Raw genomic sequence first — 57,671 nt, forward strand, 5'->3', positions numbered from 1 at the left:
CACGTCCGACGGGCAAGAGCCTCTGAACCGGGAACACATCACGTGTTCCTGGTGAATAGGCTCGGTTCCTGAACCCGGCTTTCCGATTTCACTTAGCGGGTGCCAGCGCAAGCCCTCCGCGCTCCCGGGGAGACACAAAGGAATCCGGCTGCCCGGAGCATCCCGGGACACCGGCACGCACCCCTGCCTTAAACAGCGGGCATACCCAAACCCGGGGAAGTACCAGCAAATACCTCTTCCAATTCCGCCATGCGCGTTTCCGGTAACGGTTGAACTTCCTCCATGGAATAGGCCATGCCGCAGGAACGGTATTTTCCGCTGCCGTACTGGTGAAACGGCAGCAGGCTTCTGGTCCCGATTCCCAGCCGATCCAGCATACCGGCCATTTTACGCAGAGTTTCGGGCTGATCGTTCATGCCTGGGATAACCGGGATACGGACATGGATATTGGCCCCCGCTGTTTTTAGCTGTTGTAGATTCTGAAGAATCCGTTTATTATCCACGCCGGTCCAGTCCCGATGAATATCCGGGTCCGGGCTTTTAAAATCATAAAGGAACAAATCCGTAAAGGGAAGGATGCCGGATATATTTTCCCAGGGCACATGGCCGGTCGTCTCGACCGCGGTGGAGAAACCCTCCTGACGGCAGGCTTTCAGCAGGCCTTTTGCAAAGTCCGGCTGCAGTAACGGCTCTCCCCCGGAGAGCGTAACCCCGCCCCCGCTCCTTTCATAAAACATGCGGTCCCTTCGGATCACCTGCATGACCTCCTCTATGGTCATCTCCCTGCCTTTGATGAGCAGGGCGTCCGCCGGACAGGCTTCGGCTAATTTTAAGGCTGTCTCCCCGCCGCATTTTAGCCAATGGATCACCGGCTCCCGGCCGTCTGCCGTAATCTCGCCGTCCGCCGAGGCTTTTACACAGGAGAGGCACCGGATGCACCGAGACTGGGAATAAAAGAGCTGCGGCCCGCCGCTCTGGGATTCCGGGTTGGAACACCAACGGCAGCGCAGCGGACATCCTTTCAAAAAGATTACGGTGCGGATGCCGTCCCCATCGTGAATGCTGTATCTTTGTATATCGAACACATTTCCTCTGCTCTCTTCCATCGCTCCTCCTAACATCCTCCATGCACGGTTCTGCTGATGATTTCATCCTGGATGTCTTTATCCAGCTCCACAAAGAACGCGCTGTATCCCGCTACCCGTAACACCAGGCTTCTGTGCCGGTCCGGATGCGCCTGGGCGTCCAGCAGTTTTTCCCTGGTCAGGATATTAAATTGAATATGCATCCCTCCCAGATCGAAATAGGTACGGATCAAATCGACCAGTTTCTGACGGTCTTCCTCCGTTTTCAATACGGACGGGAGAAATTTCATATTATAATTCACTCCGTTTAACGCCTGGGTATGCAGAACTTTTGCCACCGACCTGGCCGCGGCGGTAGGGCCGTGGGTATCCATGCCGTGTTTGGGTGAGATACCTCCGTCTCCCAGGGGAGTCCCCGACAGCCTGCCGCTTGGCAGCGCGCACACCTGCCGTCCCAGCGGCGTGTTAGAGGAAAGGCAGAACAGGCCAGCCCGGAACCGTCCGCCCCGCACCGTTGTTCTGCAGTTCACGCTGTCGCAATACAGCCTGCCCACATAGGCGGTCATGTCATCCGCCTCATCGATGTCGTTTCCATACTTCGGCGCACGGTTTAGCAGAATCTGCCGCAAAACCTCCTGATCCCGGAAATCATTCTGAAGCGCCTCCGCCAGTGTGCGGCGGTCAATCCGCTTCTCCTCATAGACCAGCTTCTTTATGGCGGCGAGGGAATCTCCCACATCGGCGATGCCCACGCCCTGCACGCCGATATAATTATACTTCGCCCCGCCTCTCGTACAGTCCCTTCCATTTTCCAGACAGCCGTCCAGCAGCAGGGAGCTGAAAATGTGAGGGCCATAGTCACCGATTAACTTCTCCGTGCAGTTCAGGGAACACACCAGCATGGATACAAAATAATCCAGCTGTGTCCGGAAAGCGTTCAACAGCTCATCAAAGCTTGCAAAATCCACAAGACTGCCGGTTTTCGGGCCCATCTGCACTCCTGACATCTGGCAGACCCCGTCGAACAGCGCCAGTTCAAAGCATTTGGCAATGTTAAAAAATCCCGCATTGGTGCTGCCCATGGTATTCCCGTAACCGGTGGGCTCCACACATCCAACGATCGCATAATCCAGAGCCTCTTCATGGGTAAGGCCGTCTTTTTCCAGGGCTTCGATAATCAGGTCGTCATTGAAAAACGGCATCTTCCCGCCTTCCTTTTTCACCAGAATTTCAATCACCCTTTTCACATATGCGTCCGGATTCTTGGAAGACAGGCGGATACTGGTATTTGGCTCCGAATTAAATACCGACTCTTCCGCGTCCAGACACACATAGGTAAAATCGCAGACCGCATTCTCTCCATTTTCATCCAGTCCGCCCACCACCACGTTGCAGGCGGTAGAGAACCCTCCGTTATTGCGCACGCTGGAATACGTCCCGGCCTTGATCACATCGCTGTGTTTTACCCAGAGGGCCTCCAGGATCTCCCTGGCTTCCTCCCGCGTCAGGGTCCCCTCCTGTATCTCCCGCTCATAGTAAGGCCGAAAAAGCTGGTCGATCCGGCCGCCCGAGATCGACGAGCCATTCTGATGGCAATAATCAATCAGCATCACGAACCAATAAGACTGTACCGCTTCGTGATAATTCCTGGCCGGATAATACGGAACCTGGCTGCAGACTCCCGCGATCAGTTCCAGTTCCCTTCTCCTCCTGTCATCCTTCTCCTGTTCCGCCATCTTCGATGCCAAAGCGGCAAAGCGAAGCTGAAAGCTCTTAACCCCTTCGATGCAGATCAGGGCCGCCTGATAAAACTGCATTTTTTCCGCATACTCCGGATCACAGTAATCCATCTGCTCCATATACTGCCGGATCTGCGTTTCCACCCGGCAGAACCCGAAGCGCACGATCATTCGTACATCCGGCAGATAATGGCCGTGTCCGCTGCGGGTACGGCTTAAGGGATTAAATACCCGGTATGGGGAATCCAGCACCTCCAGAATCCTGGGGTCAAAATAATACTTGGAACGCTCCCCCGTATTGATGGTTTTCCAATAAGGGAAAATCTCATTCAGCAGATACTCTTTATCTTCCTCCGTAATCTGAAGGGTATCCACCTTTCGCACCGGCATCAGATCCAGTTCCCTTCTGTCGAACATGCCAAATTCCGGAAATACAGGGGCGCACCTGGGCTTCGATGCATGATTTCCTACGATCAGCTCCTCCTGATCGATAAATATAGTCATCTGCTCCAGCAGGTACTTAAGCGCCTTTGCCCGCCGCAGAATATAAGGCTCTCCTTCTGTCCGCCGGTAGCTTTCCGTAACCAGCCTGGCCCGCTCCACGCAGATGGCAGGCTTCACTCCCCGCATTCTTCCATTTAAGAACTCCGTCCGCTCCGCCCGCGTCAGTCCTTTGGGCAGCCATTTTTTATCCATAAAAATTCCCCTTTCTACTATGAAACCAGACAGATCCCGATAAAACCAGATAGATCCTTTTTTTCTTCTATCCCGATCATAGCATCCGCCGGCTGCCCCCGCAATGCCGGCTCTCCTTGTATTTCCGTCAAATAAAAAGAAACCGAAAGTTATCCTCAGATTTCTTTCGGTTTCAGGAAATAATCACCGGTACCAATTCCCCCATACGGCCGCAGTACGCCCGATCTGCCGCCCCATCCGTAATAATCATATCCACCCCGGAAAGCGCGCACACCTCCGACAGATACCGCTTCCCAAGCTTCCCGCCGTCCGCCAGCAGAACCGTCCTCTTGGCGCACTTACGCATGGCCTTTTTCATCATCATCTGGGGATAGCCGATCACCGTAACCCCCGCATCCACATCCACCCCGTTTGCCCCCATAAACAGGATATCCGCGTGATAATCCAAAACTTCCCGCTCCCCGGTCTCACCGGCAGTAGCCGCCAGATTCCCGAACACCTCCCCGCCGATCATGAACAGCCTCACATGATCCAGATTCATCAATTCCCCAGCCGCGATCACAGAATTCGTAACCACCGTTAACGGAACCCCTTCTTCCTTCATCAGCTGTACCAGATACAGGCAGGTAGACGAATCGTCGATCAGAACCGTATCATGGGCCCGCAGCTCCCGGTAAGCCCTTCTCGCTATCGCGATCTTAGCCGCGGCGTTTCTGTACACCGTCTCCCTTGTATCCTTCCGGTAAATACTATCCCCGGCCTTAACCGCTCCCCCATGTACTCTCCTGACCAGCCCTTCCCCTTCCAGCATAGTCAGGTCCTGCCGGACCGTCACTTCCGACACATGCAGGCTCCTGGCCAGATTCGAGATTCTCACGCACTGTTTCTCATCCAATTCCCTTAAAATATAAACCAGCCGCTCCTGCCGGAAATTCCTCTCCGCAGTCACCGTTCATTCCCCCTCTCCTTATACCGGGCGATCTGAATCGCATCCTCAACCTCCAGATCCCTTTCCCCTGCCAGCGACTCCAGGTGATGTCTGAACTCGTGCAGCACCGTCTTACGCACCCTCTTACGAAGCGCCTCCTCCGTCATATATCCGTACACCTGCATAAAAGATCCATAATAAATCGTAATAAATCTTCCCAGATACTTGTCCCTATGATACTCCCCCAAAATGCACAATTCCTCATTCCTGCTCTGCGGATGCAGCTTACGCTCCTCCTTCAGCACAATACCCCCGTTCAACTCCTCAAAAAATTCTTTCGGCATCTCGCCGGCTATCTCATTCAGCATCTCCGAAAACCGATCTATCTCCAAGCAGAATTCCTCACTTTACACTAATCCAACCTCGGGTTACTATTTTCGTACAGTATAACACATAATGGAGGTGGAAAACCACCCGGCGCAGTCAGTCTGAACTGCGCTTCCTTTCCTTTGACAAATTACAGCATATCCAGTTTATAACGAAATATCAACACAAAAAGTTTAATTTTATCAGTTATAACTGATAAAATTCAAAACCCATGATTTATCAATTCCCAAGCAGAATCTTTTGAGCTTCTTGCAACACTGGCAGTGCGTTCGGGATTATGGTTCTTTTTATCTTTACCGGTGAGGACCTTATAAATAATGATGTTGCCGGCCTCGTATTTACCTTCGATACCTGCATTTTGATACAACGCCGAATCATCCGGCATAAGCTCAATAGAGACTACCCCCTCATAATATGGGGCGTCAACTGTGAAATAATTTCGGACAACATCCTCTGTTTGTGCAAGTTCTTCGGCACTAAGGCTCCGGCTATAATTTGCCTCTGCGGCTACTCGGGAAGAATCATCTGTACCGGAATAAACTACATGCTTTGCAAGTGATTCGTAAAGATCATCCGAAAGAACGCTATACCGTCCTTTTGCGCCTGTTTGCAGCACCGCGGTGCCATCGGGCAGACGATAGGCATAATAGTCATGCACCTCATCCGTTTCGGGGAAGCTCCGGCGGATAAGAAAGTATTCCTTCAGCGAGGCAACGTCTACGCCCTCCCATGTCTCCGATTTTACTAAGGCATTCATCAAGATGTCTCTCGCAAGTTTGGAATTTGCCGCCGTACTCCAGGAAAGCGCACTATTTTTATCAAGCATTGCAATGGAGTATTCGACGCTGGAAGCGTCCTGTCTCTCAAGTTCAAAGACAATCCACTTTCCATCTATATTCACTTGGACAAAACCATTCCCAACCGTATATTCACTGCCAACACATCCAAAGTTTGATTGCTCGTGTTCCGTCGGTTTTTTGTTTGGAGAAACATTGGTTTTAATGGTGCCGTCAACTTGATTCGCCGCTCCCATCGGGCCTTCCCTGCCTGTGTCCAGATACAAGTCTCCATGAATCATTACCATAGGGCGCAAAGCGACAATCTCACTCGCTTCACTTGGCTTTAGCTGAATACTGCCGGCAGTCGCCCTTGTGGGGTAAGTTTCTTCTACCTCGCCAATAAACAATACGACATAATCTCCAACTGAGAAATCATCCAAAGAGAGCTGCGTCGGCTTACTGTTTGTGGCAAGGGTAATCAAGGCATCTTTTTCCCATGTTATGATACACCTGTCACCGATCACGCTATTTTCATCTATACCTTCGACCGTCATGCTTTGATTATCTTTGTCTATTTCAAGAATGACAGCATTTACCCCCGCAAAGCCCGGTCTTTCCTCTTTCGGATTCGCCGTCAAGCCCACTCCGACCGATACGGCCGCAATTGCCGACAAAACAACTACCCAAAAGGCCGGCTTTTTATAGTTCAGCACATTTTTGATTCTGCCCCTTGTATCCCCCTCACCAAAGGCAAGAGGGGTGCCTCCTACGATTTTTCTGCCTGTAGCAAGACTCAAAAGCGAGGTGGAATAGTCTTTTTTTACACCATTGCCCAGCTTTTTCACTACCGCTTCATCACAGGACATCTCCATGTCTTTGCCGCTTGCATAAAAGGCAATCCACACAAGCGGATTAAACCAGTGCAGAAGAAGAACAAAGAATCCTGCCAGTTTCACGATATGGTCAAGCCGCCTGATATGGGTCTGCTCATGGAGCAGGATATAGTCACGCTGGGTATCGCCAAGATACGACGGCAAATAAATTTTAGGACGAAAAGCACCTAATACAAAGGCAGTGTCAATTTGATCCGAAAGATAAATATTGTCTCTGTCATGAACAGCGTTTTTCAGTTTCTTTGTTAGCTGTAAGAGCATAGCCAAGCTGTAAATGAGCAAAACTGCAATACCGGCGAGCCACAAAACCCGGCCTGCAAATATCCAAATCTGCACAGGATTAACGCTAGCTGCCGGCGTGGCGGCGGGCAAATTGGAGTTGACGGCGTTATTAAGCGCCGGCAATCCCGTGTTAATCTGGGGTACAGCCATCATTCCAATATCGCTGGGGATTGGGTTCGTATTGGCCGGCAACAGGCTCAATACACTTTCAAAAGAAAAAGGACAAACCAGTCGAAACAGCACCACCGACCAGAGAGCATAGGATAAGACCTTGGGCGATTTTTTCAGCAATATCCGCGCAAGCAGTACAAAGATAATGACAAAGCTTGCCGTAAAGCTCATATTGAGAATTTGTAAGAATAAGGCGTCAAGCATGGCTACCCCTCCTTGTGATTGTCAATAAGCCTCTGAATATCGGCAATCTCTTTTGCCGTCAGCTTTTTTCTGCGAGTAAATGCCGCTAAAAACTGTGGCAGAGAACCGTTAAAGGCATCCTTTAAAAACTGTTCACCCTGCGCGGCGCCAAACTCCGCCTTACTCATCAGCGCCGTAACCGTACCGCTGTTGTTTGCAAAAATCCCCCGGTCGCAAAGCCGTTTCAGCATAGTATAAGTCGTGGTACGCTTCCACGAAAACTCCGCCTCGCACAGCTCTGTGAGTGCACGGGAGCTAACCGGCTCGTTGGCCCAAATCATGTCGGCAAATTTCTGCTCCATTTCCCCCAGTTTATATTGTTCCATAGGATCATCCTCCTGTCGTATACCATTAGACTATAATTAGTCTAACACAAATAGACACTACTGTCCATATGTGGGTGCAGCCGCGGAAGACAAAGTGCGGGCGCAGCCGCCGGGGGGAGGGGGATGGTAAGAATGGGAATCGGAACTGCTTGGGGCTTGCTTGGGAACGGGACAGACGGCGGGAGTGCTTCGCAGAGTCTGGGCGATTCTTCCCTGGGTTTGGGTTGGCCGGCCGATTCAGATGGAGGGACCGTGGGTGGTTTCCGGGGAGGCTCCCGGCTTTGGGACTCTTTTGTGTCTCCTCGGGAGCGCATAGGGCGGCTGAGCACCCGCTTAGGGAAATCGGAAAGCCGAGTTCAGGATGACCGGCGGACTTCACGTCCGACGGGCAAGAGCCTCTGAACCGGGAACACCTCATGTGTTCCTGGTGAATAGGCTCGGTTCCTGAACCCGGCTTTCCGATTTCCCTTAGCGGGTGCCAGCGCAAGCCCTCCGCGCTCCCGGGGAGACACAAAAGAGCCCCAAAGCCGGGAGCCTCCCCGGAAACCGCCCACGGTCCCTCCGTCTGAAGCGGCCGGCCAACCCAAACTCAGGAAGAAGAACCGCCCAGACTCTGCGAAGCACTCCCGCCGTCTGCCCCGTTCCCAAGCAAGCCCCAAGCGGTTCCGATTCCCATTCTTATCATCCCCATCCCCCCGGCCGCCCTCGCGCCTGACCGCTCCGGCCCTTTAAAAAAATCGCCCTCTCCTCCCCCCTTGTATATTTCGGAAAAACAGGTTAAAATGAAGAAAATCCGGTATACTCTTAGATAAAAGTCCGGATTTTGTACTTTAAATTGAAAAGGGGGATTTCGATATGCAATCTGTATTGTGGGCTGCCGGCGGTACCGGGTTTACTTTTCTTATGACCAGTCTGGGCGCAGCTATGGTTTTCTTTTTTCGCAAAAAGTCGAATGTAAATATACAGCGCGTGTTTTTGGGGTTCGCTGCGGGCGTTATGATCGCCGCGTCGGTTTGGTCTTTATTGATTCCGGCTATTGAGGAGGCCGAGGCCTCCGGTATGATCGGTTGGATGCCGGCTGCGGGGGGATTCATTCTGGGGATCGCGTTCCTGATGCTGATGGATAATGTGCTGCCGCATCTGCATCCGGATTCGTCGTCTCCGGAGGGACCTTCCTCCACCTGGAAACGGACAACCCTGCTGGTCCTGGCGGTGACTCTGCATAATATTCCTGAGGGAATGGCGGTTGGCCTTTCTTTTGCACTGGCCGCACAGCACGGCAATGATCCCGCGATGTACGCGGCCGCTATGGCTCTGGCCATCGGCATCGGCATCCAGAACTTTCCGGAGGGCGCGGCGATCTCGCTGCCGCTTCGGCAGGAGGGCGTCTCCACGGGAAGAGCATTCGTATATGGCAGCTTGTCCGGTTTTGTGGAACCCGTGTTCGGTATCCTGACGGTACTGATCGCCGGCGGTATCCAGCCGCTGATGCCCTGGCTTCTGTCCTTCGCCGCCGGAGCCATGCTGTATGTGGTGGTGGAGGAACTGATTCCGGAAGCGCATCTGGGCGAACATTCCCATGTGGGTACCCTGGGCGTCATGGCCGGATTTCTGATTATGATGATTCTTGACGTGGCTTTGGGCTGAATGTAAGGGGCTGTTTTTCACAGCCCCTTTGCTTTGCTCTTTGTCATCAGGCGCCGGCCGATAGACTTCCCTCCGACAGATAGTAGATCTCATCGCTTAATTCTCTTAGAAAACCTTCGTTCCGGTCGCTTATTATAATCAGCGCGTCACGCTCTCTGGCTCTGCGGATCAGATCCATCAGCATATCCACACCTCCCGGATCCAGCTCGGAAGTAGCTCCGTCTAACAGCAGGATATCCGGCTGTTCCATAAATGCGGCGGCGATACCTAACCGCTGGGCCATCTGGGGGGTATACGCCCCATACCGCCTCCGTTCATTGCTTCCCAGTTTTACAAAATCCATCATCTTTCGGATGTGGGTGTTGGATATCTCCCGCCTGACAGCCGCCAGCAGCTGCAGATTTTGGAATCCGGTATATTCTTTTAAGAAGACAGGCCTGCCGATCATGATTCCTACGCTGTCCGGCTGCATAATATCGGTTCCCAGCAGCTTTTGATTAATCTGGATGCTGCCGGAAGTGGGCCGCACCAGGCCGCACAGCATGCTTAGAAATACGGTTTTTCCGGAACCGCTGTCCCCCTGTATTCCATATACTCTGCCGCCTTCAAAGTAGGCGTCTGTCTGGTCTATCACCTTCTGATTATGCAGCACTTTCGTCAGCTGCTCCGTCTCGATTTCCGTATGTTTAATTTTCATCCGCCCTGCTCCCTTCCTCCAGCACATCCAGGTGCTCTCCGCGATATACGCAGACCGGCAGTGTCACCGCAAAGAGAAGCAGGACCTCCCCCAGCAGTATGCCCTGGAAAACAAGCGCCGTACCATCCCCTGTTCCCGACGATGCCAGGTGGGAAAACAGCCCAGCGTTGGCCAGGCGGTACAGCAGACAGAACAGCCCCGGAATTCCTATGGCCGCCGCCATATGTTTGCAGAACATGGAGATCATCAGTCCAAAACCGGCCATCAAACCGCTCAGAATCCATTCTCCGATAAAATATAACAACACGCTCAGAACCGGATTATGTACAAATCCCGGAAGCTCCAGATCCAAATAGCGCCATCGGATCCCGTATTCAGCAGTCATCTGTAACGTTAACGGCACGGTGGCCGCAAACCCACTGGTTAAAAATATGACCGCATACTTGGCCAGTACGTAATTCTTTCTGCCCGTGCGCGTGATGATCTGCTTCCAATATCCGTGTCTGGTCTCCGCAAGATAGGACCAGCCGTAGGGACACATGACCAGCAGCGAACTGATTGCGCGTGTCATCGAAAGCCCTGTACTCCTTACCGAAAGATCTGATGCCCCGCTGCCCGCTACGGCCCCGTTCCCGAGGCTCCAGAGCAGATAAGCGCACTGTATGGCGCCAACCGCCAGTACAGCGCCAAAGGTTATCCACAGATATCTGTTTCTTACCGCTTTTAGAAGCTCTATCCGCATTAATTTTCCCAACCGGCTCCCCCCTTTTCAGGTTACGAACATGATTAAGAATAGTATAACAGAAACCTGTGTCTATTTTGTTTCCGATTTGTTATTATATTTTAGACGATTTCTTATAATTTCCTCTTTTCCTCTCCGGTATGATTTCTTTCACGCCTTTTCTTTCGTTTATTTACATATTGTAAATTGTCCGGCATCTGCTACAATAAATTCATGGACTCCAAATAACATGGAGAAAAGGAAGTGATTGAATTGGAACAGCTTTCCCTCTTTGATGACCGTCCAAAGTCCACCCCTCTGGCCAGCCGTCTGCGGCCGGAATCCCTGAAGGAATTCGTCGGTCAGCAGCACCTGCTGGGCAAGGGCCGGATTCTGCGTCAGCTGATCGAGCAGGATAATATTTCATCTATGATATTCTGGGGGCCTCCCGGTGTCGGGAAAACCACTTTGGCCAGAATCATCGCCGGTACCACCAGAAGTAATTTTGTGGATTTCAGCGCCGTCACCAGCGGAATTAAGGAGATCAAAACCGTGATGGCCCAGGCGGAAGCGAACCGGATGTCCGGGGAGCGTACGCTGCTTTTCGTAGACGAAATTCACCGCTTTAACAAGGCCCAGCAGGACGCCTTTCTCCCCTATGTGGAGAAGGGAAGCATCATTCTGATCGGAGCTACGACGGAGAACCCGTCTTTTGAGATCAACTCCGCTCTTCTGTCCCGCTGCAAGGTTTTCGTACTGCACGCGCTCTCCTCCGACGATCTGTATCTGCTGCTGCAGCACGCCCTGGAATCCGAGCGGGGGCTTGGCAGCCAGAAGATCCGCATCAGTGAAGACCTGCTGCGGATGATCGCCGGATTCGCCAACGGGGACGCCCGCACCGCCTTGAACACCCTGGAAATGGCCGTGATCAACGGGGATATTCAGGGTACGGAAACCGTGGTCACCCCGGAAATCCTGGAACAGTGCATCAGCCGTAAGTCGCTGCTCTATGATAAAAATGGAGAGGAACATTATAACCTGATCTCCGCCCTGCACAAATCCATGCGCAATTCCGACGTTCAGGCCGCGGTCTACTGGCTGGCCCGTATGCTGGAGGCTGGGGAGGACCCGCTCTACGTGGCGCGCCGTCTGATCCGTTTCGCCAGCGAGGATATCGGAATCGCGGACAGCCGCGCGTTAGAGATCGCCGTGGCTGCCTACCAGGCCTGCCACTTTAACGGGATGCCCGAGTGCAACGTGAATCTGACCCACGCAGTCACCTATCTGACGCTGGCTCCCAAATCCAACGCGCTGTATGTGGCCTACGAGGAAGCCAAAACGGACGCGCTGCAGATGCTGGCGGAGCCGGTACCCCTGCAGATCCGCAATGCCCCCACGAAGCTGATGCACGATCTGGATTATGGCAAGGGTTACCAGTACGCCCACGACACCGCTGAAAAACTGACCTCCATGCAGTGTCTGCCGGATTCCCTCTCAGGGCGGAACTATTACCGTCCTACCGGCCAGGGAATGGAGGCTGAGGCAAAAGAGAAAATGGAACGCATCGAGGAACTGAGGAAGCGGCTGTGACGCTGCGGACCAGGCGGCATACTTATCCTTTTACGGAGCCGATCATCATACCGGTCGCGAAATATTTCTGCATAAATGGATAAATACACATAATGGGAAGCACGGCAACCACCATAGTCGCCAGCTGCAGCGTTGTGGAGCTGACGCCGCTTACATTAGCCAGATCCGCCACCCCGGAGCTTGCGGCCATATTTTCCATGGTCTCCTGGGCCTTTATCATTTTCACGAACAGATAAGAGAGTGTGTTCAGACTCTCATTTTTGACATAGAGCATGTTATCGTACCACGCGTTCCAGTTGAATACCGCGGTAAACAGCCCTACTGCCGCCAGCACCGGTTTGGACAGCGGCAGCACGATGCGCGTATAGATGGTAAATTCCCTGGCGCCGTCTATACGCGCCGACTCAAACAGGCTCTCCGGCAGTCCTTTGAAAAAAGAAATAAATATCTGGGCATAAAACGCATTGAACACTCCCGGAAGGATGTACACCAAAAAGTTGTTGATGAGCCCATAGCTGCGGATAGCAAGGAAAACGGGAATGATGCCTCCATTGAAGAACATGGCGATCAGCAGCAGTATCATATAGAATTTACGAAGTTTCAGATAGGATTTGCTGGCCGCATACGCGAACATAGAGGTGACCAGCAGACTTAAGGCGGTGGACAGCGCCGTACGGGCCACCGAGACGCCAAAGGCCCGCCAGATAGACAAATTCTTGAATACCTGGGTGTAATTCGCCAGTGTGAATTTACGCGGCCAAAAGTAAACGCCTCCCATCATCGCGTCTTTTCCGTCGTTGAAGGATAGAACGACCGCGTTCCAGAACGGAAACAGCATCACAAAGGTAAGCAACGCAAGTATCAGGTATATCATCACATCCGGCAAACCAAATTTTTGCCAGCTCTTTCGATTATTCATATAGGCTCCCCCCTTAAAAATAGCTCTCGCCCGTGGTCAGCTTACTGATCGCGTTGGATGTCACCAGCAGGATAGACGCTACGATAGATTGGAGCAGGCCGATTGCCGTCGCGTAAGAAAACCGCCCCATAGAAACTCCCATTTTCAGCACATATGTGTCCAGGATCTCTGAGCGCGGCTGGTTTAAGGAATTCATCAGGTTGTAACTGATGTCAAAGTTGGAACCGCCCCGCAGCAGATTCCCTACGTTGATAATCAGCAATATCATCACCGTCGGCAAAATCGCAGGCATGGTGACATGCAGAATCCGCTTGAACCGGCCCGCTCCGTCTATTACCGCCGCCTCCGTAACTTCCTGGTCCACGTTAGCCATGGCCGCCAGGTAAATGATGGACGAATATCCCAGGTTTTTCCAGACGTCCAGCGTTATGGATATTCCCCAGAACGCTTCCGGCTTCCCCAGAAAAAAATAGGGGTCTTTTAAAATTCCGGCCGATACCAGCAATCCATTGATAAAGCCATTGGGCGACAGCCAGGTCGTGGCCATAAGCGCGACTACGGACCAGGCCAGGAAATATGGAAAGTAACTGATGGTCTGAACCGTTTTCTTGAACTTGGTATGTACCACCTCATTCAGCAGAAGGGCAAAAATAACCGGCAGGGGAATGGTGAAAAAGGCTTTGATAAAGGAGAGGCCCACCGTATTCCAGAGCACGGGAAGCACATTGGGGTCCGTAAAAAACATTTTAAAATGTTTCAATCCCACCCAGGCGCTTCCCCAGATACCGGAATTTAGTTTATAATCCTTGAATGCGATCTGCAGGCCAAACAGAGGGATAATCGCGAACAGAGCCAGCGCCAGCAGCGCGGGCACCACCATCAGCTGTAATTCCCATTGACGTCTCAGTTGATGCCAGAAGCTTTGTTTTTTAGCTTTCGGCAGGTTCTGCTTTTCTGCGGTCCGGCCTTCCTTCCCATTTTGATGTTTCATGTACGCTAACCTCCTACTTTCGTTCCCGGTCCGGTATTTTCGGGCCGGGAACGTTTTAAGTTATGATTATTGTCCGATACCAAGCGATACCCAGTGATCATAGTTCGCCTGGAAATATTCGCAAAGGGTGTCCACGCCGGAGTGCTTCATATCACTGATAAACTTATCATAGGCGGTCTCGAAATCCGCTTCTGTTTCCGCCACGCATACCGCGGCCGTCCCCGATGCCCAGGTGCTGTAGATCTGCTCCCGAAGCGCCAGCTCATCCGTGTTCGTCAACGCGTAGGTCAAATCAGAGAGCATTTCATTCTGCTGATGGGGAGTCATCACCTCAAAATCCTTCAGCATTCCCGGGTAAGCGCTGTAGGTATTATGAGCTCCATACACAATCGCCCAGTTAGAAGTAAGCCACGCGAAATTGTAGTTATAAACTCCCAGCTCCCGCTGCAGCTTCTCCATACTTTCCGCTTCGGTTTTTATTTTCAGTTCCGTCTCCTTCGGACGGCCGTGCTCATCCGGTTCCCAGGTAAGTCCTTCCGTGCCATAACGCTGCAGGATCTGTCCCTCGTCTCCCATAAGAAAATCGATATATTGGATACACCGGTCGGGATGTTCCGTATCCTTTGTGATAAAGACGCCCTGATAACCGGTACTGTAATAATCGTCGTGGATCTTAAGCTGATCGGCGGAACGCCCGTCCGGCATAGGATATTCGATCGTCTCAAAGTTCAGCTCATTGACCTTGCCCGTCCCTTGGAGCAATGCCCAGTAATAGCCCCAATAACTGAGCATATCCTGATCCGCGTATGCCGCCTTTTTCTGGTCGTTTTTGAATGCCCACTGCTCCGGATTAATCAGGCCCTTCCGGTACCATTCGTTATAAGTTCGGAGCGCTTCTTTATAATAGGGCTGCATAAACGTCATTTCCACCTTGCCGTTGGAGTACTCGAAATGGTCATTGGTAGCCCCGTACATACGGGCCAGCAGATTCAGCATGGAATTATGGCTCCAGGGCGTGGTCGGCGCGTAATCATAGATAGGATTGTTGATTTCGGGATGTTTATCCTTCATCTGCACAACTGCATCCGTATACTTGTCAAGCGTGCTTACATCGGGCCTGCCGATCTCATCGTAATACTTTTTATTCATGGACACACTGATAGATCCCCGGCTGTTCAGTATCTGGTCACCATATCTGTTCTCATCCCCGAAGAAACTGACGGTACAATAAAATTTCCCGTCGGGTTCCGTATATATTTTATCCATATTCTTAGGCATAATCTCGCCCAAATGGGGCGCGTACTGTTCGATCAGATCGTTGTACGGCAGCACAAATCCCTGATCCACCAGCAGCGGACGTACCGGCCCGTTCGCCGGTGTTATGATAAAATCCGGAAGCTTTTCGCCGGAGGCCAGCATCGTGTTCAGCTCCATATTATCTGTCGTGGTGGCGTACTGGATATCCAGCGTGACGCCGGTCAGCTCCGTAATCTTTTTGGAGGTGGGATCATCGCCCCATTTCCAGTCCGTAGGCATCATCACGCTATTTACAAACGCAGTAAGGGTGACCGGCTCCTTGCTGTACTCCGACGTGTCGGCGGCTGCAGACTGCTGGCCGGCGTCGCCGGCAGTTTCCTGCTCACCGGCAGCGGCCTCCGGTAAGTCCTTTCTTGCCGGTACATCGGTGTCGCTGCTCCCCCCGCAGCCGGCCAGGCTAAACGCCAATAAAACCAGAGATAGTGTACAGGCAACAACTCTTTTCATTTTCTTTTTCATCCAATAATCCTCCTTTTCACACATAAATCAGAATAAACAGCAACCCAATTCTTTAAAATACTCAATTTTCTTCCGGAGCTGCTCCTGCGTCACCCCATAAGCGCGGGCCAGGCAATTAAGGCACAGGCATTCTTGTGCGCCCCGGTTAACCAGCCGCCGGAACAATCCGATCTCATCATGAGTCAGCGGCTTTTGGCATTGATAACACCGGATTTGTCTATAGCCCCCCATAACCGCATTCCACCAGTTCCGCCCGATAGATCCGGCAGTCGTGGGCCGGTATCTGCTGCGTGTAGATCTCATGATATGTGCCGGCGTCTTCCCCGGTAAAAATATCCTTCAGCCGGAAACCATATCCGCATCTGCTGTCGATACCGATATCATAGAACCGCACACTGGCTTTTGTATCTTCATCCCCAAAGTTAAAGATCCCGATGGCGTAGGTTCCATCGCTCAAATGTTTAAACAGCACACGCATGTTTTCGTTCCCGAGGCCATCGTCATTGAACTGGAGCTTATGAATGTAAGGTGGCCTGGCTTCCTCATCCTGATCGATATCCAACAGTTCACGGTTTGTCAGCAGGCGGTATGTTTCATCTGACATCGACCGTATGTCCATCCCCAGCACCAACGGCGCGGATAGCATGCACCAGAATGCGAAGTGCTGCCGGTATTCCACATCGGTACACCCCTCGCCGAAACCAATGCTGCCCTTTCCGTAAAGCCCGGCCACCAGCATATCCAGATCATTAAAGCATCCCGGAGCGCTGTAGGGCAGATTATCAAGCTGGCTCAGCGCGATACTGCGGATCGATTCGTAGGTATCCGTGATATCCCTCGTAGAACGGAACATTCCCGCGCCTGTGGAACGTACCCATTGGGGCGTGTCATCCCTTCCCCAGTTACAGGCCGAAAGCACAATATCGCGGCCTGTAGCTTTAAGCGCCATGCTCATCCGGTTATACAGCATCGGCCCGTCCGCCTGAGAAGGTTTGTAACAGTAGTCGTACTTTAAAAAGTCGACTCCGATATCGGCAAAAAACTTGGCGTCCTGAAACTCATGTCCGAAGCTTCCGGGAAAATCCATGCAGGTGCGGATACCGGCGCTTGAATACATACCGAATTTAAACCCCTTGCTGTGGACATAGTCCGCCACCGATTTCATTCCATGGGGAAATTTGGCCAGGCACACCACCAGATTTCCCTTCTTGTCCCTTTCCCGCTCGAGCCACGCATCGTCGATGACGAGATAATTGTATCCTGCCTTGGCAAGCCCGCTCTCAACCATAGCATCCGCGGTCTCCCGGATGATTTCGTCATTGATTTTGTTCGTAAATGCATTCCAGGAATTCCAGCCCATTGGCGGCCGTTTTACGTACATGATATTCCTCCTTTTCTTACTGAGCGTTTGGCCCATTCCAGAGCAGTTGTCTATGCAACCGTTCATATTGTTCATAATAGCAAACAAACTCACCTTTTACAGTTGTTTTTTGATTCATTTTTTACACCATTTGTTTCAAGGGGCCCGGTATTCATTGTGCAACTTTATGATAAATGCTATACTGAAACTGAAAGGAGAGTACCTTCATGTCGAAATATTCCGCTCAAAAACCACCTTTAATCATCCATTATTGCGGCAGCGAAGTATGTTCGCCGAAGCATCAGTTTGGTCCGGCTGTTCGTAAACATTATCTGCTTCACTATATCAACTCCGGGCAGGGATGGTTTTCCCTGGGAGATAAATCTTATCACATGCAGGCCGGCTGGGGATTCCTGATATGTCCGAATACCATGGTGACCTATCTGGCTGATGAGACCGATCCCTGGGAGTATTCCTGGGTCGGCTTCAGCGGCCAGTACTGTGAGGATATATTAGAAAATATAGGCCTGTCCCCTTCTCTGCCGGTGTATACCACCATCGACCCGGAAAAATCCGCCGCTTATATGCGTCAAATTCTGGAGAGTAAATATTTGAATGCGGGACGGGAATTCGCTATCGCGGGAGCATTTCTCTCTTTCCTGTCCACGATCAAAGGTAATATCAGGCGTCCCGAAGATTCGGAGCTCAACGATACCGCGGCTCTGGCCACAGATTATATCTTCCGCAACTACTCGTACGATATCTCGGTGGACGATGTCGCTCATGCCGCCTGTGTCAGCCGGGCCACTTTGTACCGCGTTTTTAAGGAGTGCTTTGGGGTTTCCGTGCAGCAGTATTTGATGGACGTGCGTATCTCCACCGCTGCTGAGATGCTTTCCACAACGGAATATTCTATCAATGAAATCGTTTATTCCTGCGGGTTCAGCAATTATCAATATTTTATCCGGCTTTTCCAGAAGAAAAAGGGGATATCCCCTTCCCAGTACCGAAACCATTTCCGTATTCGGAATTTTGGATATGATTCCTGTCCGGACAGAGAATGAAAGAAACGAAGGGGCTTCGTATGTCCGCTGCTTAGGGCTTTGAAACGCAGACGGTATACGGGGACGCTGCGGGCGGCCGGATTCTTTTGTATCTCCCTGGAAGCGCGGAGGGCTAGCGCTGGAATACGCTAAGTGAAATCGAAAAGCCGGGTTCAGGAACCGAGCCTATTCACCGGGAACACCTGATGTGTTCCCGGTGAATAGGCTCTTGCCCGTCGGACGTGAAGTCCGCCGTGCATCCTGAATCCGGCTTTTCAGTTTCACTAAGCGTATTCTCAGCCGCCCTATACGCTTCCAGAGAGATACAAAAGAATCCGGCCGCCCGCAGCGTCCCCGTATACCGTCTGCGTTTCAAAGCCCTAAGCAGCGGACATACGAAGCCCCCAGGAAATACGAACCATATATATTAACACGTCTCCGGCCGCTGTTCAACGAGGTTGCGGTTTTTCGTACCGGGTGAGCCAGGAGCCCAGGAGGTAGTAGGCCAGCATCAGAGCCGCGCAGAGCACCCAGGTGATAATATAGCCCAGGAACACGACCATGATATCCTGCATAATGGGAGTCATAACCGTAAGCCAGACGACCCGGACGACACACATAGTCCCCACCATGATCAGCATAGGGATAACGGTCTGGCCGGAACCTCTGATGATACCACTGCATACATTGGCGAACGCCACGAAGAGGTAGAACGGGGCCAGGGTCTTCAGCATGTAACTTCCGTAGTGGATAACATCCTGTTCCTTGGTAAAGATCCGCAGGATGACAGGTCCGAACAGATAGACAAGGACGGACAGGGTCAGGGTGATAATGAGGGTAATGATAAAACTTGCGCGGGCGGTTTTTCGGACCCGGTCATATCTGCGGGCGCCGATGTTCTGCCCGACAAAGGTTGTGCCGGCCAGGCTCAGGCTCATAAAAGGCAGGATGACAAAAGCGTCCACTTTTGTGTAGGCCCCGCAGCCCGCCATGGCTGCCGCGCCGAAACCGTTGATCTTGGATTGGACGATAACGTTTGAGAACGCGATAATGGACTGCTGCAAGCCCGCGGGCAGGCCCACCCGCAGAATTTTCAACAGGTATATTTTATGTATTTTCAGATCTCTTAGAATCAGGTGGTAGGACTCCGTAGTCCGAATCAGGCGGATGATAATCAGAACCGCCGATACGGTCTGGGCTATGATGGTGGCGTATGCCACACCGGCCACTCCCATTTTGAAACATACCACAAAGATCAGGTCCAGGGCCACATTTACCAGACTGGAGGCGATCAGATAATATAGGGGGCGCTTGGAATCACCGATTGCGCGCAGGATTCCCGCTCCCATATTATAGATCATCAGGGACAGGATTCCTGCGAAATAGATTTTCAGATAACGGACCGAAAGTTCCATCACCTCCGCAGGAGTGCCCATCATCCTCAGTATAGCCGGGATGAAGAGTATCCCGCAGAAGGTCAGGAATACGCCGCTGATCAGAATCATGGCTATGGTGGTGTGCACGGCGTCGTGCAGTTCCTTTTTCGCATCCGCCCCGTAATATTGGGATATGATGACGCCTGCGCCTGTGGACAGCCCCAGGAAAAAACCGATCAGCATATTTATAATAGACATGCTGGAGCCGACGGCCGCCAGGGCATTCTTTCCCACATAGTTGCCGACGATAACCGAATCCACCGTATTATACAACTGCTGGAACAGGTTCCCGATCAGCAGGGGCAGGGCGAAAAGAAGCAGCTGTTTCCAGATTACCCCGCTTATAATCGCATTCTGCCTGTTTTCTCCATCCTGACGCTGTTCCACTCTCATCTCTCCCATAACCTTTTGATCCTTTCCCTCTCCTTTATTTTCCGGTGTGGGAGGGGACTGTCCCTTTCCGGCAGCGCAGCAGGCCTGCAAGAATGTCGAAAGAGGAAAGGGACTGTCCCCGGATGCCCGCCCGAATACGGAGCCTCGATTCGTGCCGGCATCCGGGGACAGGCACCTTCCTCGCTTTACTCTTTCCTATAGGTCAGTCGCCGTCCGGAATGAGCCAGTCCCCTCTCATCCGGCTAAAATGAGCCAGTCCCCTCTCATCAGTATGTGACTCTGCTGCCGTCTTTTACTTTGCTGTCATAGGGGTTTGTGATGACGGTCTCCCCTTCTTTAAGCCCGGAGCGGATCTCCACCCGGCCGGCGCTCTGCACGCCGGTTTCCACCGGTACCAGTACGGCTTTGTTCTTTCGGATTACATATATGGAGCTGCCCGCCCCGTCCGGGATCAGGCTTCCGATCGGGACGGATAACACGTCTTCGGCGGCGGTAAAGGTGAATGTGACATCCACTTCATACCCGGCTCCGATCGCGGCCGGAAGATTCCCGGCGGATAATTCCACCGTACAGCGGTTTTCGGTCAGGCCCACCGTAGATACCACATCGTCCGCCACGGGAGAAATGAAATCCACAGCCGCCTCAAAGGAGGTCCCGTCCGCCAGGGTGCACACCGCGGTATCCCCTGTCTTCAGAGCCAGCGCGTCCTCGGCAAGCAGGGACACCTGTATTAACATCCCCTCTTCGTCATAGATGACCGCCACCGGCTGGTTTTCCGTGACGAATCCCCCCACATCCGCCAGCAGGTTCCACAGAACCCCTGTCTCAGGCGCGGTCACCGGGCCCCGCTCCATCTTTTCTTCCAGATCGTCGATCGTGATCTGAAGCTGCTGTGCCGCCGCATAGGAACTGTTATCTGTGTTGGAGCCGCTCTTGCCCAGAGCTTTTAACTGCTCCTCACAGGAGGCGATCGTCTCTTCATAATAAGCCCGGGTGGTGTCGGAACTATTGTTCTGGGCAATGATCAGCTGATCCTCCGCCGCATTCATCTGGCTTTGCAGCGCCTGCACTTCCCCTTCCCCCGGAGTGTAGCTGCCAGGCATATCCTTGTAATAATCCCGGGCGTTTTCATAGGACTGGACCGCCTGCTCATAGTTGATCCGGGCGATGGAGAGCTGGGCGTTTGCCGTCCCTCCTTCTCCGAACAGGCGGTCATACTCCTGTCTGGCGGCCGACAGCTGCTGCTCCAGCTGGGCGCGCCTTACGGATATCTCCGCCTTCGCGTTCTTATTCTCGGAGTAAATAGCCGACTGCTGAAGCTTCAGGGAATCGATCTGGTTCTGAAGTTCCTTTTTCACAACCGACGTGTCGATCTCCAGAAGAGTATCCCCTTCCTGCACTTTCCGCCCCACTTTAACAGGCGCTTCCCTGACGGTTCCCGTCATGTTCGCGTTGATGGTGATGCTGTGTCCGGGCGCCAGATGCCCCTGCTCCGTAACTTTCTCCGCAAGGGGGCCCCGTACGGGAGCTTCCGCCTGCACCGGCAGGGACTGCAGCAGATAGAACGCGCCGGCGCCGGCGCAAAGTACCACTAAGACGACCGCAAGCAATATTTTATATCTTTTTTTCATGTTGAATCCCCCGTTTATTCTCGTTCACGCAGAAGTTCCACCGGCGTGATTTTTTTCATTTTCTTTAAGATCGCCCGGTTGCTCATCGCCACCGCCAGGAAAATAAGCCCCACGGATACCAGCAGGGAAGCGCCGTCCACAAAGTCCGGAATCGAGAACAGCTCCAGAGCCATCGTGCTGGAAATCAGCCTGCTGGCGCCCATGGTCATCGGAACGCCCAGTATCACTCCTCCGAAGGTGAGCAGCCATTGGCTGACCGATACGGTGTCCAGGCATTGCCGGTCGGACAGGCCCAGCATCCGCAAAGTGGCAAGCTCCCGCTTAAGCTCCTCGAAGCTGATCAGCGAGCTGGTGTAGATTACCGCCAGCCCCACCAGCACTCCCATGAACGCCATCACTCCCATGATACCGGTTAAGTTCCCCATCATGCCCCGGTATTGGTCCACCCGCTGCTGCCGGTTCTGAATCGTGGTTACCGATGTAGCGTCATCCAGCCGGTTTAGCAATTCCTGGCGCACCGGCTCCGGCGCCTTGATCAACATGGAAGTATAGGCATCCCGGTATTCGCTGATCTTTTCTACCCCTTGAAGGGACATATAGGCGCTGCTGCCCAGATATTGGGAGAACACTGCGGTCACCGGAACCCGGCTGATACGTTTTTCCGGGTAAGACACCTCCACTTCCAGCAGGTCGCCGGGCGACACGCCAAGCCTCCCGGCCATGTGGACCGACAGGACCAGTCCTTCCGGCTGTACCCGGACCTCCTGCCCGTCCTCGCCATAAAGGCGGCACAGCTCGGAGTCCTGGGGAATCCCCTGGATCACGGAGTCGATCTCATCGCCCGGCCCCCGCAGGACCGCCGGTACCTCCACGATCCCCTCGATCCGTTCGATACCGGGGCTTCGCACCGCGCGCCGTGCATCACCGGCTGCCACCGGGGCGCTGAAGGATACGGTTATGTCCTGCTGCTGGTTCTTTTCCAGATAATCAAACAAAAAGACGTCAAACAGCGAATTCATAGAGACCAGGGTCGCCGTAATCATATAGGCGCAGGCGATCCCGAACAGCGAGAGCGCCGAACGCCTGGGATTACGGGCGATACTGCGCACCGCCATGGTTCCCGGCACAGTAAACAGTCCGGTAAATCCCGGGATCTTCTCCAGGAACAGCTGCCTTGCATTCTTCGGCGGGGCGGGACGAAGCGCCTCCGCCGGCGCCAGCCTGGTTGCCGATTTCACGGACAAGCCTCCCACCACCGCACAAAAAAGGGTAGCGGCAAAAATACCGATGATCATATAGCGCGGCGAGACCGGCGACGACACTTTTGGAAGGCTGAAATATACCCGGTAAAAATCCGCCATCGGTCCCGCGGCCATACTCCCGCCTATCCCTCCGAAAAATCCGCCTGCCAGTCCAACCGCAGCTCCATAAGCGGTATAATGCCAGGCGATGGACCGGGCCGGAATGCCGAGCGCCATCAGCGTGCCGATCTGGGTCCGCTGCTGTTCGATCAGCCGGTGCAGCGTTATGTACAGGATGATCGACGACACCATCAGAAACAGGAAGGGAATGGCTGCCGTCACTTTATTAAGCTGTTCTAATTCCATTTCCAGAACCGAGACGGAAAGTTCCTCTTTATTTTCATAGACCCGGTAGCAGCCGTAGGGTTTCAGGGTTTCTTCCACATCCTTTCGGACCTGTTCCCAGTCCGCGTCCGGCCGGAGGGTCAGGACGAAATTATTGGCCCGTCCCTGCATGCCGTATAATCTCGCCATCATATCGTAATCCATAAACGCGGCGTCATAAGTATCCGGCGTAGGCAGCAGTTCGTTGATATTTTTCACCAGATAAATATTCTCCGGCGATATCCCGGCGCCCACTATGGTAAATGCGGTTTCCCGGCCCCCAACGGAGAGCTTCAGGGAATCGCCCGGCGACAGATCCCATGCCTTGCTGAAACCATCTCCCGGGATGATCTGCCTTTCTCCCGCCTGGGGCATCATTCCCCGTGATAACAGAGGCAGATTATAGCCGTCCCCGCTGACAGAGATAAGTTTTAACTCCGCTTCCGCCGGCAGCCCCGCCACCCGCGCTGTTTTCACCAGCCGGGCTTGTGCCCTGCTGATTCCCTCGATGCGCTCCAGCTCCTTCACGGCCGAGGCCGGTGCTTCCTGCACCTCCGCAAACGCGTCGCAGAAATTGGTCTTCTCAAAAAAATAATCCTTGGAATCTTCCAGCTGGTCCGCCGCGATCGACATCACCGAGTATCCTGCGAACCCCGTCATCACAATAACCGCTGCCACGATATAGGAAGCGGCTCCTTTGCGCATATCCCGAAGCATCTTCCGGAACAGATATCCTACCATGTCATCTCCTCCGCAGATACGGGAGCCGGGTTTACTTCCACCCGTTCGATGCGCCCGTCCCGCATATAGAACACCCGGTCGGCCACCTGGGCCATCCCCGCGTTATGAGTGATGGTGATCACCGCACAGCCCAGACGTTTCCGGACTTCCAGCAGCAGATTCACCACGGCGATACTGTTCTTGCTGTCCAGAGCGCCGGTGGGCTCGTCGCACAGCAGCAGGCCTGGATTCTTCACGATCGCCCGCGCGATGGATACCCGCTGCTGCTCCCCGCCTGAGAGCTGGGATGGAAAATGCCTGCTCCGCTCCTTAAGCCCCACCATCGAGAGCGCTTCGTCGGGATTCATGGGGGAGGAGACGATACTGGCGGCAAGGGCTACGTTTTCCCTTGCGGTCAGGGACGGGATCAGGTTAAAGAACTGGAACACAAAGCCTACGGTGTCTTTCCGGTATTCCGACAGCTGCACGTCATTTAACTGCGTAAGCTCCCTGTCCCGGTACCAGATATGTCCGGCGCTGGGACGGTCCATTCCCCCCAGCATATTAAGCAGCGTACTTTTTCCTGAGCCGGACGGCCCCAGCACCACGATAAATTCACCTGCCGCGATATCAAAAGCCGCTTCCGTCAAGGCGTTGACCTCAACGCCGGCACTGCCGTAGGTTTTACTTAAGGCTTCCCCCCGAAGTATGGTTTCCGGCATGCTGCACCCCCTTTTCTGCAATTCCGTATATCAGAATTTCGAAGACCTGCTTTATTTTTTCGAGAGCCTCTTCCCGCCCTCCCTTGCTGTAAAAATCCTGAAGAAGCGAAGTGGCCAGCGGTAAGATCATCTCGATCACCAGATCCAGATCCACGTCTTTTCGCACCAGGCCTTTTCGCTGATCCTGCCGCAGATACTCAAGCACCTCGCTCTGGGACCGGCCCATCTGTCCCACGATATGCCGGATGAACTCGCTGTCATCCTGCGCCATCAGCATTCCGATCTGATTGTACCTGGGACAAAGCTCGATCCATTCCAATATCCCCGGAATAGAGGCAAGCGCCGCTTCGAAAAAGGTGATGTCGCCGGAAGGTTTCGGGTACCTTGAAAATATTTCCAGCTTCTCATGGCCGATCTTATCTAGAATCAGCATATAGAGATCCTCTTTCCCTGAAAAATACTGGTAAAAGCTCCCCCTGGGGATACCGGCCGCTTTGACAATCCGGTTGATGGACGCGTCTGAGTAACGGTACCTGGCAAATTCGTCGATGGCGGCTTCTATGATCCGTTCTTTTTTGGGCGGTGGGAGATTTTCGAATGTAGACGTGGGCATGGATGGTCCTCTCCTTTTTCAACATGACAAGGTTGTCACATCATTTTTATCAGTATAATACACTCTCTTGAAAATAGCAATACAGAATTAAGGAGGGACCGGCCTCCTCCGAATCTGCCGCCGCCCGGAAGAGCCAGTCCCTCCAATTTCGAAACTTACTGTTTGTATATGTAACGGCTTTATGCCACCTGGCCGCCATGTAAGGTAATCACCACATCCGCCTCTTTTGCCACTTCATTGGAATGGGATACCATCACCACACACCGTCCATAGGTTTTTGCCGCATCCTTGAACACCGCCGTGATCTCCCGGGCCGTCGCCTCATCCAGGTTACCGGTTGGCTCATCTGCCAGGATCACAGGGGCCTGAGACGCCAATGCCCGGGCGATCGCCACCCGCTGCTGCTGGCCGCCGGACAGCTTCAGTACATTACGCCTGGCCTCCTCCCCGGTCAGCCCCAGCCTGGCCAGCACCGGAAGCGGCTCCTCCTTCGCGGTCAGGCACACATTCTCTTCCGGCGTCATATAGTCGATCAAATTATAGTTCTGGAACACAAAGGAGACGCCTTCCCGCCGGTACCGTTCCAGCCCGATTTCCCGGATTTCTTTTCCGTTAAATATGACCTGGCCTGCGCTTGGAACGTCCATGCCTCCCAGCAAAGATAGCAGCGTGGTCTTTCCACAGCCGGACGGCCCCAATATCACATACATTTTTCCTTTTTCAAATCCCAGATCAATCCCGTTCAAAACCGGCCTGCCTTCCGTATAATAATAGAAAACCTGTCTCGCTTCCAATATGTTCATTCTAACCTCCCGTATCCCATAGCTCCCAAAGGACTATGATCCTGCCGATCTGCAAATTTTCTTATTCCATGACCGTTAAGAGTTCCTTCGGCTTCCTGCGTACGATCACAAGAAAAGATATTCCCACCGAAATACCGACAATCACGATCCCCATAACGCCGGACAAGGCAAGCGCCGGGAGCCGCAGCTCCGCCCCGAAGTTTACCTCCGGCGCTGCCGCATCCACGTCCACGGGATCATTCGTGAACGTGTAGGATACCGCTTCCGTATTCTCCTTTGCCTCCCCTGCGGCATCATGATAAAGCACCTTCCCGGCCTGCCGGGACAAAGGAAAGGAAACGGCGGCCGCCAGGCAAAAGGCCAGTGCAAAGATAAGACCGCACTCCAGAAAATGCTGCCACAGAATATTCCTCTTGGAAATCCCAAAAGCCATCAGCACCCCTGCCTCATGAATGCGGTCCCGCTCCCACAGGGTCAGCAGCAATGAGAGCAGGCTCACACTGATTACCGTGATCAGCCCCACCATCAGAAAAGTCATTCCGCTCAGCCTGTCCAGCGGTTCCACACTCTTTTGATAAGCCGTATTATTAACGGTCAGTTTCAGGGAATCCCAGTCCACCCCATCAAGCCTTTGAACCTCCTGCACAATCCGATCCAATTCTTTTGGGTCTCTGGCGAAAAATGCGGCTCCCCCGTTAAAATATCTCTGTACCGTCCCCTGCAGTTTCCGGCCAATTTCCTGACTGGTTGCGGCGTCTATGAAAATGAAGTTAGCCGGCAGGTCACATTCCGGTGTGTTCTGGTTTCCGGCCTCCGTGTGCATTTCATCAAAAATGCCTGCGATCTGCAGCCGGTAGCCGTCCTCCGAAGCGCCCGCGCCGGCAGCTTCACCTGCCACAGTGCCGTCTTCTGTTAGATATGCGGTAAAGGTATCGCCCGTCTTCAGCTGATTCATCTGCGCTAATTCCCGCGATATTAACGCCTGCCCCGTATCGTCCGGCTTCAGATGCCGGCCTTCTTCCAGGGTAAAAATATTCAGCACAAAATATTCATGCAGGCTGCTGTCGTTATTGCCCAGCAGGCGGGTCATCTGCGCTTTGCCGTCGCCTTCCCCGGTGAACTTTCCGGGCTTTAGGGTCAGCTCCGGCACGCTCAGATACCAGGTATCCATGGCGTTATACGCTTTTATCCCCTCTGTTTCCATCACCTGATCGATCAGCTGCCGGTCCGTGAACTGCCGGATATTCATCTTCTGGTAATCGGGCGCGATCTTAAAATATCCGCCTATGCTTTCCCGCAGCTGAGCCGCCGCTGTCTTAGCGGCCCGGTTGACCGCCATCCCTGCCAGCAGCAGGGTCATAATGACCAGAAATGTGACCAGCAGCAGCGCCGTTTTTCCTTTTTTCCGAATAACAAAAAGATACGCTCTGCGATATGCCGGCATAGCATCACCCTCCTCCCAGAATATCCCGCGGCTTCTGCCTGATCACCCGCATGGATGAGACGACCACAGATGTGACCGACACCAGCAGCATGGTCAGGAATACCCCCGATGCGGTTCCCGGCGTCAGATGATACGTAAGCGACACCTCAGCGTCCGGCATTTTATTAACCATCACATTGGATTGCTGGTCTATGACTACCTCGAAGGGCTGGGCGCTGCCCGGCGAGCTGACCATTCCCGCCAGCCCATTCCCGATCACATCGGTTACCGGCCCGGCCAGCAGACCGGCCAGCAGAAAGGCCGCTGCGGCCACTACACAGCATTCCAGAAGGAACTGGGCCAGGGTTGTCTGCTTTTTCACCCCGATGGAGGCCAGTATGCCGATCTCCCGCTTTCTGCTCCGCACCCACATAGTCAGAATCAGGGAAAGGACCGCCAGCGCTCCCGCGGCCATTATAACAGCCAGCACCGTGGACAGCTTTACCATCGTCCGCAGCGGGCCGGCCGCGGCCTGATAGTCGTGATCGTAGCGTTTCAAGCTATAGTAGCTCCAGTCCACCGTATCGTTTGCCAGGACCTGTTCCTTTACGGAATCCAGCAGCAGAGGGTCTTCCACGAACAGGGTCACTTCACTGATCACCCGGTCGCTTTCACGGGCCAGCACGTCATTGCCGTAATGGGTATTGTATTCAACCTGCGCCCAATGCCGCATGTTGGGGTCTGCGAAGATAATATTGGCAAAGATATTGTCCTCGGAAGTCCAGTTAGACAGATCCTGTTCGAAATTGATCCGGAAAATCCCGACGATCTCCGACTCAAACGCCGTCCCATATCGCTCCCCGGTGATAAAATCAAAATTATAAGAATTGATCCGGTCACCGATCTGAAGCCCGTTCATCTTTGCCAGCTCCTCTGAGATGACAGCCTTTCCATAATCTCCTGTTTCGATATGGCGGCCCTGTGTCAGCTCCAATGCGCCGTTAGCGAAAAATGGATGCCACCGGCCGTCTTCGATCAGATAAAAACCATTGGTATGGGAATAGGTCTCATCGGAAAGCCTGCTCTGCCGCAGGCTCTCGTCCAGCCCCTGCGGGTCCGTTTCTTCTATCTGCTGCAGCTCCTTCGAATACCCTCCCGGCCTTACCTCCAGGCCGGTATATAAGGTTTCATGCCCCATTTCGGAAAAAAATCCGCAGACTCCATCGATATCCAGCAGCTGTTCCAGCTTGGACTGGGTCAGCAGGGGCACCTTCAGCCTCCGCTCCATCTCCCCGTCCTCATTTTGAGCCAGTTCAAACAGATGCTCCCCCGATATCGGATTCATTTCCAATACGAGTCCGGTGTTCATGGTCTTTCGCACTTCATCCGCGGCCTTTTGGGCGCTGGCGCGGATCGAGAGTCCTACCAGCAGGAAAAGGCCCGTCACAAGCATGATCAGGAACAATAGAATACTTCTCACTTTTTTCCTGGTGACGTATAAATATGCCCTCTTAAAAACACCCATACAAAACCCCCTTTGCCACTTACTGCGCCTGTACCTATTTTATTGACCATATTATATCATAGCTATTTCTGCGGTTCAATTTGTAGTTTAGGCAGTTTTGGGGTTACTTCCGGGTACAAGCACCTGGCTATCCGGTTGCCTTATTCATACTTCGTATCATATTCCCATGGCTGCCCGCCTGCGATGCAGCCTCCGTCCACCCGGTATTCGCACCCGGTAATGTACGCGGAGGCATCCGACGCCAGCAGAATGCAGACCCCCACAATATCCTCCGGATAACCCGGTCTGCCCATAGCGATCCGCTCCAGCAGATATCCCCACTTCCGCGGATTTTCCCAGGTTGACGTGGTACACCAGAACATCGATCCTGCCATGAATCCCCGCAATCTCTTTTGCACACTTTTGAACCTGTTCCGGCTCGGTTATATTCAGGCAATGACAGGAAGCGATTCTCCCTTCTTCCTCTATCTGCGCCTGCAACTCCTTAAGCCCCTCTGCGTTCCTGTCACACAGGGCCATGGAAGCCCCCGCCCGGGCCAGTCCCAGAGCCAGCTCTCTTCCAATTCCCCCCGCGGCTCCCGTAAATGCTATGTGTTTTCCTTCTAATGAAAATACCTCTGTGAAAGCTGACCACATTTTCCCAAAGCTGACCACTTTTCCCGGATTTTTTAAATAAAACACACCCAATAGGTTGAAAATTATTGATATTAACAACCGAATTGCATATAATGAGAGTGTAAGGAGGTGTTGTTATGGCATTAGCAACTTTCAGTGTAAGAATGGACGAAAGCTTAAAACGACAGTTTGATGCCCTTTGCTCCGAGTTTGGAATGAATGCGACTACTGCGTTTAATGTGTTTGCCCGTGCTGTTGTTCGGGAAAAGAGAATCCCGTTTGAAATCCAGGCATCCAGCAATTTCACAAGACAGAGTGGTATGCAGGCATTTATGGCACTTCGGGCACAGGCAAAGGAAAACGGTGTGCAGGACTTGTCCCTTGATGAAATCAATGATGAGATTCGTAAATCCAGATATGAGGAGGCAACAGAGTGATTTGTTATGCGGTGATTGATACCAATGTGCTGGTATCTGCACTCTTGTCAAGTCACGATAATGCCGCTACTGTTCAAGTAGTGGGAAAACTGTTCTCCGGCGAAGTGATTCCACTATTGAGCGAGGAAATCTTACGAGAATATGCCGAGGTATTAAGACGAAAAAAATTTGGATTTTCGGAGGAAACAGTCAGCTCCTTAATTTATGTCATTGAAAAATATGGAGAGATGCTTGTTCCTACACCGGCATGTGAAATTTTATCCGATATAAAGGACCTTCCGTTTTATGAAGTCGTTCTGGAGAAAGGTGAAGATGAAGCCTACCTTGTAACCGGAAATCTGAAACATTTTCCCGCAAAACCTTTTATAGTGACTGCACGAGAGTTTTTGGACATTCTAAATGGAAACAAATAAGATACACTAAATTGTCAAGGGGGCTGTCGGTTAATACCGATTTTTACGCTCCCTTGTCTAAGTTGCCTTATTCATACTTCGTATCATATTCCCATGGCTGCCCGCCTGCGATACAGCCTCCGTCCACCCGGTATTCGCACCCGGTAATGTACACGGAGGCATCCGACGCCAGCAGAATGCAGACCCCCAGAATGTCCTCCGGGTAACCCGGTCTGCCCATAGCGATCCGCTCCAGCAGATATCCCGCCTTCCGCGGATTTTCCCAGGTTGACGTGGTCAGCTGGGTTTTTATATGTCCGGGGCTGATACAGTTGGCCCGGATATGATATTTCGCCCATTCCACCGCCTGGGATTTGGTGAGGGACATTACCCCCGCCTTGGTGGCCGCGTATACGCTGCAGCCTCCCAGAACCCAGCCGGTATTATGGGAACCGATATTGATAATACTACCCGAGTCCTGCTTTCTCATAATATGCGCCACCGCCTGGGACATCAGAAACGTCCCCTTAAGGTTTACCGCCATAATTTTGTCATAGGTACTCTCCTCCACATCCAGAAAGCCTTCCCTTTTATTAATCCCCGCGCAGTTCACCAGAACATCAATCCTGCCATGAATCCCCGCTATCTCTTTTGTACACTTTTGAACCTGCTCCGGCTCGGTTACATTCAGGCAATGGCAGGAAGCGTTTCCCCCTTCTTCCTCTATCTGCGCCTGCAATTCCTTAATCCCCTCTGCGTTCGTGTCACACAGGGCCATAAAAGCCCCCGCCCGGGCCAGTCCCAGAGCCAGCTCTCTTCCAATTCCCCCCGCGGCTCCCGTAAACGCTATGTGTTTTCCTTCTAATGAAAATAGCCCTTCCAAATATTCCGCTGCCTTCATATCATTTCTCCATTTTCTTCTGTTATCCGCCGGATCTTCGCGCCGCATAATTTTTCATAAAAGAGCGCCAGTCCGCTGTGGTCACACTGTCCGTGTCCATCCGCGTGCAGGGACTGCATCATTTCCATCACCATGGAAGTAAGCGGCAGAGGAGCTCCCAGCCCATGTCCGGTCGCCAGCGCATTATCCAGGTCTTTGATATGCAGATCCAGCTTGAATCCCGGCTTAAAGTTCCCGTCCAGTATCATAGGGATCTTCGCATCCATCACCACAGATCCGGCCAGGCCCCCGCGGATAGCCTCAAAAACCTTCTCCGGGTCCACTCCGGCCTTTACGCTTAAGGTAAATGCCTCCGATACCGCCGCAATATTTAACGCGACGATCACCTGATTCGCAAGCTTCGTCGTATTTCCCGCGCCGATTTCTCCGCAGTATACCGCGCTGCTTCCCATCAGCATCAGAATCTCATATACTTCCTCGAATACCGTCCGGTCCCCACCTGCCATAATGGCCAGTGTGCCGTCGACCGCCTTCGGTTCTCCGCCGGAAACCGGCGCATCGATCATGCGCACTCCCCTCTGTTCACAGGCCCGGCTGATCTCCCGGGACTCCAGGGGTGCGATAGAACTCATGTCGATGAGAATACTGCCGGGTTCCGCTCCGTCTAAGACTCCATCCGGGCCAAGCACGGCCTGTCTGACATGGGGGCTGTTGGGCAGCATCGTTATGATTACTTTATTTCCCCGCGCCGCTTCCCCTGCGCCGGCTGCTGTCTTGGCTCCCGCCTCTGCCAGTTCCTGTCTTTTGCTTTCTTCGATATCATAGACGGTCAATTCCATTCCCGCCTTGAGCAAGTTTAAGGCCATCGGTTTTCCCATAATACCCAGTCCGATAAATCCGATCTTCATTTTTTCCTCCTGTGGCGCATGTCCCGCGCATTAAATTATATTTCCTTATACAATTCCAGGACCGTTTCCACGATATGCTCGCTGGTCAGCCCGTAATATTCCAGCACATCCTGGTAGCAGTGTCCGCTGCTGCCGAACCGGTCCCGGATTCCGACAAAATCGATTGGAATCCGTTCCAGCCGCAGGCATTCGGAGACCGCGCTGCCCAGACCTCCGATCACGCTGTGTTCTTCCGCGGTGACCACGCCCTTGCAGCCAGCTATCACCTCTTTCACGGCCGCCGTATGAAGCGGTTTAATCGTGCTGACATTTACCACCCGCACAGAAATCTTGTCTTTAAGCGTATAAGCCGCCTCCAGCGCCTTTTCCACCATCACTCCGGTGGCCAGTACGGCTATCTCATTTCCTTCCCGCACCACATAGGGTTTTCCGATCTGAAACGGTTTTCCCTCCGGAGTCACATTATTCAGATCATTCCGGTTTAACCGTATATAACAGGGGCCCTGCCATTCCACCATAGCCTTCACGGCCGCCGCAGTCTCCCTGGCATCCGCCGGGCTTAGAACAGTCATGTTCGGAATAGCCCGCATGACCGCCAGATCCTCCACCGACTGATGCGTGGCCCCATCTCCAAAATCGGACAGGCCCGCTGAGGAACCACAGATCTTCACATTCAGTTCTCCGATCGCGATGGTCTGCCGGATCTGGTCATAGGCCCTGCCTCCCGCAAATACCGCGAAGGAATTCGTAAATGGAATCATCCCGGCCTGAGCCAGTCCGGCCGCCATCGATGTCATATTCGCTTCTGCGATCCCACATTCAAAATGCCGTTCGGGATAAGCCTGCTCAAACAATTTTCCCATGGTAGAACCGCCCAGGTCGGCATCCAGCACCACGATACGCTTGTTCTCTTTGCCCAGCTCCACAAGAGTCTTCCCGTACGCTATCCTTTGATTTGTATCACTCATGTTGTCCTCCCAATTCCTTTCGCTTTTCTCAGCTTAATTCCGCCAGCGCTTTCCGGTACAGTTCCTCCGTAAGCATTCCATTGTGAAAGCCGACCACATTTTCTGCGAAGCTGACCCCTTTTCCCTTTATGGTTTTAGCCAATATCACCGTAGGTTTCCCTTCGGGACGGGAAGCGTCGTCCAAGACGGTTAGAATCTGTTCCATATCATGTCCGTCCGTCTCAAGCACCCTCCATCCGAAGCTCTCCCACTTTTCCCGGATCGGATAGCTGTTATAGCGCTCCTCGATCCAGCCGTTGGCCTGCAGCCCGTTCTGATCCACAATGGCTACCAGACGGTCGGCATGGTACGCGGACGCCGCCATCGCAGCCTCCCATACCTGGCCTTCCGCCAGTTCCCCGTCTCCTAACAGCACATAGACCCGGCGGTCGATCCCTTTAAGCCTCATACCAAGAGCCATACCAAGACCGATCGAAAGCCCCTGCCCCAGCGATCCGGTTCCCGCTTCTATTCCCGGTGTCTTCTGTACATCCGGGTGTCCCTGGAGATAGAATCCGATCTCTTTGGTATGTTTTAAGTCCTCCACCGGGAAATAGCCGCTTTCCGCCAGCGCCGCATACTGAAGGATGGCTACATGGCCTTTACTTAACAGGAACCGGTCCCTGTCCTCCAGCTTCGGGGTTTTCGGATCATGATGCATTTTATAAAAATACAGGGCGGCCACAAGATCCGCCGCCGAGTTGGACCCTCCGATATGACCGGCAACGCCCACCCCTATGCTGACGATTACATCCCTTCGCAGAATTCTTGCCTTTTCTCTTAACTCGTTTAATAACTGATCACTGTACAAGATTTTTCCTCCATTCAAGTGCCTTTCTGTCAAGTCACCGCTTTCTATGTCACAGCTCCCTAAATCACAGCTTTATAGGTTCCGGCCTGGCGCAGGTTGTGCGCATGTGCTGTACACCCTCCCGCTGCGCTTTTTCAAAACTTAACAGGACTTCCGTGACATGACCGGTGAATTCCGGGTTCGTACGGTGTTCCCGGCCCGCTTCCAAGGCTCCGGCCAGATCCGCAAGGCCCAGGCCTCTCATATTTTCGGCCGGCCGGCCGAACATACGCGGCATACTTTTAAAATGCTCCCACATTTCCGGCCTGCTGAGCATTCCGGCTGCCTCGCCGGCTTTTTTCCCGTCCACTTCTTTTATCAGGCTGTCCGCACGGAGCAATTTCACCTCGCCGTCAAACCGGTTCGGATCCGGTACCACCAAAGTCCCCTCTGTCCCGTAGATCTCCAGCTTCGGCAGATGCGACAGCCAGACATCAAAACTCATATTCAGGCTGGCAATGGTTCCCTGCCGAAACTTCAGAATTCCCGCATAATGGGTCGGTACCTCAACGGGAATCTCCTGTCCGTACCGCTCCCTGGTATAGATCCTGCGGCTCTCCTGCCCCTGTCCGCAGAAACAGGAGGTGGACAACACCGGCCCCAGCATAGACACCAGAGCGGATATGTAATACGGCCCCATATCCATCATGGGGCCGCCTCCCTTCTGATAGAAGAAATCCGGGTTCGGATGCCAGGTCTCATGTCCGTGGGATACCATATTTGCCACAGCAGCCACCGGCCGGCCGATCCATCCGTCGTCGATCAGCTTGCGGCACGTCTGGAGCGCCGGACCCAGAAAAGTATCCGGAGCGCATCCCAAGGCCAGCCGCCCCTCCCTGGAAAGTCTCTGTAATTCTTCCACCTGGTCCATGGACAGCGCCATAGGCTTCTCACAATACACATGCTTACCGGCCAGCAGCGCCTGCCGGTTAATCTCATAGTGGACCTTTGGCACCGTCAGATTCAGTATCACATCGATATCCGCATCCGCCAGCAGTTCCTCGGCCGAACAGGCTTTTGCTATTCCATGGCGGTCCGCCGCCAGCCTCGCCCTGTTTGGGTCAATGTCCGCGCACGCCGCCACCGTAAGTCCATGAAAATACCGACTTATATTGTTCAGATAGATATTTGATATCTCCCCGCATCCGATTATTCCCACCCTTTTCACAATCTGACCATCCTTTCCTGCCGGCCCATACGCCTGCTTTTATTCCTTTTGCCCGCCGTTTTCATAACGGCATGGGGCGGCCTGTGGCGTCGATAAAGCTGATTTTCGAATAACTCCGCTTCTTCCGCTCCATAAGATCCAGTATACCGTTGGCGATATCCTCCGGATCCGCCGGAGCGTCCGTACCGCCCATATTCGTCCGCATCCAGCCCGGATGTACCGAGTACACCAGGATATCCTTCTCCCGCATAGCTTCCCGGAGCCTTTCGGAGAACATATTCAGCGCTGTCTTCGACATGCTGTAGGCGTAGTTTGACGGATAGGCGTTGATAATGGTTCCCGCCTCCGAGGAAATATTGATGACGGAGGCTTTTTCACCGCGGTACAGGCAGGGGAGAAGATGCTGTACCATACGCATGGGCCCTACCGTATTCACCTGGAAGGATTCCACTACCCGATCCAGATCCAGGTCTTCCAGCGTCTTTTCCCGCTCAATCATAATAGCCGCACAGTTCACCAGCCCATCCAGCGCTCCGCCGTCCTCCTGAACCGTCCGGGCGCACGCCTTAGCGTCCGCCTCGCTGGTGACGTCAAGGGGCAGAATCCGCAGCGCCCGGGATTTCCGTAATTCCCGGTATCCCTGGTATCCCTTCGTCCGTACGCTCTCCAGGGCTTTTTCCACTTTTTCCCTGCTGCGCCCGGCGGCATATACCTGATGCCCGCGTTCCAGCGCCAGAACGGCCAGGACGCTGCCCAGTCCGCCTGAAGCCCCCGTAATCAAGATCTTCACCGCTGTTTTCTCTCCTTTACTTCCAAGGTCACTCCCAATTCTGCCAGGGTGTCAAAATAAGCGTAACGCTCAAACCCTTTCTCCTCTATAAACACAGGAGGCATCTGATGGTTTTCCATAAATTGCAGCGTCTGCTCAAATCCGTCAATATAGAAGGAAATAAAACATACGCCCGGGCCGTTCTTGTCCAGGAACTCCTTCCAGGGGCTTGGATCATCGCCGCAGGGCTCCAGCACCTCCAGATAGACCGGTTCCAGAGGAACCAGCAGGCTTTTTAATTTCGCCCGTACCGGCTGACCCCGGAAGTTCTGATACCGCCCCTCCTGTACCGCCTGATCCGGGTTCGGCCGGCGCACGGTCAATTCCTGGTCCAAGGGGAAAATTTCCCGGAATTTTTCCGCCGCTTTTTCGATGTCATCCACCACGATACCGATCTTCACGATCTCACTGCTGCCTAATTTATCCATTCTTCATCCGCCCCTATTCCCGGTTCCATCTTCCCGTTTTCTTTAGGAACACGACCTGGGGAGATTCCTCTCCCACCTGCATCAGCTCGATACGGTTCCGGTCGGGATCTCTGACCCAGCACTGATAATTATGGTCGACGCCATATTTTACCGGCCGGTCTAACTCTACGCTTTCCCGCTCTATCTGATCCGCGATTCCCTGGATATCGTCCACCTCAAAACACAGGTGGGAGAACCCGATATTTTTCTCATTGTATTCCGTAAAATTCTCTCCGCCGTAGAACAATTCGATAAACTGCCCGCCTCCTGCATACAGATAGACGATCCAGGGTTCCCCTGTTTCCGGCCGCGCCATCTCAAAAGCCTTCTCAAAGCCCAGAACCCGGCAGTAAAAATCGATAGACTTCTTCATATCCGAGACATTCAATGCTGTGTGTGCCAATCCTTTTATCATCGCTTTTCTTCCTCTCCTTAAAATCTTTAATCCTTTATCGTTATCATCAATTCTACCGGTTTCTGCTTCATCAGTTCCACGCTGCGCTCATCCGGTTGTGAGAAGCCCACATACAGGCGGAAACGGCTGCTCTTGACCGAACGTTCTCCATTCCTATCCACCGCCGTCAGCGCTTCATGCCGGACCGTAAGCGTGATCCTTTTCTTTTCACCCGGTTCCAGATGCACTCGTTGAAACGCGCAAAGGCTGTGATTTAAAACCGCGCAGTCCGCTTCCAAATCCTTGATATATACCTGGATCACCTCATCCACCGGGGTATTCTGCCTGTTTAGTACCTCTGCTTCTATCCCGAAATCCGTATCCCGGCCCGGCTGCCCCACTACCTGCGCTTCGGTTATTCCGGCACAGCCGTAGGTCAGACCGTATCCGAAGGGATACAGCGGGCTCTTTTCCAGATACCGGTATGTACGGTTTTTCATGGAATAATCCGTGAATTCCGGCATATCCTCCAGATCCCGGTAAAAGGTCACCGGCAGTTTTCCGGAAGGAGCGGCTTTTCCAAACAACAGCTCCGCCACCGCTTTTCCTCCTCTGCCTCCGGGATACCACACATCCAATATGCCGTCGATGTTCTCATCCGCATAATTCAGATCGATCGCGCTGCCAGCCATCAGTACCAGCACGGTGGGTTTTCCCACGGAAGCCACCAGTTCCATCAGCTCCTGCTGAACCTGGGGCAGTCCCAGACCTTCCTTATCACCGGAACCGATCTGATTGCTGATATCGTGTTCCTCTCCTTCCAGCCGCTCATCCAGTCCAAGGCATAGAATCACCACGTCACTGTGCTTCGCCACCGTAACCGCTTCTGAGAACAGATTCGTCCGGCTGTGGGTATTGATGGCGCAGCCCTCGGAATAGAGCACCTTGGCCTTTCCTTCGGCCTCACGCCTGATCCCCTCCAGCACGGTAATATATTCGGAGGAAATACCGTAATAATTGCCGTACAGCGGAATCCTGCTGTCCGCGTTAGGCCCAATCACGCCAATCGTCTTTGTCTTTTGCAGGTCAACCGGAAGAATCCCGTTATTCTTTAACAGCACGCTTCCCCTTTTGACTGCGGTAAGAGCCAGTTCGATGTGTTCCTCGCTTTCCACCTCATCATAGGGAATCTGGTCGTACTCCGATCCTTCTCCCATAATCCCTAACAGATATCTGGTGGTAAACAGCCGCTCCGCGGACCTGGTGATCTCTTCTTCCGTTACCATATTGTTCTGATAGGCCTCCAGCAGATACACATAGGTATTTCCGCAGTTCAGGTCGCAGCCCGCGTGAAGCGCCATTGCCGCGGATTCCTGCATGGTGCTGGTTACCTTGTGATGTTCATGAAAATCCCGGATCGCCCAGCAGTCAGACACCACATGTCCCTGAAATCCCCATTTATCCCTGAGAATATCTTTCAAAAGGGTCTTGCTGCCGCAGCACGGTTCTCCGTTCGTCCGGTTATACGCGCCCATGACGGATTCCACATCCCCTTCTTTTACCAGCGCCTCAAAGGCCGGAAGATACGTCTCCCACAGATCCTTCCGGCTCACCTGCGCATCAAACTCATGCCTTAGGTGTTCCGGTCCGCTGTGTACGGCAAAGTGCTTGGCACAGGCCGCCGACTTCATCACTTCCCCGTCTCCCTGCAGCCCCTTGACAAACGCCACGCCAAGCCTGGAAGTAAGATAAGGGTCCTCGCCATAGGTCTCATGCCCTCTCCCCCAGCGGGGATCCCGGAAAATATTGACATTGGGAGACCAGAAGGTAATCCCTTTATGAAGGCCCCGGTCCCCTTCCTTCACAAATTCATTGTACTTCGCCCGTCCCTCATCTGCGATCGCCTCCGCGATCGCCTTTAACATCTCCTCATCGAACATCGCCGCCAGGCCGATCGCCTGCGGGAATACGGTGGCGGTTCCCGCTCTGGCCACGCCATGCAGCGCCTCATTCCACCAGTTATATTCCGGAACTCCCAGCCTTTTGATAGGCGGGGAATCATACTTTAGCTGGCTCGCCTTTTCGAACACAGTCATCTTCGCCACCAGCTCTTTCGCTTTCCTTGCCGCTGTTTCCCTGTCAAACATCCTATTCACCTCTCAATTATTATGAACCCAGAATAGCATGTTCCCTTTTGCCGGGAAATCAAATAAACTACCCTCATTCTATAATAATTTGTCTTTTCTACCGGTACTGTTCCCTGAACTTCGTCGGGGACATGCCGGTCTTTTTCTTAAAAGCCAGTGAAAAATAGTTGGTATCCCGGTAGCCGATCATGGCGGCGATTCGGTTGGTGCGCAGATTCGTCGTCTTTAAAAGCAGCTTTGCTTTCTCGATCCGCTCCTGTACGATATACTCGTTGCACCCCTCCCCTGTCACCCGCTTAAAGAGCCGTGAAAAATAGTTGGGCGTGAGATAGAGGGCCGAGGCCAGGCTGGAGACGGAGATCTCCTCCGCCAAATGTTCTTTTATGTAGCGTTTTGCCTTGGTTACCACCTGATGGGCTTCTTTTTCTTCGTCCCCCTGAAGCAGGTTTTGCAGAAAGATCTCGGTCATCTCACAGGCTTCTTCCCGGCCGGCGTTCATCAATATTTTCATAAAGGAGGGGAGGCGGTCATCCGCAGAAGATTTTGAGTCGCTTAAGTAAACGAAGTAAACGGAGGAGGCCAATTCATAGCAGCACATACTGACATCCTCGCCCGGTACGCTGTAAGACTCCAGGGCCTGCTTAAAACGCTCGTATATTTTCATGACGCAGTCCGCGTTTCCCACGTTGGCGCACATGGCGGCTTTCATTTCCGAGAAGACTTCCTTGAACAATTTGTCTCGTTTTTGCAGATTCCGGTTCTGTACGATCTCGTGGAAATCGTTTTTATTTTTCTCTAATAACAGACAGGCGTCATTGTAGGATACCGTTATATTCCGGAAGCCGTTCACCACACTGCCCATCACGGCCTTCAGTGTCACATTGTACTCGTCTTTCAGGATTTCCGTCAGCTTTTTTATGTCTTTTAACGCTTCAGGCGCTCCATTTTGCACAAAATACAAGATGACGGTCCTGCCGTCATGATCCGCTAGGGTGATGCCCTTTCCCTGTGCATCGATAAATCCGATGCAGATGTTGCGGATACTTTGGGAGATGTATTCTTCCTCCTCCTGCAAATGGTGTACAAACTGCGGAGGGCGGATAATGACGGCCTGCATGCTTTGCCCGCTGTCATAGGGGTATTCCCGGTAGAATTCTTCCGTGAAGATTTCCTGCCCCGTTATTTTCCCATGCAGGTAGTCGCTTAATTTTTTCTCCAGCTCATACTGCTTTGCCGCCGCTCTGGCCCGGGACACATTTGTCTCTCCCTCCGCCTCTTTTAACTCTTCCAGATATTGGACCTGTTTTTTTAACGTCTGGGTCAGGACCTCCTCATCGATGGGCTTGAGCAGAAATTCCTGAACGCTTAAGCGCAGGCACTGCCTGGCATATTCGAATCTGTCATATCCGGTCAGAACGATAATCCTCATCTCCGGTACAATGGATTTCACCAGCTCTATGAGATCCAGGCCCGACATCTCCGCCATATTGATATCGGTGACCATGATCTCCGGCTTTTCTTCCTCCACGATCTCATACGCTTCCTTCCCGCTGGCGGCGGTGAATACCTGTTCTATGCCGATTTCCTCCCATCGGATTACCTTTTGGATCCCGATCCGGATCATCTTTTCATCGTCTACGATCAGTGCTTTCATCCAATCCCTCCCTTTCCCAATTCCTTCCGCTTGTTTCTTTTCCGCTGTCACTGTCCGGGCAGACGGATCTCAACGGTAACCCCGCCCGCGTCATTTGACCGGTAGCACAGCCCATATTCCTCCCCGAATAATAATTCGATTCTTTTATTTACATTCTGCAGTCCATATCCCAGCCCCTCGTCAAACTGACCGATCGTCCGGTTTATCTGTTCCATCTGCCGAAGCGGCATTCCCACGCCGTCATCTTCCACCTGCACAATCACCGCGTCCTCCCTGTTTACCGCGCTGACACGGATGCTGCCCCTGGCGTTTTCCCGGTTCCGTATTCCGTGATAGATGGCGTTCTCCACCAACGGCTGCAAAGTCAGCTTGGGGATCGGGACATGGCGGAACCCTTCTGTTACCTCATCCTGGTATGCAATCATATTGTCATAGCGCATATTTTGTATAATCAGATAATTACGGATCTGTTCCAGCTCTTCCGCCAGCGTGATAACGTCCTTGCCCTTGCTCAGGCAGCTGCGGTAATACTGGGCCAGAGCCTTCACCATAATGGAGATGTCTTCGGCCCCCTCCACCATGGCCTGCCAGTGGATACACTCCAATGTATTATACAGAAAATGCGGCTGGATCTGGGACTGGAGCGCGTTAAACCGGATCTGCTCCTTCTGGTGCTGCTCCGCCCTCACCTTTCGGATCAGGCTGTTGATCTCATCCATCATGTAGTTGAAACCGTCGATCAGCTGCCGGAAATCATTTCCCGCATAATCCGGGCTGCTTCTGACTTCCAGACGGCCATTCGCCACCTGCTCCATCTCCTTTACCAGCAGATCTACCGGCCGGTACATTCTGTGGATGAGGCAGTTCCCCACATAGATACTGCACGCGCTTAACAGCAGGATAATGATCGCCAGGATCGGGATAATCCTCACGCAGCTTTTATAAAACTCAAACATGGGGGTCTGATTGATGATATAAAAGTTCCAGGAACCAATCTTCTGGTAATTATAGATGGTATTGTCCCTGGTAAAACTCCCTTTCTCTTTTACCAGCAGATCCATCCACGGAAACGGTGCTTGGCTTTGTTCTCCGTAGGCAGAAAACAGGCGGCCGGCCTTATCGATCATATAGATCTCCGATTCAAAATCAAAATATTTCTTCTCCGATAGATTTTTCAAAAAATTATCCTCATAATTCATACAGAAGAGACCCATTTCTTTGTTCAGGTATGTCAAAGAATAGATCGGCTGGTATACATTCAGGGAACAGCTCCCGTCCCTGGTATAAGCGTCGTTATAGCTCATGCGCAGCGTGCCCTTCCCTGGCCCTTTTATACTCCCGTCATAGTCCTGCTCATAGGAACTGGAAAATCGGGTATTGATCTGGGTCGCTTTTCCCTTGTACAGGTATCCTGGGAACTGATAACTGACCACGGAGACGAAATTCATGCTGGCGTTCATGTTGGTGAAATTCATCAGCGATTCCTGCGCGCTGTCCGTCCGTTCATAGTAACCGGGGCTGTCCGGGCCCCCGCCTTTTAAATATTCCTGGATCGAATTGTCCAGCATCAGCGCCAGGGCCTGTGCCTTATAAGTATCCAGCGTGCTCTCATAGTTTGCCGCCAGGGATGACAGCTGTTCTTCCGCCATCTTTTTGGACTGCTGTATGCTGAACATGAGGTAAGCGCCTGTGATCACCACAAAAATGAGAACCGACGAGAGACAGATGATACCCGCGATATACCATCTCATTTTTTTATCAAAATTCCATTGTACGATCTTACTGTGCAGATTACGCAGCATCTATATTCCTCCTTCCTGTCCCTATATCACTATCATATCTTAAAATAACAGGAAAAAGGTGTTGTGAAACGCAACACCTGGAAGTTTCCTTTGTGACAGGATCGCCCTGCATTTTTACCCCTTCACCGCTCCCGCTGTCATTCCCTTCACCAGGGCATCCTGAGCAAAGATAAACATGATAATCATTGGAAGCGCGGTAAGTGTAAGTACTGCTAGAATCATCGGCGTGTTCATGGAATACTGACCTTTGAAATCCCATACGGCAAGGGGCAGCGTCCGGTTGCCCACGGACTGGGTCAGCGTATAGGCAAAGCTGAATTCATTCCACATATGTACCCCGTTGTAGATCGCAAGTGTGGACAGGCCCGGTTTGGAAAGCGGAAGGATGATCCGGAAGAACATCCGTATTCTCCCACATCCGTCGATCTGCGCCGCATCCTCGATCTCCCTGGAGATACTCTGCATGAAGCTGGTCAGAATAAAGACGGAGATCGGAATTCCAAAGGCCACATATGGGCCGATCAGCGCCCAGATGCTGTCGTACAGATTCATTTTCATCATCATTTTGAACACCGGGATCAAAGTGATGTGAATGGGGATCGACATGCAGGCCACAATCAGTGCGTACAGGGGGCTGCAGATCTTTAGTTTGAACCTGGCTAAGGGATAAGAAGCGCAGGCCGTGATGAACAGCAGTAAAGCCAGCGACACAACCAGTACAAACAGGCTGTTGCCAAAATATCGGAAAAAATTCCCCTGAAGCACCGCCTCATAATTTCCCAGATACAGGTGATCCGGCAATTCGAAAATCCCTTTTACCAGCATCTCGAACTGTTCCTTAAAGGAGTTCATAATCATAAACACAAAGGGGAGCAGCGATACCAGCAGATAGAACAGGCCCAGGATGACTGCCAGTGTCCACAGCAGAATACTTTTTATTTTACTGACTTTGATTGAATCCATTATGCATCTCCCCCTATACGGTTCAGTACTTTCATAGTAAATAAGGACATCAGAGTTATAATCAGGAACATTCCGGACGCTACGCAGGAACCATAACCCATGTTAAAGTTAGAAAAAGATAACGTATACATATAGGTGGCCATCAGCTCTGTAGAGGAACCCGGCCCGCCGCCCGTCATGACGTAGATCAGGTCAAAGTATTTCAGCGCCCCTACCATGGAGAGAATCGCCGCGCTTTTTAACGAAGGTTTCAGTAACGGCAGAACGATATGCCAGAAATATTTTCCCTTTGTCGCCCCGTCGATTCTGGCGGCCTCGTAGATTTCCTCCGAGATATTGGTGTACGCGGCCAGGAAATAAACCATGTAAAACGGGGAGAACTGCCAGCAGATGACCCCGATCACCGCATACAGCGCTAAGGTGCTGCTTCCGAGCAGATCCACATTCCCTCCGCCGAACCATTTGGATATGGTGCTGATGATTCCCCCGTTTGTGGCCAGCGCATAGGAAAAGAGAAATCCAATGGCCACCGAAGACATAAGATGGGGAATGAACCAGACCACCTTGAATACTTTGAATTTTTTCTTTCCGAATTCCAGGAAGGTTGCCATGGCCAGCCCTAACGGGATCTGGATCAGGATCGACAGCGCCATAATGATCAGATTATTGCCTGCGGCCCTCCTGAAATTTCCATCCATGAACAAGGTCTTCCAGTTTTTCCATCCGATAAATTCCCTGCCCGCCGAGATCCCGTTCCACTTAAAAAAGCTGATATGGAATGACTCGATAATCGGATATATGACAAATACAGCCAGAAATATCAATACCGGAGCCAAAAACAGCATTCCCGTCAGCAGCATTTCCCTCTTGCGCAGAGAGGCCAGAGCCTTCGTTTTCTTCTTCATCCCGCTTTCCTCCATCCGTTTTCTTCTTATTAAAGTCATGATAGCACGGGCAAAAACCGGGAAAAATAGATTCTTCTGTCCTTTTTCTATAATATTCTTCGTATAACGGAGAGTGGAACGCCGCTGAAAAACCGCGGCGTTCCACTCTCCATTCTGGTATGCTGATACTTGGTTGTATTATTTTTCCGCCAGATAATCCTGGTTCGCTTTTTGCATTTGTTTTGCCGCCTCTGCAGGTTCCATAGTCAAGCCAAACACTTCCTGCATCGTGTTCAGATGAACCTGGGCCACCGCTGGAGGCAGGTACTGATCGTAGTAAAGCTGCACATTGGAAGCTTTGTTGGCATATTCGATGACGGTTTTCAACAGGGGATTCGACACTTTCTCTTCGATTCCCTTGACCGGAGGGATCTTTCCTTTGTCCACCATGAACTGGGCGCCTTCCGGTGTGGAATAGTTGGTTACGCATTCGAATGCGGCTTCCAGTTTCTCTCCGGTGCAGTTAAAGGATATGAACTGATCTCCCATGGTCCCGATCATAAGGGTCGGGTCCGTATCTACACCCTCCGCTACCGGGAACGGGAACCAGCCAAGCTTGTTGAAAAACTCTTCGCTGTCATTCATGAAGACGCTGGACATACCGGAACCGGTCAGCATCATGGCCGCGTTTTCCTGATAGAATAATTGTTTCGCCATACCGTCATTCCAGCTCAGTGAATTGACGCCTTCCGGGAAATACCCTTTCTTAACCCAATTTTTGATGGTTTCTCCCGCTTTTATAAAGCATTCGTCCTCAAAGCTGCCGGTTCCATCCGCCGCGCTGGTGAAGGCATCCAGACCGCCATAGCGGGTCGCCAGATACATAAAATATTGGGAACCGGTCCATTTTTCCTGGTTTGCCAGGGCAAACGGCGTGATTCCATTGCCAAGAAGCGTATCGCACACGCTCTCCAGTTGTCCAATAGTCTCCGGGACCTGCAGGTTATATTTATCAAAAATCTCTTTATTGTAGAAGATTCCCGTAACGGATACATTGTTGACGGGGATCGCATAAATATGCCCGTTATAGGTTCCCTGCGCAATCGAACCTTCCGTCAGACGGTTCGGGAGATCGCTTTTGTAGAACAGATCGTCCAGGGGCTGTGCGAAACCGGATTCGATATATTCGATCATCGGTCCCCCGGTCCAGCTGGTATACATATCCGGGCATTCTCCGGAACTCATGGCGATAATCAATTTTTCCTTATAGTTGTCGTTCTGAACGGCCACTACCTCCGTCTGATAACCGGAGCTGCTGTTCTGATTGAACTGGTCTACCGCATAATTCATGATCGCCTTATCCGGATCCCCAGTGGTAATGTTCCAGAAGGTGATTACCTTGTCCTCATCCGAAGCGTTCTCCTGACCTGCCGGCTTCTTTTCCCCCGGCTGTTCTTCCTGACTGCCCGCGGCTCCCCCTTCTGCCTTCGGCGCAACCTCCTGTGATTGGCCGGAACCGCAGGCGGCCAGCATTACAGTCAGCGTAACAGCCAATAACACGGATAATACTTTTTTTGCTTTCATATAAATACCTCCTCTTAAGATAGCTTGATTATAGCATCGGGATCTGCAGAAAAAAATTTATTAAAATGTCCATCTTCTATAATTTTCTTTCCTTGCGTATCTCATTCATAAATCATGGTCCGTCAAATGTGGTAATTCACCCCTGTGCCCGATTTTCCTATGTAGTAAATATCCTTGTGCTGCCGGATACGCCATGTTACAATTATAAAGCAAATGGGATATTCCGTAATCCTTTTATCCTCCGTTTGGATCGGATTATATTTCTTATAGATTAAAAGAGGTTTGAACCATGAAAAAACACCCGGTTATTTTATTATATATTTTCCTCAGTATTCTGGTTTCCTGTATTTTCGCCGGATGCGGGTCCGCCCGAAGCCGGAATATCATATTTGAGAACAGTCAGGAAGACGTAAAACCACAGGTCTCCTTGACTTTTTTTGGGTTCAAATACGAGGCCCTCAATGTCACGGCAATCGAAAATTCCCTGCATGGCTTCATGGATCAATACCCGGACATCTCCATCTCCTATGACGGCATTAAAAATCCCCCGTATTTTGAGATACTCGAAAAAAGACTGGCTACCGGAAACGGGGACGACGTCTTTATGCTGGATCATGCCAGGGTGCTGGAACTGGGCCGGCAGGGGGAACTGGCGGATCTTTCCGGCCTGTCCACCCTGGGGAATTTCAGTGAGCTTGCAAAAAGCCAGATGACCGCCCTCGACGGCATTTATTATCTTCCCACCTCCATCTCAGCTTTCGGCCTGTACTGTAATCTGGATCTTCTAAAGGAGCACGGGCAGGAGGTTCCCCATAATCTGGCGGAATTTGAGCAGGTATGCGACTATTTCGCCGCGGAAGGTATCACGCCGATTGTGGCCAATAACGATATTTCTTTGAAAACCGTGGTCCTGGCAAAATGTCTGCTGCCCTATTATTCGGGCGCTGCCTCCGGTCAGATCGCGCGGTTCAATGACGATCCGGCCGCGCTTGCCGATACCCTGCGCCCCGGCTTTCAATTCGTAGAGCGGATGTTTACGCGCCGTTGGGTAGACCGGGAGGAAACGCAGCGCACGTCTAAGACCAAAGAGGATCTGGCCGCCTTTTCCAAAGGGGATCAGCCATTTATGTTAACCGGTGTCTGGGCCGTCCCCCGGCTGCGGGATCTGAATCCCGATTTTGAATTCGAGGTCTATCCCTACCCTATTCTGGATGACGGAAGCGTGCTGGTGATCAATATGGATACCCGGATCGGCATCAACGCCAACAGCCGCTATCCCGAAGAAGCCAAACAGTTTGTGGAATATCTGACCCAGAACGACGTCATGTGGGAATTTGTCGACAGCCAGAGTTCTTTCAGTCCGCTGAAGGAGAACCGTCTGGCCGAAGACGACGCGATCCAGCCAGTCGGGCCGTATCTCACCAACGGCCGCAGTGTAATCGGTTCCGATGACAATCTGCTGTTCCCGATCTGGGATCTGTCCCGGGAATGTATCGAGGGTATGCTGGAGGGCGACGACGCGGATACGGCCGTATCCCATATGGAGCAACTGCTGACACAATAGATTGGATTACGCTGGAGGAATGAAACATGAAAATAAAACACAGATGGAAAACGCTTCTCCTTGCGGTCCTATCCGTGTCAATCGTGCTTTTGGGCAGTATCTACTACCTCAGGAGCGTACAGAACTCTCTGTGGCTCAAATCGGTAACCGACGTCCTGGAAGTAACGGCGCAGGGCTGTCATGCGCTGGATACTTATATTGAAAAGGATATGGAGATGCTGCATTGGCTCGCCGAAGACCTGTCGGCGGAAGATTCCCGCGACGGCAAAGCAATTCAGGAGGAAATGCTGCATCTGTCCGGAGATTCCGGCTCCTCCTATATCTGCGTCAGCCTGGATACCAATACCTGTTACGGCACACAGCCCGGGGAGGCGCAAAAGCTTAACCCGGAACAGGCCGAGGCTTTATTGGCCCTGCAGGGCAACGGAATTCGGGAACCGTATCTGGATGGCCGTACCGGCGTGTGGACGTTGGGATATTACGAACGGTTTTCATTTAAGGACGGAGCGGAGGGATTCCTGCAAAAGTCCCTGCCCCTCTCTACGGTCGCGGAACGGTTTTCCCTGTCTTTCTACGACGATACCGGGTTTTCTTATGTGGTCAGCCCACAGGGGGATATTTTGATCCGCTCTCTACACCGCAACAGCAACCGTACCTTTCAAAACCTGTTTGATATCATCGACCTGCAGGGCAATGATCCGGATGAAATCCGGTCATTTCAGGCCGCATTGGAGCTTGGAAAAAAAGGGGCTGCCCGCTTCTACTATCAGGAAGAAGACTACGTGTTCTGTTACGTGCCCATGGAAAATACGCCGGGATGGTATCTGGTGTCCATTGTCCCCAACCGGGTCATCATGGAACAGACCCACAATATTGTCCAAAATTCCCAGGTGTTTCTCATTCTGATACTGGTAAGCGGTCTGATCATGGCCGCATTTTATATCGTCCACCGAACCACCTCCCGGCGGATACTCCAGGCCGAAGAACGCGCGCGCCTGGCCGCCGAGAGCGCGAACACCGCCAAAAGCCGTTTTCTGTCCAATATGTCCCATGATATCCGCACTCCTATGAACGCCATCATCGGTATGACCCAATTGGCTTCCCGTCACGCCGGGGAACCGGATAAGGTCAGGGAATATCTGAAAAACATTGAACTGTCGGGACAGCTTCTGGTGGGACTGATCAACGATATTCTGGATATGTCCAAGATCGAAAGCGGTAAAATGAAACTGAATAACATGGATACTTCCCTGGAAACACTGCTTACGAATCTGGTGCGAATCATACAGCCGACGGCTGCGCAAAAGAACCAGGGATTCCACATCTATTTACACGGCATTACACACGAAACGCTTTCTTTTGATCCGCTGCGCCTCAATCAGGTGCTCATCAACCTGCTCTCCAACGCGGTAAAATTCACGCCGGAGGGCGGCGCGGTCCGGGTCGATATTACAGAAAGCCCTTCCGTCCGGGAAAACAGAGCCCATCTGACCATCCGCGTGGCGGATACCGGGATCGGTATGAAGCCGGAATACCTCCGGCACATCTTTGATTCCTTTTCCCGGGAACAGGACGACCGGGTTCATCAGACCGAAGGAACCGGCCTTGGCATGGCCATTGTCAAAATGATCGTCGATATGATGGAGGGGACGATCACCGTGGACAGCAGACCCGGGGAGGGTTCCGTCTTCACCGTGGACCTGGACCTGCTCCTTGCGGCCGCTGCCGATCAGGAAAACCCGGCGCTGCCCGGCATCCGAATCCTCATCGCGGACAGTGATCCCGAAGAAAGCCGCACCACCGCAGAATTTCTGCGCGCTCTGGGGCTAAGCCCGGATCTTGTTCCGTCAGGAGAAGCGGCCGTACAGAAAGCGGCCGCCGCCCACAGCCACGGGAATGATTACACTTTGATCCTGTTGGACGCGGAATTGGAGGATCCGGACGCGGTCGGGACAGCCCTGGCAATCCTGGAGCAGACGGGCGAAAAACCGCCGTCTCTTCTCCTGTCCGCGTATGATTGCGCGGGTATGGAGGAGGAAGCTGCCGCTGCCGGCATAAAAGATTTTCTTCAGAAGCCGTTACTTAAAACCGCTCTGTACCGCTGTATCTGCCAAAACGTCCTGGGAGATAAACCGGCGGCGACTTGCAAAGACATGAGCCAGGATCTGACCGGCAGGCGTATTCTTCTGGCGGAAGATAATATGCTGAACCAGGAGATCGCGCGGGAATTATTGGAAGGCCTGGGCGCGCAGATGGACGTGGTTTCCAACGGCCTGGCCTGTGTGGAATCATTTGAAAAATCGTCTCCCGGGCATTATGACCTGATATTAATGGACGTGCAGATGCCCGTCATGAACGGGTATGAGGCGACAAAACAGATCCGCGGCTTAGACCGTGCGGACGCCGGCGTCATCCCCATCCTGGCTATGACCGCGGATGCCTTCGCGGAGGATGTGGAGGCCGCCCTGGCCGCGGGTATGAACGGTCATCTGGCCAAACCGCTGGATATTCCGACAATGATAAGACAGATCCATCTACTCTTGAATGGGAATGGAGACTGACCGCCGCCGCTACCGTTTACAGGTAGCCGTGTGTCCGCAGATAGGGATTTTTCACATGGGACATGTTGGGGCCTGCCAGGGACTTCCGGTATTTCAGGGGCGGCTGCCCGTAATAGTGCTGGAAAGCCCTGGTAAAGGATCTGCTGTCGGAGAAACCATTGTCCAGAGCGATCTGCAGGATGGAGTAGTCGCTTTCCGTAAGGTCCTGGTAGGCGTGGTGCATGCGGATACTGGTCAGATATTTCTTAAATGTGGTGCCCATGCACTCTTTAAAGGTCCGTGACAGATGTTCCTTGGATATTCCGTAGTCCCTGGACAGGGTATCCAGAGAAATCGTCTCCCGGTAATGCGTATCGATATAGGCTATAATATCCTGGCACCGCTCCATGTACTTCTGGGTTTTGATGGCGGTAGGCACCTCCTTCTCCCTCTTGAACTCGGTGAGAAGTATATATAAGATCTCATAGAAACTGCTGTTCAGCTTCAGCTGGTAATGAAGATTCGTTTTCCGGTTGCTGAACACCGGAAAAATTTCTTTAAAGATTCTGCCCAGCTGGGTATAACCGGCTTTCTCCTGATCCAGCACAAAACAGATATCCTCATAAGCGGGGTAAATCTGTTTTAAAAAAGCCACGGGAAATATAATAGTGATGGCCTCCGCAGGGCTTGAATAATTCATATGGCAGCCGTGCACCTCTCCCCCGTTGATCAGGACCAGATCCCCGGCCTTCGCCACGAACCTGCGGCCGCCCACATCAAACAGGCAGTCCCCCCACAGGATGTAGGTCAGCTCCAGGCTGCGGTGCCAGTGTTTATCCACCTCCATGATCTGGTTCTCTGTGTGTACATACACCCAGGCGAGAAATTTTTCAGGAACTTTAATCGTCTCGTGGGGATATTCCATAGAATCCTCCTCTGCCGTTTGCCGGCTCTTTTTTTTCCTATTTTTCTTTCCTATTTGACCTTCTATTTTCTTCATTTCTTGTCTTTATTATGGTAAATCCCTCTGAAATTGTCAATATTACGTTAAATAATATCAATTTTTTGCATATTTTTCGCTAATAATCGAACTGAAACTCCACGGAAGCCGGATTATAATAAAATCACTGAAGAAAACAACATACCCACATACCACGGTAAAGAGGCTGTCATGATGTAATAGAAAAGTTATTACGGATATGGCGGCCTTTCAAAAATAAACAACATTATCAATGGAGTTTCAAGGAGGTAGGTAATCTGTGAAAAAGCAAAAAATGGGATTTTGGCGCCACGCGCTGTTTCTGGGGCCGGCATCCCTGGCCTTTGCGCTGGCCGTAGTCGTTCCGTTTGTAATCAGCGTCATCTATTCGTTTACGGACTGGAACGGAGTAGCCAATGACATCAAGTTTATCGGACTGGACAACTTTGTGAGAATCTTCTCCGGGAAGTCTAATTTTCTGGGTTCCTTCTGGTTTACACTGAAAATCTCGGTGGTGAACATTATTTTGATCAACGTGCTGGGAACCCTGCTGGCGGTAGCCCTTACATCGGCCATCCGCGCAAAAGGGCTGTTCCGTGTAGCCTTTTATCTGCCGAATACGATCGGCGGCCTGATTCTGGGCTTTGTATGGCAGTTCATCTTCGTCACAGGCTTTCCCGCTATTGGACAACTGCTTCAATCGGGCTTTTTCAACCAACAGTGGCTGGGCACGGAGTCTACCGCGTTTATCGGACTGGTGATCGTCAGCGTCTGGCAGAACGTGGGGTATGTGATGGTAATCATGACCGCCGCACTGATGGGCGTCCCTTCCGATCTGATCGAATCCGCCCGGATCGACGGCGCGTCGGCTGTGTGCACCTTCTTCAAGGTAAAACTGCCTCTGTGTATGCCTTACATAACCGTGTGCCTGTTCTGGACGATCTCCAACGCCTTTAAGATGTTCGAGCTGAACTACTCGCTGACGAAGGGCGGCCCCTATGGATCTACTAATTCCATGGCCCTGTATATTTACAACGACGCGTTTGCCAACAATAAATACGGGTTAGCCACTGCCGAGTCACTGGTGTTCTTTGTAATTATCATGCTCATAACCGGCATCCAGATGTACTTCACCGGCAAGAAAGAGAGGGAGTACCAATGAAAAAAGGTAAAATCGGATCTGTCATCCTGTTTCTCGTCATGTTACTGGCGGTCCTTGTGTTCCTCTATCCTCTGTTCGTGGTGGTGATGAACTCCTTTAAGCCGCTGGGCGATATTATCGCAAGGCCTCTTGAAATTCCCGGCATCCTGCATCTGGAGAATTATATCAATGCCTGGAAAACGGTAGAAATCCCCAGGGTCATGTGGAATACCGCCCTGGTGACCGTCCTCTCCGTAACCGGGATCGTACTGTTAAGCGCTATGAGCGCCTACTGGTCCGAGCGGCATCCCACCGTTTATTCCCGTATATTTTCCAGGCTGCTGGTTCTGTCCATGCTGATCCCTTTTGCCTCCCTGATGATTCCTCTGGTACAGGTGATGCGGGTGTTCCGCCTGAACAATTCCCTGTCCGGAGCCATCGTCACCTACTGGGGAATCGGTCTGGCCTTCGCCTTCTTTATGACACAGGGCGCGGTGAAATCTCTCCCCTATGAGCTTGAGGAGGCGGCCATAGTAGACGGCTGCGGCCCGGTGCGGGTATTCTGGCAGATCATTCTTCCGCTGCTGCAGCCCACCATGGTGACGATCTTCGTCATGGATATCTTCTGGATCTGGAACGACTTTATCGTTCCGCTGATCCTGCTGGACAGCAGCCAGCTGAGCACGATCCAGCTGGCGATCAAGAAACTGTTCAGCCAGTATTCCAGCCAGTGGGATCTGGCGCTTCCGGCGCTGGTGATCTCCATTGTTCCTATATTAGTGGTATTCGTCCTGTTACAGAAAAAAATCGTCGGCGGTATTCTGGCCGGAGCTGTAAAGGGATAAATATAAAACAAAACCGTAAACACTGAAGGAGGAAACGTATATGAAAGAGAGAAAAAGACTTTTGGCACTGCTGTTGTCAGGTGTGATGGCCCTGGGCATGTTTGGCTGCGGAGTTACCACAGGTTCCGGTGATGCCGCCCCGGAAAAGACCCCGGCCGCACAGGACAGCGGGGAAGCCGCAGGCGATAAAGGCGCAGGCACTGCCGATGCAGGAACCACAGAGAAAAAGACCATCTACATCTATCAGCTGAAGATCCAGATCGACGAGGCATTGAAAAATGTATGCAAACAATATTCCGAGATGCATCCGGAGGTGGAATTCGTGGTGGAATCCGAGGCCGATAACTATTTTACCTCATTAAAGACCAAGTTTACCGGCGGACAGGCTCCGGACGTGTTTACCATCGTAGGTAACGCGGACGCGAAGCTGTGGCAGTCCCACTTGGAAGACTTAAGCGACCAGCCCTGGGTAGCGGATATGATTGACCTGGCTAAGCAGGACATTACCATCGACGGCGGCGTATATGGACTGCCGGTTTCCGTGGAAGGCTACGGTTATATGTACAATAAAAAACTGTTTGAACAGGCGGGAATCACCCAGGTGCCCACCACGCTTACCGAGATGAAGGCAGCCGTGGATAAATTAGAAGCGGCAGGCATTTCCCCCATCACACAGCCTTACATGGATTGGTATCAGGCCGGAAACTTTATGGTAAATGTAGGGATTGCCAGACAAGAGGACCCCATGGCGTTCCTCCAGGGATTAAACGACGGCAGCACCACTTTCGTGGATAACCCCGTATTCCTGACGCTGGCGGATTATCTGCTCTATGACGTATCCAAATGCACGAACCCGATGAATACCGACTTCAACACCCAGACTTCCCTGTTCAGCAACCAGGAAGTGGCTATGACCCTGGGAGGAAACTGGAACCAGCCCACGCTGGACGAAGCCGGACCGGATCTGTCCGCGGGCTTAATGCCTTTCCCCATCGATGATGACAAGGAAGCCAACGATATGCTGTTCGCCGGGGTAACCGGATACTGGGGCATCAACAAGGACTCTGAGGCAAAGGAAGAGATCAAGGAATTCTTTACCTGGCTTTCCACCACCCCGGAGGGACAGAAATGCATGACCACCGATCTGCAGATGATTCCCGCCTTCCGGTCCTTTGAAGCGGACCCGGACAGCATCGGTGAACTGGGAACAGATCTTTCTTCCTATATTAATCAGGGTAAGGTATATGGCATGTATCATTCCTATTATCCGGACGGATTTGCCCAGGCGGCCGGGGAGGCCGTACAGAAGCTGGTGGCCGGCAACATCGACGGCGCGGCTTTCACCCGTGAGCTTCAGAACGGCTGGGATAACTTAAAGACCGAGTAAACGGAGGTTATTTTGTGAATATAGAGGATATTATCAAAAAAATGACCCTGCATGAGAAGGTGATGTTCTGCACAGGTAAAAATTCCTGGAGAACACTGGACCTGCCACACCTCGGAGTGCCGTCTGTCCTGATGAGCGACGGCACCAGCGGGGTCCGGTTCCAGATGGGCTCTGACGATCCAAAGCCTTCCACCTTTTATGACACATTAAGCGGCCGTTTCGACGACGAGAAAGCCCTTAACAATACCTGCGAGGCTACGGCATTCCCCTCCGGATCAGCCATCGCCTGTTCCTGGAACAAAGATCTGATCCGCCAGGTCGGCCGGGCCATCGCGGCCGAGTGCCGGGGTATCGGCATCCAGCTGCTGCTGGGCCCGGGTATCAATATCCGCCGGCATCCCCTGACAGCCCGGAACTTCGAATATTATTCCGAGGACCCCTGTCTGGCCGGCGACATGGCTGCCGCCATGGTAGAAGGTGTCCAGAGTCTGGGTGTGGGAACCTGCATGAAGCACTTCGCCTGCCACAATTCCGACACCCGCAGAACCCGTGTCAATGTAAAAGCGGAAGAAAGGGCTCTGCGTGAAATCTATCTGGCCCCCTATGAGCGGGTAGTAAAGAAAGCGGATCCCACCAGCGTCATGTCCGCGTATAACAAGATCAACGGCCAGGAGTGCAGCGGAGATAACCGCTATGTCCGCGACATTCTGAAAAAGGAATGGGGATTCGACGGCTGTGTCATCTGTGACTGGGGCGCCGTCAAAGATTCCGTGGAGGCCTCCAAAGGCGGCATTGACCTGCAGATGCCTTTAAGCCCTGCATCCTCCAAATATCTGGAAGAAGCGGTACAAGACGGCCGTCTCGATGAAGCGCTGCTGGATGAGCGCGTACGCAATATTCTGAAGCTGGTACAGCGCCTGTCGGAATCCGCGCCTGCCGATTCCGATACGGAGCCAGACTTTGACCGGCATCACAAGCTTGCCAGAGAGGCCGCTTCGGAAAGCATGGTCCTGCTGAAAAATGACCGGATACTGCCGATCCGGCCAGGTTTTGCTAAGAAGCTGGCTGTAGCCGGCCTGCTGGCCGAACAGCCGCTATACCAGGGAACCGGCTGCGCCATCGTCCGGGCCAAAGAGGTGGATATCCCTCTGACAGCCATCAAGCGCTACGCCGATGAAATGGATATGGAAGTCACCTATGTCCCCGGCTACGGCGCGGATGGCACAATCGACCCGGATCAGCTTAAAAAAGCAGAGCTTGCCGCACGGGAGGCCGATCTGGTCCTGGTATTCGCCGGTTCCTTCCTGCCCGAGGAGGACGACGACTATAACCGTAAAAACATGGCGATCCAGGAGGGACATGAAGCTTTGATCCACGCAGTCTCCGGTGCCAATGAAAACACTGTGGTCATCCTGTCAAACGGGGACGTATGCGAAATGCCCTGGGAGGCGGAAGTAAAAGGGCTTCTGGACGTGTGGTACAGCGGGGAAGGCATGGGACAAGCGGTAGCCGATATCCTGTTCGGAGAAAGCAATCCCTCCGGCCGTCTCTCCGCCACCATTCCCTTCCGGTTAAGCGACACTCCCGCCTATCTGGAATTCCCGGGCAATACGTTTGACCTGACCTACAATGAGGGCATCTATGTGGGTTACCGGTATTATGATAAAAAAGATGTGACACCCCGCTATCCTTTCGGTTACGGGCTGTCCTACACTAATTTTCACTATTCGGGCCTGAAGGCCGGCGATGACTACCGCGTTCCCGGGACCTACCGGGTCAGCGTGGACATCACGAACCGGGGGGCCTACGGCGGAAAGGAAGTCGCGCAGCTCTACATATCCCAGGCCGCTCCCGGACTGCCCCGTCCTGTGCGGGAGCTAAAAGCCTTCGAAAAGGTGTACCTGGAGCCGGGAGAGACAAAGACCGTCACCTTTGATTTGACGGAGAGAGACTTTGCCTATTATGACCCGGAATCCGCAGGCTGGGTCGTGGACTCCGATACCTTTATGATAGAGATCGGCGCTTCCAGCCGGGACATCCGGGAAAGTCATAAACTTCAGGTTTACAATGAGAAAAAGCCCGTGCGCAGATTGCGCAAAAACTGTGGTTTTGCGGAGCTTCTCTCCACGGAGCAGGGCAGGGAAATCTTCTATAATTTCCTGATAGAACGAAAACTGCTCACAAGGGATCAGATCAATCCTGAGACGGAAAAATCCTTCCTGTGGGCCTTCTGGCCGGTCCGTTGTTTTCTCGATATGGGCGCCGGTGAAATGATTACTTACGAAATGATCGATGAGCTCATCGACCGGATCAATCAGGCATTGGGAAACGGTTAATCCGATCGTGGCACAGGAGGAATCTCGATGGACAGAATCTTATTAAAAAACGCGTCGGCAGTCGTGACCTGCGACCCGGCGGATCATGTGTACTATGACTGCGATATCCTGATCGAAGGGCCGAAGATCCTTTGCATAGGTAAAAATCTGGATGCAAAGAAACAGGATACCCCGGGGAACCGCAGTCGTGCCGCGGACACGCAGATTATAAATGCCAGGGGGAAATTCGTATATCCCGGACTGATTAATACTCATCACCATTTTTTTCAGACTTTTGTCAGGAACCTGACGGCGATCGATTATCCCAACCTGATGGTGATGGACTGGATTGAAAAGATATATCAGATATTCCAGATCATAGATTCCAAAGTCATCTACTACTCCACCCTGACTGCCTTCGCGGATCTGATCAAGCACGGCTGTACCTGCGCCTTTGACCACCAGTACTGTTACACGAAAAAGACGGGCAAAGAGCCGGTGGACAGGCAGATGGAAGCCGCCGAACTGCTGGGCATCCGCTATCACGCCGGCAGGGGCGCCAACACCCTCTCCATATCCGAAGGCAGCTCCATCCCCGATAACATGCTGGAAACCACAGAGGAATTCTTAGTGGACTGTGACCGGCTGATCGGCAAATATCACGATCCCCGTCCGTACTCCATGAGGCAGATCGTCATGGCCCCCTGCCAGCCTCTCAACTGCCGCCCGGAAAC

At 52.5% G+C, this 57,671-nt stretch carries 48 protein-coding genes and 1 pseudogene (1 of these 49 running past the window's edge); 12 read left to right on the forward strand and 37 right to left on the reverse strand.

The genetic code is table 11. From position 1 onward, the window contains the following. Positions 1-188: 188 nt before the first annotated feature. The 6 genes from KTH89_RS09400 to KTH89_RS09425 form a co-directional block, all read right to left on the reverse strand. Positions 189-1,106 (reverse strand): glycyl-radical enzyme activating protein, encoded by a 918-nt coding sequence (locus KTH89_RS09400; RefSeq protein ID WP_238721455.1) that lies wholly within the window; start codon positions 1,104-1,106, stop codon positions 189-191. Positions 1,107-1,114: 8 nt separating this feature from the next. Then, entirely contained in the window at positions 1,115-3,520 is a 2,406-nt protein-coding gene (locus tag KTH89_RS09405; RefSeq protein ID WP_238721456.1) for a glycyl radical protein, read from the reverse strand. Positions 3,521-3,692: 172 nt separating this feature from the next. Further along, the gene (locus tag KTH89_RS09410) at positions 3,693-4,469 is read right to left on the reverse strand and encodes a DeoR/GlpR family DNA-binding transcription regulator (protein ID WP_238721457.1); all 777 of its coding nucleotides are present in this window, start codon (positions 4,467-4,469) and stop codon (positions 3,693-3,695) included. Then, complete coding sequence (locus KTH89_RS09415) at positions 4,466-4,840, reverse strand: metallopeptidase family protein (protein ID WP_238721458.1); 375 nt, start codon at positions 4,838-4,840, stop codon at positions 4,466-4,468. The genes KTH89_RS09410 and KTH89_RS09415 overlap by 4 nt, the downstream gene beginning before the upstream one ends. Positions 4,841-5,037: 197 nt before the next feature. Beyond that, positions 5,038-7,164: a M56 family metallopeptidase gene (locus tag KTH89_RS09420; protein ID WP_238721459.1), complete on the reverse strand. Its 2,127-nt coding sequence runs from the start codon at positions 7,162-7,164 to the stop codon at positions 5,038-5,040. Positions 7,165-7,166: 2 nt separating this feature from the next. Next, the gene (locus KTH89_RS09425) at positions 7,167-7,529 is read right to left on the reverse strand and encodes a BlaI/MecI/CopY family transcriptional regulator (protein ID WP_238721460.1); all 363 of its coding nucleotides are present in this window, start codon (positions 7,527-7,529) and stop codon (positions 7,167-7,169) included. An 855-nt stretch (positions 7,530-8,384) separates the two neighbouring features. Between KTH89_RS09425 and KTH89_RS09430 the strand changes: the two genes are divergently transcribed. After that, the gene (locus KTH89_RS09430; RefSeq protein ID WP_158345427.1) at positions 8,385-9,176 is read left to right on the forward strand and encodes a ZIP family metal transporter; all 792 of its coding nucleotides are present in this window, start codon (positions 8,385-8,387) and stop codon (positions 9,174-9,176) included. Positions 9,177-9,222: 46 nt separating this feature from the next. Here the strand turns inward: KTH89_RS09430 and KTH89_RS09435 are convergent, their stop codons facing one another. Together KTH89_RS09435 and KTH89_RS09440 are read right to left on the reverse strand one after the other, a co-directional pair. After that, positions 9,223-9,873: an ATP-binding cassette domain-containing protein gene (locus KTH89_RS09435; protein ID WP_238721461.1), complete on the reverse strand. Its 651-nt coding sequence runs from the start codon at positions 9,871-9,873 to the stop codon at positions 9,223-9,225. Beyond that, the gene (locus tag KTH89_RS09440) at positions 9,863-10,627 is read right to left on the reverse strand and encodes a hypothetical protein (RefSeq protein ID WP_238721462.1); all 765 of its coding nucleotides are present in this window, start codon (positions 10,625-10,627) and stop codon (positions 9,863-9,865) included. The genes KTH89_RS09435 and KTH89_RS09440 overlap by 11 nt, the downstream gene beginning before the upstream one ends. Positions 10,628-10,867: 240 nt before the next feature. Here KTH89_RS09440 and KTH89_RS09445 point away from each other — a divergent pair, with 240 nt between their 5' ends. Next, positions 10,868-12,184, forward strand: a complete 1,317-nt coding sequence (locus KTH89_RS09445) for a replication-associated recombination protein A (protein WP_238721485.1) — start codon at positions 10,868-10,870, stop codon at positions 12,182-12,184. 22 nt (positions 12,185-12,206) lie between these two features. Here the strand turns inward: KTH89_RS09445 and KTH89_RS09450 are convergent, their stop codons facing one another. From KTH89_RS09450 to KTH89_RS09465, 4 genes are all read right to left on the reverse strand, one after another. Beyond that, on the reverse strand, positions 12,207-13,103 hold the full coding sequence (locus KTH89_RS09450) for a carbohydrate ABC transporter permease (protein ID WP_238721463.1): 897 nt from the start codon (positions 13,101-13,103) through the stop codon (positions 12,207-12,209). A 13-nt stretch (positions 13,104-13,116) separates the two neighbouring features. After that, complete coding sequence (locus KTH89_RS09455; RefSeq protein ID WP_238721464.1) at positions 13,117-14,094, reverse strand: ABC transporter permease; 978 nt, start codon at positions 14,092-14,094, stop codon at positions 13,117-13,119. Between the two features lie 66 nt (positions 14,095-14,160). Then, complete coding sequence (locus tag KTH89_RS09460; protein WP_238721465.1) at positions 14,161-15,870, reverse strand: extracellular solute-binding protein; 1,710 nt, start codon at positions 15,868-15,870, stop codon at positions 14,161-14,163. Between the two features lie 217 nt (positions 15,871-16,087). Then, positions 16,088-17,251 carry a glycoside hydrolase family 27 protein gene (locus KTH89_RS09465; protein WP_238721466.1) on the reverse strand — a complete coding sequence of 388 codons (1,164 nt, stop codon included), beginning with the start codon at positions 17,249-17,251 and terminating at the stop codon, positions 16,088-16,090. A gap of 206 nt (positions 17,252-17,457) precedes the next feature. On the opposite strand from KTH89_RS09465, the gene KTH89_RS09470 reads away from it, so the two are divergent. Further along, on the forward strand, positions 17,458-18,294 hold the full coding sequence (locus tag KTH89_RS09470; protein ID WP_238721467.1) for an AraC family transcriptional regulator: 837 nt from the start codon (positions 17,458-17,460) through the stop codon (positions 18,292-18,294). 428 nt (positions 18,295-18,722) lie between these two features. On the opposite strand, the gene KTH89_RS09475 is transcribed toward KTH89_RS09470, so the two are convergent. The 10 genes and pseudogenes from KTH89_RS09475 to KTH89_RS25100 all read right to left on the reverse strand — a co-directional run. Then, positions 18,723-20,111: an MATE family efflux transporter gene (locus tag KTH89_RS09475; RefSeq protein ID WP_238721468.1), complete on the reverse strand. Its 1,389-nt coding sequence runs from the start codon at positions 20,109-20,111 to the stop codon at positions 18,723-18,725. 257 nt (positions 20,112-20,368) lie between these two features. Then, positions 20,369-21,733, reverse strand: a complete 1,365-nt coding sequence (locus tag KTH89_RS09480; protein ID WP_238721469.1) for an efflux RND transporter periplasmic adaptor subunit — start codon at positions 21,731-21,733, stop codon at positions 20,369-20,371. A 14-nt stretch (positions 21,734-21,747) separates the two neighbouring features. After that, entirely contained in the window at positions 21,748-24,099 is a 2,352-nt protein-coding gene (locus KTH89_RS09485) for an ABC transporter permease (protein WP_238721470.1), read from the reverse strand. Then, entirely contained in the window at positions 24,093-24,800 is a 708-nt protein-coding gene (locus KTH89_RS09490; RefSeq protein ID WP_158345437.1) for an ABC transporter ATP-binding protein, read from the reverse strand. Before KTH89_RS09490 ends, KTH89_RS09485 begins: the two co-directional genes overlap by 7 nt. Then, on the reverse strand, positions 24,763-25,413 hold the full coding sequence (locus tag KTH89_RS09495; protein ID WP_158345438.1) for a TetR/AcrR family transcriptional regulator: 651 nt from the start codon (positions 25,411-25,413) through the stop codon (positions 24,763-24,765). The genes KTH89_RS09490 and KTH89_RS09495 overlap by 38 nt, the downstream gene beginning before the upstream one ends. A gap of 179 nt (positions 25,414-25,592) precedes the next feature. Next, entirely contained in the window at positions 25,593-26,216 is a 624-nt protein-coding gene (locus KTH89_RS09500) for an ABC transporter ATP-binding protein (RefSeq protein ID WP_158345439.1), read from the reverse strand. 61 nt (positions 26,217-26,277) lie between these two features. Beyond that, positions 26,278-27,660, reverse strand: coding sequence for an FtsX-like permease family protein (locus KTH89_RS09505; protein ID WP_238721471.1), 1,383 nt, complete (start codon positions 27,658-27,660; stop codon positions 26,278-26,280). 4 nt (positions 27,661-27,664) lie between these two features. Continuing rightward, positions 27,665-29,164, reverse strand: a complete 1,500-nt coding sequence (locus KTH89_RS09510; RefSeq protein ID WP_238721472.1) for an ABC transporter permease — start codon at positions 29,162-29,164, stop codon at positions 27,665-27,667. A 140-nt stretch (positions 29,165-29,304) separates the two neighbouring features. Next, a complete protein-coding gene (locus KTH89_RS09515) occupies positions 29,305-29,538 on the reverse strand; it encodes an SDR family oxidoreductase (protein WP_238721482.1) in 234 nt (77 codons plus the stop codon). 25 nt (positions 29,539-29,563) lie between these two features. Next, positions 29,564-29,800: pseudogene (locus KTH89_RS25100) on the reverse strand (SDR family NAD(P)-dependent oxidoreductase); the annotation flags it as partial. 116 nt (positions 29,801-29,916) lie between these two features. On the opposite strand from KTH89_RS25100, the gene KTH89_RS09525 reads away from it, so the two are divergent. Further along, a complete protein-coding gene (locus KTH89_RS09525) occupies positions 29,917-30,216 on the forward strand; it encodes a type II toxin-antitoxin system RelB/DinJ family antitoxin (protein WP_158345443.1) in 300 nt (99 codons plus the stop codon). After that, positions 30,213-30,629, forward strand: coding sequence for a putative toxin-antitoxin system toxin component, PIN family (locus KTH89_RS09530; protein WP_238721473.1), 417 nt, complete (start codon positions 30,213-30,215; stop codon positions 30,627-30,629). Before KTH89_RS09525 ends, KTH89_RS09530 begins: the two co-directional genes overlap by 4 nt. 67 nt (positions 30,630-30,696) lie before the next feature. Here KTH89_RS09530 and KTH89_RS09535 read toward each other — a convergent pair whose 3' ends face one another. The 14 genes from KTH89_RS09535 to KTH89_RS09600 form a co-directional block, all read right to left on the reverse strand. Next, on the reverse strand, positions 30,697-31,509 hold the full coding sequence (locus KTH89_RS09535) for an SDR family NAD(P)-dependent oxidoreductase (protein ID WP_238721474.1): 813 nt from the start codon (positions 31,507-31,509) through the stop codon (positions 30,697-30,699). Beyond that, positions 31,506-32,417, reverse strand: a complete 912-nt coding sequence (gene garR / locus KTH89_RS09540; RefSeq protein ID WP_158345446.1) for a 2-hydroxy-3-oxopropionate reductase — start codon at positions 32,415-32,417, stop codon at positions 31,506-31,508. The genes KTH89_RS09535 and garR overlap by 4 nt, the downstream gene beginning before the upstream one ends. Positions 32,418-32,452: 35 nt before the next feature. After that, on the reverse strand, positions 32,453-33,385 hold the full coding sequence (locus KTH89_RS09545; protein ID WP_158345447.1) for a transketolase family protein: 933 nt from the start codon (positions 33,383-33,385) through the stop codon (positions 32,453-32,455). A gap of 28 nt (positions 33,386-33,413) precedes the next feature. Then, entirely contained in the window at positions 33,414-34,238 is an 825-nt protein-coding gene (locus KTH89_RS09550) for a transketolase (RefSeq protein ID WP_408639960.1), read from the reverse strand. 61 nt (positions 34,239-34,299) lie between these two features. Then, a complete protein-coding gene (locus KTH89_RS09555) occupies positions 34,300-35,442 on the reverse strand; it encodes a Gfo/Idh/MocA family protein (protein ID WP_238721475.1) in 1,143 nt (380 codons plus the stop codon). Between the two features lie 61 nt (positions 35,443-35,503). Then, on the reverse strand, positions 35,504-36,232 hold the full coding sequence (locus KTH89_RS09560) for an SDR family NAD(P)-dependent oxidoreductase (protein ID WP_238721476.1): 729 nt from the start codon (positions 36,230-36,232) through the stop codon (positions 35,504-35,506). Beyond that, the gene (locus KTH89_RS09565; RefSeq protein WP_158345451.1) at positions 36,229-36,699 is read right to left on the reverse strand and encodes a VOC family protein; all 471 of its coding nucleotides are present in this window, start codon (positions 36,697-36,699) and stop codon (positions 36,229-36,231) included. Before KTH89_RS09565 ends, KTH89_RS09560 begins: the two co-directional genes overlap by 4 nt. 13 nt (positions 36,700-36,712) lie before the next feature. Further along, positions 36,713-37,153, reverse strand: coding sequence for a VOC family protein (locus KTH89_RS09570; protein ID WP_158345452.1), 441 nt, complete (start codon positions 37,151-37,153; stop codon positions 36,713-36,715). A gap of 26 nt (positions 37,154-37,179) precedes the next feature. Further along, entirely contained in the window at positions 37,180-39,279 is a 2,100-nt protein-coding gene (locus KTH89_RS09575; RefSeq protein ID WP_158345453.1) for a glycoside hydrolase family 3 protein, read from the reverse strand. A gap of 97 nt (positions 39,280-39,376) precedes the next feature. Beyond that, entirely contained in the window at positions 39,377-40,933 is a 1,557-nt protein-coding gene (locus KTH89_RS09580) for a response regulator transcription factor (RefSeq protein ID WP_238721477.1), read from the reverse strand. 47 nt (positions 40,934-40,980) lie between these two features. Then, the gene (locus KTH89_RS09585; RefSeq protein WP_158345455.1) at positions 40,981-42,735 is read right to left on the reverse strand and encodes a sensor histidine kinase; all 1,755 of its coding nucleotides are present in this window, start codon (positions 42,733-42,735) and stop codon (positions 40,981-40,983) included. 114 nt (positions 42,736-42,849) lie between these two features. After that, a complete protein-coding gene (locus tag KTH89_RS09590; RefSeq protein WP_158345456.1) occupies positions 42,850-43,698 on the reverse strand; it encodes a carbohydrate ABC transporter permease in 849 nt (282 codons plus the stop codon). Further along, a complete protein-coding gene (locus tag KTH89_RS09595; protein ID WP_158345457.1) occupies positions 43,698-44,603 on the reverse strand; it encodes a carbohydrate ABC transporter permease in 906 nt (301 codons plus the stop codon). The genes KTH89_RS09590 and KTH89_RS09595 overlap by 1 nt, the downstream gene beginning before the upstream one ends. A 177-nt stretch (positions 44,604-44,780) precedes the next feature. Beyond that, positions 44,781-46,166 (reverse strand): extracellular solute-binding protein, encoded by a 1,386-nt coding sequence (locus KTH89_RS09600; protein ID WP_238721478.1) that lies wholly within the window; start codon positions 46,164-46,166, stop codon positions 44,781-44,783. 289 nt (positions 46,167-46,455) lie between these two features. On the opposite strand from KTH89_RS09600, the gene KTH89_RS09605 reads away from it, so the two are divergent. After that, positions 46,456-47,730 carry an ABC transporter substrate-binding protein gene (locus KTH89_RS09605; protein ID WP_158345459.1) on the forward strand — a complete coding sequence of 425 codons (1,275 nt, stop codon included), beginning with the start codon at positions 46,456-46,458 and terminating at the stop codon, positions 47,728-47,730. Positions 47,731-47,756: 26 nt separating this feature from the next. Next, positions 47,757-50,291, forward strand: a complete 2,535-nt coding sequence (locus KTH89_RS09610; protein WP_158345460.1) for a response regulator — start codon at positions 47,757-47,759, stop codon at positions 50,289-50,291. Positions 50,292-50,307: 16 nt separating this feature from the next. Here the strand turns inward: KTH89_RS09610 and KTH89_RS09615 are convergent, their stop codons facing one another. Further along, on the reverse strand, positions 50,308-51,195 hold the full coding sequence (locus KTH89_RS09615; protein ID WP_158353266.1) for an AraC family transcriptional regulator: 888 nt from the start codon (positions 51,193-51,195) through the stop codon (positions 50,308-50,310). Positions 51,196-51,529: 334 nt separating this feature from the next. On the opposite strand from KTH89_RS09615, the gene KTH89_RS09620 reads away from it, so the two are divergent. The 5 genes in view from KTH89_RS09620 to KTH89_RS09640 are tightly spaced (at most 40 nt apart) and all read left to right on the forward strand, a layout consistent with a single transcriptional unit that may run on beyond the window. Continuing rightward, positions 51,530-52,411: a carbohydrate ABC transporter permease gene (locus KTH89_RS09620; RefSeq protein ID WP_238721479.1), complete on the forward strand. Its 882-nt coding sequence runs from the start codon at positions 51,530-51,532 to the stop codon at positions 52,409-52,411. Continuing rightward, positions 52,408-53,235 carry a carbohydrate ABC transporter permease gene (locus tag KTH89_RS09625; RefSeq protein ID WP_158345462.1) on the forward strand — a complete coding sequence of 276 codons (828 nt, stop codon included), beginning with the start codon at positions 52,408-52,410 and terminating at the stop codon, positions 53,233-53,235. The genes KTH89_RS09620 and KTH89_RS09625 overlap by 4 nt, the downstream gene beginning before the upstream one ends. A 40-nt stretch (positions 53,236-53,275) precedes the next feature. Then, on the forward strand, positions 53,276-54,622 hold the full coding sequence (locus tag KTH89_RS09630) for an ABC transporter substrate-binding protein (protein WP_238721480.1): 1,347 nt from the start codon (positions 53,276-53,278) through the stop codon (positions 54,620-54,622). Positions 54,623-54,636: 14 nt separating this feature from the next. Next, positions 54,637-56,958 carry a glycoside hydrolase family 3 C-terminal domain-containing protein gene (locus tag KTH89_RS09635; RefSeq protein ID WP_238721481.1) on the forward strand — a complete coding sequence of 774 codons (2,322 nt, stop codon included), beginning with the start codon at positions 54,637-54,639 and terminating at the stop codon, positions 56,956-56,958. 27 nt (positions 56,959-56,985) lie between these two features. Further along, on the forward strand, positions 56,986-57,671 hold the beginning of the coding sequence (locus tag KTH89_RS09640) for an amidohydrolase (RefSeq protein ID WP_158345463.1). 739 nt of this gene lie beyond the right edge of the window; only the first 686 of its 1,425 coding nucleotides appear in the window; its start codon is at positions 56,986-56,988; the stop codon falls past the right edge of the window.

The sequence above is a fragment of the Diplocloster agilis genome, from assembly GCF_019042275.1.
Classification (GTDB): Bacteria; Bacillota; Clostridia; order Lachnospirales; family Lachnospiraceae; genus Diplocloster; species Diplocloster agilis.

What these genes read in the sequence shown, in the direction of transcription:
- KTH89_RS09500 (WP_158345439.1), bottom strand. Translation starts at nt 26,216, where the DNA reads ATGAACATATTGGAAGCGAGACAGGTTTTCTATTATTATACGGAAGGC.
- KTH89_RS09475 (WP_238721468.1), bottom strand. Translation starts at nt 20,111, where the DNA reads ATGGGAGAGATGAGAGTGGAACAGCGTCAGGATGGAGAAAACAGGCAG.
- KTH89_RS09460 (WP_238721465.1), bottom strand. Translation starts at nt 15,870, where the DNA reads ATGAAAAAGAAAATGAAAAGAGTTGTTGCCTGTACACTATCTCTGGTT.
- KTH89_RS09450 (WP_238721463.1), bottom strand. Translation starts at nt 13,103, where the DNA reads ATGAATAATCGAAAGAGCTGGCAAAAATTTGGTTTGCCGGATGTGATG.
- KTH89_RS09485 (WP_238721470.1), bottom strand. Translation starts at nt 24,099, where the DNA reads ATGGTAGGATATCTGTTCCGGAAGATGCTTCGGGATATGCGCAAAGGA.
- KTH89_RS09535 (WP_238721474.1), bottom strand. Translation starts at nt 31,509, where the DNA reads ATGAAGGCAGCGGAATATTTGGAAGGGCTATTTTCATTAGAAGGAAAA.
- KTH89_RS09480 (WP_238721469.1), bottom strand. Translation starts at nt 21,733, where the DNA reads ATGAAAAAAAGATATAAAATATTGCTTGCGGTCGTCTTAGTGGTACTT.
- KTH89_RS09590 (WP_158345456.1), bottom strand. Translation starts at nt 43,698, where the DNA reads ATGGATTCAATCAAAGTCAGTAAAATAAAAAGTATTCTGCTGTGGACA.
- KTH89_RS09630 (WP_238721480.1), top strand. Translation starts at nt 53,276, where the DNA reads ATGAAAGAGAGAAAAAGACTTTTGGCACTGCTGTTGTCAGGTGTGATG.
- KTH89_RS09610 (WP_158345460.1), top strand. Translation starts at nt 47,757, where the DNA reads ATGAAAATAAAACACAGATGGAAAACGCTTCTCCTTGCGGTCCTATCC.
- KTH89_RS09580 (WP_238721477.1), bottom strand. Translation starts at nt 40,933, where the DNA reads ATGAAAGCACTGATCGTAGACGATGAAAAGATGATCCGGATCGGGATC.
- KTH89_RS09495 (WP_158345438.1), bottom strand. Translation starts at nt 25,413, where the DNA reads ATGCCCACGTCTACATTCGAAAATCTCCCACCGCCCAAAAAAGAACGG.
- garR (WP_158345446.1), bottom strand. Translation starts at nt 32,417, where the DNA reads ATGAAGATCGGATTTATCGGACTGGGTATTATGGGAAAACCGATGGCC.
- KTH89_RS09425 (WP_238721460.1), bottom strand. Translation starts at nt 7,529, where the DNA reads ATGGAACAATATAAACTGGGGGAAATGGAGCAGAAATTTGCCGACATG.
- KTH89_RS09455 (WP_238721464.1), bottom strand. Translation starts at nt 14,094, where the DNA reads ATGAAACATCAAAATGGGAAGGAAGGCCGGACCGCAGAAAAGCAGAAC.
- KTH89_RS09490 (WP_158345437.1), bottom strand. Translation starts at nt 24,800, where the DNA reads ATGCCGGAAACCATACTTCGGGGGGAAGCCTTAAGTAAAACCTACGGC.
- KTH89_RS09405 (WP_238721456.1), bottom strand. Translation starts at nt 3,520, where the DNA reads ATGGATAAAAAATGGCTGCCCAAAGGACTGACGCGGGCGGAGCGGACG.
- KTH89_RS09625 (WP_158345462.1), top strand. Translation starts at nt 52,408, where the DNA reads ATGAAAAAAGGTAAAATCGGATCTGTCATCCTGTTTCTCGTCATGTTA.
- KTH89_RS09435 (WP_238721461.1), bottom strand. Translation starts at nt 9,873, where the DNA reads ATGAAAATTAAACATACGGAAATCGAGACGGAGCAGCTGACGAAAGTG.
- KTH89_RS09605 (WP_158345459.1), top strand. Translation starts at nt 46,456, where the DNA reads ATGAAAAAACACCCGGTTATTTTATTATATATTTTCCTCAGTATTCTG.
- KTH89_RS09430 (WP_158345427.1), top strand. Translation starts at nt 8,385, where the DNA reads ATGCAATCTGTATTGTGGGCTGCCGGCGGTACCGGGTTTACTTTTCTT.
- KTH89_RS09465 (WP_238721466.1), bottom strand. Translation starts at nt 17,251, where the DNA reads ATGTACGTAAAACGGCCGCCAATGGGCTGGAATTCCTGGAATGCATTT.
- KTH89_RS09510 (WP_238721472.1), bottom strand. Translation starts at nt 29,164, where the DNA reads ATGGGTGTTTTTAAGAGGGCATATTTATACGTCACCAGGAAAAAAGTG.
- KTH89_RS09585 (WP_158345455.1), bottom strand. Translation starts at nt 42,735, where the DNA reads ATGCTGCGTAATCTGCACAGTAAGATCGTACAATGGAATTTTGATAAA.
- KTH89_RS09525 (WP_158345443.1), top strand. Translation starts at nt 29,917, where the DNA reads ATGGCATTAGCAACTTTCAGTGTAAGAATGGACGAAAGCTTAAAACGA.
- KTH89_RS09565 (WP_158345451.1), bottom strand. Translation starts at nt 36,699, where the DNA reads ATGGATAAATTAGGCAGCAGTGAGATCGTGAAGATCGGTATCGTGGTG.
- KTH89_RS09615 (WP_158353266.1), bottom strand. Translation starts at nt 51,195, where the DNA reads ATGGAATATCCCCACGAGACGATTAAAGTTCCTGAAAAATTTCTCGCC.
- KTH89_RS09575 (WP_158345453.1), bottom strand. Translation starts at nt 39,279, where the DNA reads ATGTTTGACAGGGAAACAGCGGCAAGGAAAGCGAAAGAGCTGGTGGCG.
- KTH89_RS09600 (WP_238721478.1), bottom strand. Translation starts at nt 46,166, where the DNA reads ATGAAAGCAAAAAAAGTATTATCCGTGTTATTGGCTGTTACGCTGACT.
- KTH89_RS09470 (WP_238721467.1), top strand. Translation starts at nt 17,458, where the DNA reads ATGTCGAAATATTCCGCTCAAAAACCACCTTTAATCATCCATTATTGC.
- KTH89_RS09400 (WP_238721455.1), bottom strand. Translation starts at nt 1,106, where the DNA reads ATGGAAGAGAGCAGAGGAAATGTGTTCGATATACAAAGATACAGCATT.
- KTH89_RS09420 (WP_238721459.1), bottom strand. Translation starts at nt 7,164, where the DNA reads ATGCTTGACGCCTTATTCTTACAAATTCTCAATATGAGCTTTACGGCA.
- KTH89_RS09595 (WP_158345457.1), bottom strand. Translation starts at nt 44,603, where the DNA reads ATGAAGAAGAAAACGAAGGCTCTGGCCTCTCTGCGCAAGAGGGAAATG.
- KTH89_RS09570 (WP_158345452.1), bottom strand. Translation starts at nt 37,153, where the DNA reads ATGATAAAAGGATTGGCACACACAGCATTGAATGTCTCGGATATGAAG.
- KTH89_RS09545 (WP_158345447.1), bottom strand. Translation starts at nt 33,385, where the DNA reads ATGAGTGATACAAATCAAAGGATAGCGTACGGGAAGACTCTTGTGGAG.
- KTH89_RS09505 (WP_238721471.1), bottom strand. Translation starts at nt 27,660, where the DNA reads ATGCCGGCATATCGCAGAGCGTATCTTTTTGTTATTCGGAAAAAAGGA.
- KTH89_RS09515 (WP_238721482.1), bottom strand. Translation starts at nt 29,538, where the DNA reads ATGGCAGGATCGATGTTCTGGTGTACCACGTCAACCTGGGAAAATCCG.